Here is a 57,671-nt window from a genome sequence, read left to right on the forward strand (position 1 = left end):
GGCTCCTCGGTCATGGCGCTCACCTCGCCCGACACCCCCCTGTCCACCGGGATGTGCCTGACCGTCGCCTGGGACGTCGACGGCCCGGCCTGGGCCGTGGAGGGCAACATCCGCTCCACCGGGGCCACCCTGACCTGGCTGGCCGGGCTCCTCGGCACCGACCCGTCCGCGCTGGCCACCCTGGCCGCGGACAGCAGCGACGGCGTGGTCATCGTCCCGGCCTTCGGCGGGCTCGGCGCGCCCTGGTGGGACGACGAGGCCGTCGGCCTGATCAGCGGCGTCACGCTGGGCACCGGCGCCCCGCACCTCGCGCGGGCCGCGCTGGAGTCGATCGCCTTCCAGGTCGAGGACGTGGTGGCGGCGGTCGAAGAGGACATCGGCCCCGTGGTCCGGCTGCTCGCGGACGGCGGCCCCACCGACAACCCGCTGCTGATGCAGTTGCAGGCGGACACCAGCGGCCGCGCGGTCGAACGCGCCCGGGCCCGCGACCTGTCGGCCCTGGGCGCCGCCCATCTGGCAGGGCTCGGCGGCGGCGTGTGGAGCAGGGCCGACCTGGAACGGCTGAACCGCCCGAGAGACCTCTACACACCGGCCGAGGACGCCGACAGCAGGGCGGCCCGCCGCGCGCACTGGCACACCACGGTGCGGCGCGCACGCCTCCGGGCCGCCGCGGCCCCACAGAACACCTCGCACCCTTCGGACGCCGGAGAGAAAGCATCATGAACAAGTCCAGCCGATTCGAAGGAAAGAGCGTCGTCGTCACGGGAGCGGCCCGTGGCATCGGCCGCGGGATCGCCGCGCGGTTCGCCGCGGAGGGCGCCGGTGTCCTGATGGTGGACGCGTCGCCGGCCGTCGAGGAGGCGGCCGAGGAAGTGGCGGCCGAGAGCCCGTCGGGCCGTGTGCTCGGCGTCCGCGCCGATGTGACCTCCGCCGACGACGTGGCCCGCGCCTTCGCGCTCGCCGAAACGACCTGGGGACGCCTGGACGTCCTGGTGAACAACGCGGGTGTCATCACCATCAGCCGTCTCGAGGACCTGACCCTCGACGACTGGCAGAAGGTCCTCGCCGTCAACACCACCGGTGTGTTCCTGTGTGCCCAGGCCGCCGCCGGGATCATGCGACGGCAGGGACACGGAGGGCGCATCCTCAACGCCGCCTCGGGCCAGGCCCGCCAGGGCTTCATCTATACGCCGCACTACGCGGCCAGCAAATTCGGGGTCGTGGGGCTGACCCAGAGCCTGGCGAAGGAGCTGGCCGGGGACCGGATCACGGTGAACGCCTACTGCCCCGGCATCGTCGGCAGCGAGATGTGGGACTACAACGACCGGGAGTGGGGCCGGCTGCTCGGCGGCTACGGGCCGGGCGAGCTGATGGACGAGTGGGTCGCGGGCATCCCGCTGGGGCGCGCCGGCACCCATGACGACGTCGCCAACCTGCTGCTGTTCCTGGCCTCCGAGGAGGCCGGGTACATCACCGGCCAGACGATCAACGTCGACGGCGGGATGTTCATGAACTAGCGCGCGACCTGGCACGACGACCACGTCGCTCGCCGGACACGCGGTCCATGACGCCCCTCTCGAGTCGGATATTAGAGAAATGTCAATACTCGGAGGTATTGATGAGTGCAACCAGCGACGCCGCGACGCCCGTTGACGCCCAACCGGGCGAACGGCGCCTGCGGGTACCGTCCTGGGCGACGGAACTGCTCACCGGATCACGAGGGCCCGCCCTCGGCCTGCTGGCCATGTGCGTCGTCTTCTACATAGCGACGCCGTACTTCCTGACCCAGAACAACCTGCTCAACATCGTCGACCAGACGGCGATCCTGGGGCTGCTCGCCCTCGGCATGACCGCGGTGATCGTCACGGGAGGCATCGATCTGTCGGTCGGCGCGGTGCTCGCCCTGGCGACCATGGTGCTCGGCTGGCTCTCCCACGACCAGGGGTGGCCGCTGTGGCTGAGCGCCATCGTCGCCACCGGCGTCGGGGGAGCGTGCGGACTGGCCAACGGGCTGGGCATCACGTTCACCAGACTCCCGCCGTTCATCGCCACCCTGGCGATGATGTCCGTCGCCCGCGGCCTGGCCAACGTCATCACCGACGGACAGCAGATCGTCGGCTTCCCCGACTGGTTCGGCAACCTCTCCACCACCCGCTACCTCGGCATCTTCACCTTCACCACCTTCGTGCTTGTCGTGCTGTACGCGGCGGGGTGGGCGTATATGCGCTACCGGTCCGGCGGGCGAGAGCTGTACGCGATCGGCGGCAGCTCCGAGGTCGCCAGGCTCGCCGGGATCAGCGTGCGGAAGCGGACGGTGCTCGTCTACACCGTGACCGGTCTGCTCGCCGGCGCGGCGGGGGTCTTCCTCGCGATGCGCCTGGACTCCTCCCAGCCGAGCGCCGCTACCGGCTACGAGCTCGACACGATCGCCGCCGTCGTGATCGGAGGCGCCAGCCTCAGCGGCGGCGTCGGCTCCATCAGCGGAACGCTCTTCGGCGTCCTGATCATCGGAGTCCTGCGCAACGGTCTGAATCTGCTCGGGGTTTCCCCGTTCGTCCAGCAGATCGTCATCGGCGTGGTGATCGCGCTGGCCGTCATGCTCGACGTGCTGCGCCGACGCGATTCGCGCTGACCACCACAGGTCCTTCTTCTCCTTCTTCCGTCCTCAGCCCATCTCCTCTTGTTTCAGCAACCACCTCCCCCGAGTCGCCGGGATCCGTTCCCGAAGGAGCAGTTCTCATGAAGACCCCACGTGTGATCGCCACCGGTGTCGTGGCCGCCCTCGCGCTCGGCGCCGCCGCCTGCGGACGCGGCGAGGACGCCGGAGCGAAGACCGCCGACGGCAAGCCGGTGACCATCGGCCTGGCCGTGGCCAACCTCCAGGCCGACTTCTTCAACCAGATCAAGCAGTCCGTCGAGGCCGAGGCCAAGAAGAAGGGCATCAAGGTCATCGTCTCCGACGCCCGCGGTGACGCGGCCACCCAGGTGAACCAGATCCAGGACTTCATCAGCCGCCAGGTCAGCGCCATCATCTACATCCCGGCCGGGGCCACGGCGGCCGGTGTGCCGGTGAAGGCGGCGAACCGTGCGCACATCCCCGTCGTCACGGTCGACCGCAACCCGCCGGACGTGCCGGGCGAGTCGTTCATCGCCACCGACAGCGTGGCCGCCGCCAAAACACTCGGCGAGTGGGTGAGCAAGCAGAAGGGCGGCAAGGGCCAACTCGCCGTACTTCAGGGCCAGATCGGCACCACGCCCCAGGTGGACCGGCAGAAGGGGTTCGGGCAGGCGCTCGCCGAGTCGCCCGGCATCAAGGTGGTCTCCCAGCAGTCCGCCGACTGGGCGCAGGACAAGGCGTACTCGGTCGCCCAGGACATGCTCCAGGCGCACCCCGGCATCGACATCATGTGGGGCCAGGCCGACGCGATGGCGCTCGGCGCCGCGCAGGCAGCCAAGGGCGCCGGCGGGAAGAAGCGGCTGATCGTGGGCTTCGACGGCGACTTCGCGGGCATCAAGGCCGTCCGCAAGGGCACCATCGACGCCACCATGGTCCAGCAGACCCAGAAGATGGGCCGGATGGCCGTGGACACCGCGCTGGACATCCTGGACAAGAAGAAGGTCCCGGCCACGCAGCTCCAGCCCGCCTACCTCCTCACCAAGGCCGACACGGCCAAGGCCGACCAGTACCTCAAGAGCCACCCCTGAGCGCGGCAAGGAACCCGAAAGGCAGGACCTCGCCATGACGAACGTCGGCCGGCCCCCGGAGGACGGGACCCACCAGGGTCTGGTGGTCCGGGGAGTGTCCAAGCGCTTCGGCGTGACCCAGGCCCTCGACCGGATCGACCTCGATGTGCGCCCTGGTGAAGTGGTGGCCCTCCTCGGCGAGAACGGCGCGGGCAAGTCCACGCTGTCCAACATCGTCGCCGGGTCGTTCCCCTCCGACACCGGCCATATGCTCTGGCGGGGACGGCCCTACGAGCCGAAGTCGCCCGGGGACGCCATCAGCCACGGCATCGGCCTCATCCACCAGGAGATGCGTCTGCTCCCGGACCTGACGGTCGCCGAGAACGTCTTCCTCGGCCGGCTGCTGGTCCGCGGCGGGCGCATCGACCGGGCCGAGATGAACCGGCGGGCGGCGGAGCAGCTGCGGCGGCTCGGCCTGGACATCGCGCCCACCCGGCTGGTGCGCACGCTGCGGGTCGCGGCGCAGCAGCAGGTCGAGATCGCCAAGGCGCTCACCCTCGACGCGAAACTCCTGATCCTCGACGAGCCGACGGCCGCGCTCGGCAGCGAGGAGACCGACCATCTCTTCGAGCGCATCGACGCCCTCCGCCGCGAAGGCGTGTCGTTCATCTATGTGAGCCACCGGCTCGAGGAGATCGCCCGGATCTGTGACCGCATCGTGGTGACGCGGGACGGACAGCGCGTCGCCGCCCACGCGACCGCCCAGGTGCCCGTGACACGGCTGGTCGAGGAGATGGTGGGGCGCAGCGTCGAGCGCATCTTCCCGGACACCGGGGCCCCCGGGCGGCGCGAGGTCCTCACCGTCCGGGGCCTCACCAACCCGTCGTTCCGGGACGTGTCCTTCGGCGTGCGCGAGGGCGAGGTGTTCGGCATCGCGGGCATCGTCGGGGCCGGCCGCACCGAACTCGTGCGGGCCGTGGCCGGCGTCGACCCGGTGGCCGCGGGAACGGTGTCGGTGGAGGGACGGGTCCTGCGGCTGCGCGGGCCCCGGGACGCCATCGAGGCGGGCGTCGCCCTGGTACCCGAGGACCGCAAGGGCCAGGGAGCCGTGCTCGACCTGTCGATCGGTGACAATGTGGCGCTGCCGAACCTCGACCGGGTGGCCCGCCGCGGCTGGCTGACACCCCGGCGCGTCACCGAGGTCGCCACCGCCGCCATCAAGCTGATGACCGTGAAGGGGCGGGCCGAGCAGCCCGTACGGACGCTCTCCGGCGGCAACCAGCAGAAGGTCGTCATCGCCAAGTGGCTGGAGCGAAAACCGAAGGTGGTCATCCTCGACGAGCCCACCCGCGGTATCGACGTCGGGGCGCGCGCCGCCATCTACGAGGTCATCGCGGACCTGGCCAGGTCCGGCATGGCGGTCGTCGTGGTCAGCTCCGACCTCGACGAGGTGCTGGGCCTCTCCCACCGGGTGCTCGTCCTCAGCCGGGGGCGGCAACAGGGCATCCTGCCCGCGGAGGAGGCGACGGACGTCGCCGTCATGCGCCTCGCCACGGCATGATGCATCGGGAGCCGCCGGCACGCCTCGCGGCGGCTCCCGACGCCCGATGGGCCTGCCTGAAAGGACACGATGGACCCCCGCAGCAGCACCGGTCAGCCGGTGAACCGCCGCACCACCCGCATGGCGACGGCCGATGAGCAACTGCGCCTGATGACACGGGTCGCACGCCTGTACCACGAACAGGGCATGCGGCAGGCGCAGATCGTCGAGGAACTCCACATCTCCCAGGCGCGTGTCTCCCGGCTGCTCGCCCAGGCGGCCAAGGTCGGCATCGTCCGCACCATCGTGGTGCCGCCGGAAGGCGTCTTCGCGGACCTCGAGGAGACGATCGCGAGCCGCTACGGGCTGCGCGACGTCGTGGTCGTCGACGTCGAGGGAGAAGGGGACGAGGTCATCCCGGCCCTCGGGGCGGCGACCGCCGTCTACCTCGAGACCACGCTCCTGGAGGGCGACCGGCTCGGCATCTCGTCCTGGAGCGCCACGCTGCTCGCCGCCGTCGAGGCCATGCGGTCCCGCCCCGGCAAGCGGTCCCTGGAGGAGGTCGTCCAGCTGATGGGCGGCGTGGGCGACCCGCAGGTCCAGATCCAGGCGACCCGCCTGATGGGGCGGCTCGCCGAGACGACCGGCGCCGAACCGGTCTTCATGTCGGCCCCCGGCGTCGTCGCGAGCCCCGCGGTCCGCGACGCCATACTCGCCGACCCCAAGGTCAGCAGCGTCGCCGACGCCTGGAAACACCTCACCATCGCGGTCGTGGGCATCGGCAGCCTCGAACCGTCGCCGCTGCTGCGCCGCAGCGGCAACATCTTCTCGCTCGAAGACCAGGAGCGGCTCCGCGACCTCGGCGCCGTGGGCGACATCTGTCTGCACTTCTTCGACGAGAACGGCACGCTGCTCGACACCGAACTCAACGACCGCGTCATCGGCATCGACCCCGACGCCTACCGAGCCGTCCCGCGCCGCATCGCGGTGGCCGGCGGCGACCGCAAGTACGCCGCCATCAACGCGGCGGTGAGCGGCGGCTGGGTCGATGTCCTGATCACCGACCTGGGCATCGCCCGACGGCTCGCCGGCTGACCGGGGACACCACTCCGCGGCCGCCGCGGGCGAGGCCACAGCTGTTACGCACAATGGAGGAAGAACCCATGGCCGCACCTTCTTTCCGGATCGACGACCGCGTCGCCATCGTCACGGGAGCCGGCAGTGGCATCGGCCGCCGGTTGGCGATCGGGCTCGCCGAGATGGGAGCGCACGTCGGGTGCCTGGACCTGCCGGGGAGCGATCTGGCCGGCACCGTGGCGGCCGTCGAGGAGACCGGACGGCGGGCGGTCGCCCTCCCCGCCGACGTCACACGGTCCGACGAACTCACCGAAGCGGTGGCCGCGGTGGAACGCGACCTCGGGCCGCTGCGGCTGGCCGTCAACGCCGCGGGCATCGCCAACGCGGCCCCCGCCGAGGACATGCCCGTCGAACAGTGGAACAAGGTCATCGACGTGAACCTCACCGGCGTGTTCCTGTCCTGCCAGGCCGAGGCGCGCGCCATGCTCCGGGGCGGCGGCGGTTCCATCGTCAACATCGCCTCGATGTCCGGCACCATCGCCAACCGCGGACTGCTCCAGGCGCACTACAACGCCTCCAAGGCGGGCGTGATGCACGTGTCCAAGAGCCTGGCCACGGAGTGGTGCGACCGCGGGATCCGGGTGAACAGCGTCAGCCCCGGTTACACCGCCACCCCGATGAACCTGCGCGCCGAGGTCGCGGAGCGGGTCAGGCAGTTCGAGTCCGACACCCCGCTGGGGCGGATGGCCTCGGTCGACGAGATGGTCGGGCCCGTGGTGTTCCTGCTGAGCGACGCCGCGAGCTTTGTCACCGGCGCCGATCTCATCGTCGACGGAGGCGTGACCTGCTGGTAGCGCGCGCCGGGTCAGCCCGCGCCGCGCAGAAAGTCCGACAGCCCCTCCAGCAGCCGGTCGGCGTCCCGGGTGTCGTTGTACGGCGCGAGGCCCACGCGCAGCCCTCCGGTGTCGCCGAGACCCAGCCGGCGGGACGCCTCCAGGGCGTAGAAGGAGCCGGACGGCGCGTCCACGCCCCGGGCGGCCAGATAGCGGTAGGCGTCGACGGTGCTGCGGCCCTCGATGGTGAGCAGCAGGGTGGGGGTGCGGTCGGCCGCGCGGGAGTGGACGGTGATCCCCTCCAGGCCGGCCAGCCCCGCCTCGATCCGCGCCCGCAGGGCGTCCTCGTACGCCTCCAGCGCGGTGAGCGCGGAGACCAGCCGCTCCCGGCGGGGGCCGTCCCGCCGGGGGCCGAGCCCGGCCAGGAAGTCGACGGCGGCCCGGGTGCCGGCCAGCAGCTCGTACGGCAGGGTGCCCAGCTCGAAGCGCTCGGGGACGGCGTCCGTCGAGGGCAGCAGCTTGTCCGGGTGGAGGGTCTCCAGCAGTTCGGGACGCGCGGCCAGCACACCGTGGTGCGGGCCGAGGAACTTGTACGGGGAGCAGGCGAAGAAGTCCGCGCCGAGCCGCCCGACGTCGACGGGGGAGTGGGCGGTGTAGTGGACGCCGTCGACATACAGCAGGGCCCCGGCCCCGTGTGCGAGCCGGGCGATTCCGGGGATGTCCGGCCGGGTGCCGAGCAGGTTGGAGGCGGCGGTCACCGCGACCAGACGGGTGCGGTCGGAGAGCACGGCGCCGATGGCCTCGGGGGCCAGCTCGGCGGTCCCGGGGTCGAAGTCGGCCCAGCGGACCGTGGCGCCGGCCGCGGCCGCCGCCTGGACCCAGGGGCGGATGTTGGCGTCGTGGTCCAGCCGGGTCACCACGATCTCGTCGCCCGGCCGCCAGGTCTTGGCGAGGGTGCGGGAGACGTCGTACGCGAGCTGGGTGGCGCTGCGGCCGAAGACGATGCCCGACGGGTCCGCGCCCAGCAGGTCGGCGAGCGCCCGGCGGGTGTCGGCCACGGTGGCCTCGGCGTTGCGCTCGCCGGGCGTGACGGTGCCGCGGTTGGACAGCGGGTTGGCCAGGGCGCCGGACATGGCCTCGATGACGGGCAGCGGTGTCTGGGTGCCGCCGGGGCCGTCGAAGTGTGCGGAGCCGGCCTCGAGGGCGGGGAACTGCCGGCGGACGGCGCCGATGTCGTAGCCGCTGCCGGAGTTGTTGTCGGGGGCGCTCATGGTGTTTTCCTCCGGTCGAACCAGACGGTGGCCAGCGTGGGTATCAGCCCCGCCCAGAAGAGAATGCGCGGCACGGACCGCTCCGTCCACGGCGCCTGCGAGATCAGCAGCGCGCAGAGCATCGCCCAGGCCGCCTGGGCGAGCACGACGCGGGCCCAGCGGCCCCGGCGCACCAGGGACTGCACGTTCAGCTGGACGCCGGAGCGCAGCCTGCGGTAGCGGCGCCAGGCGCCGAAGCCCCACACCGCCGCCATCACCACCAGCACCCACAGCCGGTTGCCGAGCGGCACCGGCAGGTCCCGCGCCGCCTCGCCGTCCTCGGGGAACAGGTCGACCATGACGCCCGCGGCCGCCACACAGATCAGCGCCAGCCAGCGCACACCGCGCAGCAGCCGGTAGGTGGCCCGGTCGAGGTCGTGGCGCAGCCCGGTGTTGTCCGGGGCGGCGGCCAGGGCGTCGGCGTACACCTCCGCGGCCTGCGCGGCCGTGGTGCCCGGCCTGTGGGCCTCCTGGCTGCTCACCAGATACAGGGCCTGGTTGTCGGTGGGGTCCAGGCGGAGCACCTGGCGCAGCGCCCATGTGTAGGTCTCGGTCTCGCCCGCGGCGCCGGCGGTCCGCCACAGCGCCTGGTACGCCTCCACGCTCTCCGGGTCCAGCCGCACCGCCTCCTTGGCCAGGGCCAGGGCCTCGGCGCGGCGGGTGGGGTAGTACATCAGGAACTCGCCGAGGAGCGCGTGCACATAGCCGTTCTGAGGGTCGACGCGCAGCGCCTGGCGCAGCGCCCCCTCCGCCTTCCGCCAGCGCTCCGCCTGCTCCAGGTGGTCCGCGCGGCGCAGGGCCTGGGCGTAGACGCACAGCGCGCCGATGTCCTCGGGGGCGCGCCGGAGCGCCTCGCCGAGCGTGGTCAGCGCCTCCTCGACGCGGCGCGCCGCCACCTGGCAGCGGCCGAGCTTCACCCAGGCGCGTACGTCGTCGGGGTCCTCGGCCAGGCGGCCGCCCAGCACGGCCGCGGCCTCGTCGTACCGCTTCAGCTCGATGAGCGCCTCGGCCCGCTCGAGGGCCGGGTGCGTGGTCACAGCTTCCGCCGCTTCTTCAGATACGCGAGCAGGTCGTCGTACATCCCGCCCTCGTTGGCGAACATGGCCACGTTGCGCGCGGCCGCGAACCACGGCTCGGTGGAGGGGACCACGGACTTCGCCGCGTCGAGCAGGTCCCGCATGCCGATCATGCGCACGGTGCCGGTGCGCGCCGAGTCGAGCAGCGCCGTCTCGGCCGCGGCCTCGCACACATGGGCCAGATCGGCGCCCGAGAGGCCGTCGGTGGCCTTGGCGAGCTTGCCGAGATCGATGCTTTCGATGGGCCGGTCGCGCAGGTGGTAGCGGAGGATCGCCTCGCGCGCGGCGGCGTCGGGCGGCAGCACGAGCAGGGTGCGGTCCAGACGGCCGGGGCGGCGCAGGGCGATGTCCACGTCCCAGGGGACGTTGGTGGCCGCGAGCACGAACACGCCCTCGTTCGCCGGGGCGTCGATGCCGTCCAGCTCGGTCAGCAGCTGGTTGACCGTGTTGCGCATACCGCTGTTCTGGGTGCGGCTGCGCTTGCCGCCGAGGGCGTCCAGCTCGTCGAGGAACACCACACAGGGGGCCTGGCGGCGGGCGGTGGCGAACACCTCGTGCATGTTGCGCTCGGAGTTGCCGATCCACATGTCGAGCACATCGCTGATGGACACCGACAGAAAGCCGGCGCCGAGCTCTCCGGCCACGGCGCGGGCGATGAAGGTCTTGCCGCAGCCGGGCGGGCCGTACAGCAGCAGTCCGCCGCGCAGGCTCTTGCCGTACAGCTTGCGCAGTTCGGGGTTGCGCATCGGGGCGAGGAAGGCTGCCTCCAGACGCTCCTTGACCTCCCGCATGCCGCCGACGTCCGCCAGGCGTACGGTGCCGGGCGCGGCCACCTCCCAGGCGGCGGCGTCCCCGGGGTCGCCGCTGCCGTCGGCGGTGAGCGGGGTCTCCACGAACCGGGGCGGCACCACATCGCCGACCTGGTCCTCGGCGGCCCGCCAGTCGAAGCCGGCCCGGGGCGCGCTCTGCTGGGGAAGCACGGGTGCCCCCATGGCGCGGGCCATCAGCTCGCGCGCCTGCGGGTCGCCGGGCGCGTGCTGAAGGGCGACGGCGGCCTCGGTGACGGCCGCGTCCTGCTGTCCGGCGGTCAGCAGCAACTCCGCGAGATGCAGCCGCAGCGGTACGTCGCCGGGCGCCGCCGCGACAGCCGTGCGCAGGCTTTGGATCAGGGGCGAGTCCTCCGACATGGCGCACACTCTACGGAGGCGAGCCGCGCGGGTGATCACCTCCCCCTGATCCGCGTCCGCGGTCGGTCAGGTGTCCGTGGCGGAGGGTCCCCGGGCGATCACGACGGTGGCCGCGTCGTCGTGCACCAGGCCGCCGGTGTGCCGGAGCAGATCGTCCTGGAGATAGCGGGCCAGCGACAGCGGGCCGTCCCCCGTCCAGGCCGCGACGCGCTCGGTGAGCGGGTAGAAGGTCCCGGTGGCGTCCCGCGCCTCGATGAGGCCGTCGGTGTAGAGGACCAGCAGGTCGCCCTCCTCGAAGCCGAAGGTCTCCGCCTTGTAGTCGTTCTCGCAGGTCATGGCCAGCCCCAGCGGTGGCGCGGGCTCGCAGATCTCCAGCGTGCGGACCTCCCCGTCCCGCACCAGCAGCGGAGGGGGGTGTCCGCAGTTCACCAGCCCGGCGAGCGGGCGGTCGTCGTAGGCGTCCAGCACCAGGGCGGTCACAAATGATTCATCAGGGTCCGAGCCCTCCCTCCCTCCGTGGTCCCAGTTCCAGCGCATCGCGTTGCCCAGGTGTGCCGCGACGGCCGGCAGCGAGAGATTCCGGTAGGCGGACCCGCGCAAGGCGCCGATCATCACCGACGCGTCACCGATGGCGGCCAGCCCCTTGCCGCGGACGTCTCCGATGACCAGCCGGGCCGCCTCATGGGTGGCCACGGCCGCGTACAGATCCCCGCCGATCCGGGCTCCCTCCTCGGCCGCGAGATAGGTGCAGGCGATCCGCAGCGGCCCCAGCCGGTCGGGCAGCGGCCGCAGCAGCACCTGCTGGGCCGCCTCGGCCACCGAACGCACCTGGGTGAGCTTGCGCTGGTGTACGTCGGTCGCGAGCCGGAAGCCCGTCACCAGCGCCGTGATCACCAGCAGGGTGCCGACCTGCGCCTCGTGGTTCGCGGTCGTCAGACCGCCCTGCAACTGGCCGATGATCACCTGGGCCACCACGGCGAGAATCCCGATCGCGCCGGTGGCCGCGGCGCCCGCGAACGAGGCGGTGATCGCGGGCGCCGCGATCAGGAACGGGCTCAGGTGGATGTTCTTGGGCGTCTGCACGTCGAGCACGGAGATCGCCACGATGAGTCCGAGCGGAATGGCGAGCAACGCCCGGTTCCACCGCCGTGGACCGGCCGGAGGGGCGGAACCGTGCCGAACGCGCATATCTCCTGCTTACACCCGTTGCCGCCCCGGCGCCCGGCCCGCGGGCCCGGGGCAGCGGGGCGTCCGGTCACACGGAGTCGCAGGTCCTGCGCACATAGCCGTCGTCGTCCGGCGTGGACACGTCCACGTCGCGGCGCACGATGGCGACCCCGGGCTGCTGTGAGCCCTCACAGGCGGTGTCCAGCGCGGAGTCCGTGTACTCGATCATGATGACCTTCGAGAAGGCCTCGGCGTAGTCGCCGCACTCGGGGGGATCCTGCTGCCCGCACTCCTCGGCGACGGCGAAGTCCAGACCCAGGTCCTCGCGGTGGGAGGCGAGCTCCAGGGTGTTCTTCTGGCCGATGGCCAGGTGCGCGTCGTGCGCGCGGTCGGCCAGCAGCTTGATGAACGCCATGGCGTCGTCGTCGGTGAGCAGCCCCTCGGAGCGGGTGTAGCTGTCGTAGTTGTCCGGCTCGACGGCCTGGTAGCCCGCCTTGGCGCAGCCGTCGATCCAGTCCCCGACCGTGTCCGCGATCCGGCGCCGCTTGTCGGCGGTGCCGATGTCGAGGAGCGCCTCGCCCCAGTCCTCGTCCATCACCACGTCGCCGTTGTCGTCCCTGAGCAGCAGATCGGAGTCCCAGTCGCCCTCGGCGTCCGGCTGTGCCTGGAAGGCGTTGACGTAGCAGATGTTGTAGAGGCCCGCCGCGGGCGGGGCCTCGCGGTCCCTGCTGACGACCTTCACCCCGTCGGGCGGGGTGTACGGCTCGCTGATCTGGTAGTCGAAGTTGCCGCCGTCGGTCGGCGGGAGCGTGACACCGTCCGGTGAAGCGGCGCGCTCGGCCTCGGGGGAGGCGGTGGCCTGCGGGGCCTTGGTGGCCTTCTTCGTCCGTGGGGTGTCCTCCGGGCCCGCGTGTGCGATCCCGATGACGGTGAAGAGGGCGACGATGCCGATCAGGGTCACCAGCACCGCGCCCGACAGCGGTTGGCGGGCGGAGAAGGCGCTGCGTAGAGACATCTGCTTTCCCAGGTGCGTGGACGCTGACCCCGCCTCGGACCTACCCAAGACCGCTTAGATCCTGGCGACCGATGCCGGGCTGGTGATGGGTGACATCAGTTACCGGCTGGGTGCGTCGCTCTCGGTGCCGGGCTCCGGGGAGCCTTCGGCGTACCCGAATGTAATGATCGGCTTGATCGAGCGTCAAGTGGCAACCTGGGCGGCCACACGACGCGTGCGGGGGCCGCCGCGGCGAAGTTGAGGGTGTGTCATTTTTTCCGCCCCCGAGTCTTGTGGGTTGCACCCCGCTTCATTACTTTCCAGTAGGCAGCCCGCTGCCATGTTCACGACCGGGCCCGGAAGTGGCGTTCCCCGCCGTCCGCAAGGCCTCTGGAAGGCCGTCTGGAAGGAACCATCATGCCTGTCCGCGCAGCCGGGCGTACCCGGCGAGTGTTCTCCCCGAGCGGCTCCGCGCGCCGGGGGCCCGCACGCACCCTCCTCTCCCTCGCCGCCGCCGTGGTGCTCGCGGTGACCGGTTCCGCGACCGCGACCGCGACGGCGTCTGCGTCGGGCGACGCGCGCACCGACGCCGCCGGGCTGCGGGAGGTGATGTTCGTGGGCAACAACTGGGACGGCACGGCCGACGTCATCAAGTCCACCGGCGACCTGGCGAAAATCGGCCGGATCAACGTCATACCGGACAAGGACCAGCGCCTCACGGAGATCTATCTCAACCCCATCAAGCTCGCGTTCTTCCTCGGCATCCGGCAGGGTCCGGGGGAGGGGCACGACCAGTTCGTCGACGACATGTACTCGACCCCGGACGGGTCGGCCGTCGTGGTCTCCCGGCCGAGCTTCGCCGACGTGGTGTCCATCGACCTCGCCACCGGCAAGGTCAGATGGCGCTTCCCGGTGTCGGGATTCCGGGCGGACCACATGGCCGTGTCGCCCGACGGCAAGCGCGTCGCGGTGTCCGCCTCGACGTCGAACACGGTGCATGTCCTCGACATCGAGACGGGCAGACAGCTCGGGTCGTTCTCCGCCGGCGACAAGCCCCACGAGAACGTCTACACGGACGGCGGGAAGTATCTGTGGAACATGTCGATCGGCGAGGTCAACACCGCGCTGGACGATCCGTCGATGGACTGGACGAAGGGCGACCGGCACATCACGGTGGTCGACGCGAACACCTACAAGCAGGTCAAGGTCATCGACATGCGGGACCGGCTGGACGCCTTCGGCCGCCAGGACCTCTCCGACGCCGTCCGGCCGGTGGCCTTCAGCCCCGATGAGTCCAAGCTCTACTTCCAGGTGTCCTTCTTCAACGGCTTCCTGGAGTACGACGTGGCCACCGACAAGATCACCCGCGCCAAGACGCTCCCGAAGAACCCCGCGACCAGCGAGGACCGCACCACCTGGGTCAACGACTCCCGCCACCACGGACTGTCGATGAGCCCGGACGGGAAGAAGCTGTGCGTCGCCGGGACGATGGACGACTACGCCACCGTCGTGGACCGGGACAGCTTCCAGGAGGGCCCGCTGGTGCCGACCTCCAAGCCGTACTGGGCCACGGTGAGCGGCGACGGCAAGTCCTGCGTCGTTTCCGAGAGCGGCGCCGACCAGGTCACCGCGATCGACTTCGCGACGGGGCGGAAGGTCGCGTCCGTCGCGGTCGGCGACCATCCGCAGCGGGTGCGCATCGGCCATGTGGCGGCCGACTGGACCGGCCCGCAGGCCCCGTAGCGGCGGTGTACGGCGGCGGGCCGGTCCCGGGGCGCGGTCAGTCCCGGCGCACCGGCCCGGTCGACCTTCTGACGACCAGGTCCACCGACATGTCGAGCCGGATCGGGGCCGGCCCCGGATCGTCGGTGACCGCGTCGAGCACCCGGATGCTCTCGGCCGCCATCTCCTCGAACGGCTGCCGCACGGTGGTCAGCGCCGGGGCCGCGGACACGGCGGCGTCGATGTCGTCGTAGCCGACGACCGACACATCCTCGGGGACGCGCAGCCCACGCTCCACACACGCCTCGATGACGCCGAGACCCTGAAGATCGTTGCCGGTGACGAAGGCCGTCGGGGCGTCCCACCCGTCGAGGAGGGCGTGGGCGGCGCGTCTGGCCGGCTCGGTCTGGAACGACACCGCGCGGATCAGATCGCGGTCGGGCCGGACCCCGGCGTCCCGGAGCGCGGCGAGATAGCCGCCGAACCGCGCCCGGGAACAGGTCAGTTCGAGAGGCCCGGAGATCAGCGCGATCCGTCGGTGGCCGAGGCCGGTGAGATGGCGGGCGGCGAGCCACCCGCCCCGCCACTGGGTCGCCCCGACCGTGTTCATCCCGGGCGGCGCGTCGCCGATGGTGTCCAGGACGACCGCGGGGACCCGGGACCGCGCCAGCCGCTCCGCGACCGCAGGCGCGACCGGGGAGAGCACCAGGACGATGCCGCTCGGGCGGTGCGCGAGCAGTGACTCCAGCCAGTCCCCGTCGTCATCCGCGTGGCTCACCGTCAGGGCGCGTCCGGAGGAGCGCAGCACCCGGGACAGGCCGCGCAGCAGTGGCGCGTTGACGGCGCTGGCCACACAGCCGAACACCACCTCGACCGAGCCGTGTCTCGGTGCGCGGCGGCGCCACTCGTAGCCGGTGGCCCGCACCGCGTCCAGGACGCGCTGCCGGACCTCGGGCGACACTCCGGGCCGCCCGTTGAGGACCTTCGACACGGCGCTCTGCGAGACCTTCGCGGCTTGCGCCACGGTCGCCATGCGCACTGCGGGCCGCACACTCATCGCCTGCTCCTCCCACCAGTCGTCCTGCTGTCGGACCCCGTCTTGCTGTCAGACCCCGTCGCGGGCCGTGCGTGGCGCGGTGCTGTCCCGCACCACGAGCGTGGTCGCCAACTCGATCCTGCGGCCGGCCGACGAGCCCTGCCGCGACTGCTCCTGGGCGATCAGCCGCACCCCCTCGCCCCCCATCTCCGCCAGCGGCTGACGGACGGTGGTGAGCGGCGGGGCGAGCATGGTGCAGATCATCGTGTCGTCGAAGCCGACGACCGACAGGTCCTCCGGCACCCGCAACCCCCGCGCGCGGGCCACCTGGTACACCCCGGCCGCCTGGGTGTCGGAGCCGGCGAAGATCGCCGTCGGCGGCTGCGAAAGGTCCAGCAGCGCCGCCCCGTGGCCCGTGCCGCCGGTCAGCAGGAAGTCGCCGTACCGCGTCAGCGCCGGGTCGGGGGCCAGGGAGAACTCGCGGTGCGCGGCGAGATAGCCCTCGTGCCGCTCCCTGGTGCACTGGATCTCGGCGGGGCCGCCGATGAACCCGATGCGCCGGTGGCCGAGTTCCAGCAGATGGCGCGTGGCCGCCGCGCCACCGGACCAGTTGGTCGCCCCGACCGTCGGGATCGTGGGCTCGCTGGTGCCGACCGGGTCGAGCAGGACCAGCGGCGCCGGCAGCCCGGCCAGCGCGGCGATCTCGTCGTGGCGCGCCCGGGAGAGGACCAGGACGATGCCGTCCGACGGGCGCGAGCGCCGCGCCTCGAGCCAGTCGCTGATGCGGAACCGGGGATGGCCGGTGGCGGTGAGCGCCAGGGTGTACCCGAGGCTGAACGCGGCGTGCTGGGCCCCGGCGATGAGCTCCCCAGCCCAGGGCGAGGTGGTCCCCTCGATGAGGACGTCCAGGATGCCGCCGAGCTGTTTGCGGCGCCCCTTGCGGTGCAGATAGCCGGTGTCGTGTGCGGCCCGGGTGACACGGGCGCGGGTCTCCTCCGAGATGTCCGGCTTGTCGGCGAGCACCCGGGACACCGTGGAGACCGAGACCCCCGCGGCCTCGGCGACGGCCGCCATCGTTGGGCGCGTGGTCATGCTGCCTTTCCCTCCCGTAGGGCATCGCGACAGTACTGCCCTGCCGCAAATTCCCGCAATATTTGTTGGAATATTCCGCGAGGACCCCATGCAAACGGCCTGTGGTCCGCGCTTTCGATCCACCTGTATTGACAGTCGTTTTTACCCCGCCTTAGCGTCTCGGTCGCAGAAGTTCCGCAAAGTTTTGCGGGTAATTGCGGAGCCATCGTGATGAGAACCGCGGGTTCGCCCGCCGAGCAGGGGGGATGTGATGGGTGTCCGCCATCGATGACGACACGATCGGGGCCGGCCACGGCCGACCCGAAGTCCGCGAGCTGATCGCGGAGATGACGCTGGACGAGAAGCTCGCCCAACTCGTCGGCCTCTGGCAGGGAGTCGACCGAGAGGGCGGCGCCGTGGCCCCGTTGCAGGACGCCATGGACACCGTCGAGCAGAGCTTCGCCGACTTCGCCGCACACGGCCTCGGCCAGATCACCCGGCACTACGGGACCAGGCCGCTGGACCCGCGGGAGGGCCTGGCCACCCTGGCCGCCAAGCAGCGGTGGCTGAGGGAGAACACCAGGCTCGGGATCCCCGCGATCGTGCACGAGGAGTGTCTGACCGGGCTTGCCGCGTGGCAGGCGGCCACCTACCCCGTCCCACCGGCCTGGGGCGCCACCTTCGATCCGCCGCTCGTCGAGCGCATGGCGGCGCGGATCGGCCGCACCATGGCGGGCCTGGGTATCCACCAGGGCCTCGCGCCGGTCCTCGACGTGATCCGCGACATGCGCTGGGGCCGGGTCGAGGAGTGCATATCCGAGGACCCGTACCATGTCGCGGTCACCGGCGCCGCGTATGTGCGGGGCCTCCAGAGCGCCGGGGTCGCCGCCACCCTCAAACACTTCGTCGGCTACTCCGACTCGCGCGCCGGCCGCAACCTCGCACCGGTGCACGCCGGTCCGCGCGAGGTCCGCGACATCCTGGAGTTCCCCTTCGAAGTGGCCGTACGGGATGCCGGAGCGCGCTCCGTGATGAACTCGTACGCCGAGATCGACGGAGTGCCCGTCGCCGCGAGCGCCGACCACCTCACCGGGACGCTCCGCGAGGAGTGGGGCTTCACCGGCACCGTGGTCGCCGACTACTTCGCCGTGGCGTTCCTCCAGACCCTGCACCGGGTGGCCGAGGACGGCGGGGACGCCGCGGCCCAGGCCATCACCGCCGGGATCGACATCGAACTCCCCACCGGCGTCACCTACTTGGAACCCCTGAAGCAGCGCATCGCGGACGGCCGGCTCGGCATGGACGTCGTGGACCGCGCGCTGGAGCGGGTGCTGCGCCAGAAGGCCGAGCTGGGCCTGCTCGACCCCGACTGGCACCCCGGGCCCGGGCCGGCCGCCGACGTGGACACCGAAGAGGACCGCGCGCTGGCCGCGACCCTCGCCGAACGCTCCGTGGTGCTGCTGCGCAACAACGGCGTCCTGCCGCTGGGCGGCGCCGGGGCCACCCCGGGGCGCATCGCCCTCATCGGCCCGAACGCCCGCTCCGTGTCCGCCATGTTCGGCTGCTACTCGTTCATCAACCACGTCATGCCGCACCACCCGGAGCACGATGCCGGACTCCGCGTCGAGACCGTCGAGGACGCCCTCCGCCGCGAGTTCGCCACCGCCGACATCGTCACCGAGCAGGGCACCGGCGTCGACGACGGGACCACGGACGGCATCCCCGCCGCGGCCACCGCCGCGGCCGGAGCCGATGTGGCCGTGGTCGTGGTCGGCGACCGCTCCGGCCTCTTCGGGCGCGGGACCAGCGGAGAGGGCTGCGACGCCGACGACCTGGAACTCCCCGGCGCCCAGCGGGCCCTCGTCGAGGCGGTCCTCGCCACGGGCACACCGACCGTCGTGGTCCTGCTCACCGGGCGCGGCTACGCGATCGAATGGCTCCTGGACTCGGCCGCCGCCGTCGTGCAGGCCTTCTTCCCCGGCGAGGAGGGCGCGGGCGCCATCGCCGGGGTGGTGAGCGGCCGGGTCAACCCGAGCGGCCGGATGCCCATGAGCCTGCCGCGCGGCGCGGGCGCCCAGCCCTACAGCTATCTGCACCCCCCGCTCGGCGCCGCCAGCTCGGTGACCAACATCGACACCGCGCCGCCCGTCCGGTACGGATTCGGCCTCGGCTACACCCGGTTCGACTACGAGGACCTCACGGTCGACTCGGAGACCGTCGACATCGCCGACGCGATCCGCTGCGCCGTCACCGTGCGCAACACCGGGGACCGGGAGGGCGCCGAGGTCGTCCAGCTGTACGCGAGCGACCCCGTGGCCTCGGTCACCCGCCCGCTGGCCCAGCTCGTCGCCTTCGCCCGGGTCCCCCTCGGGCCCGGGGAGTCGGCGCGGGTCCACTTCACGGTCCCCACCCGGCTGCTGGCGTTCACCGACCGCCACGGGGTGCGGATCGTCGAGCCCGGCGACATCGGCGTCAGCGTCCGGCGCGACGCGGGCGACGTGATCCTCGAACACACCGTGCGCCTGGTCGGGGACACCCACCTGGTGACCGGCGCCGAGCCCCGGCTCAGCACGGCCGACATCTCCCCGAACCCGCCGCCCCCCACCGGTGCCTGACCTCCCCGGCACAGTCCACCCGTCCGCGAACACTCAATGAAGAGTTGTCATCATGTCGCACTCAGCAGCACGCCTCCGCTCCCGTGGCCTCGCCGCGGCGGCCGCCGCCCTGGCCCTCGTCCTCACCGGCTGCTCGTCCGGATCCTCCGACAGCGGCTCCTCCGGCAAGCAGACCATCGTCTTCTGGGGGTGGTCGGACATGTCCAAGCCGGTCGCCCTCTGGAACAAGACCCACCCCGACATCCACGTCAAGTTCCAGTCGATCACCTCGGACTTCTACCCGAAGCTCCAGGCCGCGATCAAGGGAAAGGACGGGGCGCCGGACATCACCCAGGTGGACTACCCCAACCTCACCTCGACGATCATCGCGGGCGACCTCAAGGACATCACGGGCCAAACCGATGACATCAAGTCGCGGTTCAAGCCCGCCGTATGGGACCAGGTCAAGGTCAACGACAAGGTGTACGGGGTGCCGCAGGACATCGGCACCCAGGTGCTCTACTACCGGTCCGACGTCTTCAAGGAGGCGGGCCTGGCCGCCCCCAAGACCTGGGACGAGTACATGACGGCCGCCGAGAAGCTCAAGCGGGCCCACCCCAAGGCCTACACCACGGCCTTCCCCGCCAACGGCGGCGCCTGGCTGGCCTCCCTGGCGTGGAACGCCAAGGCCCAGTGGTTCGGCACGGACAAGGACGCCTGGAAGGTGGACCTCGACGACCAGCCCACCTTCAAGGTCGCCGAGTACTGGCAGAAGATGCTGGACAAGGGATACGCCAAGGGCGATCAGCACTGGCAGCCCACCTGGTTCAAGGGGCTCGCCCAGGGCAAGTACCTGACCTGGATCGGCCCGGCCTGGGGCGGCTCGGCGCTCAAGGAGAACGCCCCCGACCTCTCCGGCAAGTGGGCCGTCGCCCCGCTGCCGCAGTGGTCGGAGAGCGACACCGCCCCGGTGTACTGGGGCGGCTCCCTGACGGCCCTGACCAGCGTCACCGACAAGGCCGACGCGGCGATGAAGTTCATCACCTGGCTGAACACCAGCAAGGAGAGCGCCAAGCTTCTGGCGGTCGACGTCCTCCCCGCGTCCGACACCGGGCAGCAGATCCAGGAGCTGAAGAAGCCCGACCCCTACTTCGGCGGCCAGGTGCCCAGCGAGGTGTTCACGGTGCGCAGCGCCCAGTCCACCCCCTGGACCTGGGGCCCGACGATGACCGACACCACCAACTACCTCAATGACGCCATGCAGTCCGTCATCAACAAGTCGACGACACTGCCCGACGCGATGAAGAAGGTCGACGGCGAGACCCGGTCGCAGCTGAAGCGGAAGGGCCTGTCCGTCCGATGACCGCGCCAACCCTCGACCCGGCCACCCGGGGCCCGGGGAACGGGGCCGAGCAGGCGGGGGACCCGCCCCGCCTCTCGGCGTCGCGCCGCAACAAACGCCGCTTCGGCGCCGACTGGAAAACGGCGTGGGCGTTCGTGGTCCCGTTCCTGGCCTTCTTCGTGGTCTTCCACCTGGTGCCGGTGTTCTACGCGCTGTGGCAGAGCTTCCACGGCGTCGAGAAGTCGGGCGGACTGGGGTTCGACACCCCCAACGTCATCTTCGTCGGCCTGGACAACTACACCCAGGCCCTCACCGACGGCGACTTCCTCGAGTCGGTCGGACGCGTCCTGCTCTACGGCCTCGTCCAGGTGCCCGTCATGCTGGGCCTCGCGCTGGTGATGGCGCTCATCTTCGACACGGCGGTCATCCGGATGCGCGGGCTGTTCCAGCTCGCCGCGTTCCTGCCCTACGCGGTGCCGGGGATCATCGCGTCCATCGTCTGGGCCTTCCTGTATCTGCCCGGGGTGAGTCCGGTCGTGGACTTCCTCGACGGTGCCGGCGCCCATGTGGACTTCCTCTCCAAGGACAACGTCCTGTGGTCCATCGCGAACGTCGCCACCTGGCAGTGGACCGGCTACAACATGATCATCATCTTCGCCGCGCTCCAGGCCATCCCGCGCGACATGTTCGAGGCGGCCCGCATCGACGGCGCGAGCAACTGGCAGATCGCCTGGCGGATCAAGGTGCCACTGGTGGCCCCGGCCATTCTCATCACCGGACTGTTCTCGGTGGTGGGCACGCTCCAGCTGTTCTCCGAGCCGACGGTGCTGCGCACGATCACCAACAACGTGACGTACAACTACACACCGAACATGATCGTCTACAACCTCGCGTTCGGGTCCAACCAGCCGTACTACTCAGCCGCCGTCGCGGTCATCATCGCCATCGGCGCGTTCCTGCTGTCCTTCGGCTTCCTGCGCATGCTCCAGAGAAGGAATCCCGATGAGTGACACCACCACCCGCCGCGGCCGCCCCCGCGCGCCGCGGACGAGCGGGGCACGGCGGGACCGCGCGCCGCTGTCCACCCGCTTCATCCTGACCGCGACGATCGTCGCGCTGACCCTCTACTTCCTCATCCCGATCGCGTGGATGCTGATCGCGTCGACCAAGTCGACGGCCGACCTCAACACCACCTTCGGGCTCTGGTTCTCGGACTTCGACCTCTTCAAGAACCTCAAGGACCTGTTCGCCTACCGCGACGGCGTCTTCCGGCAGTGGCTGCTGAACTCGCTCATCTACTCGGGAGGCGGCGCCCTCGGCTCGACCTTCCTGGCCGCCCTGTGCGGGTTCGCCCTGGCCAAGTACCGTTTCCGCGGCCGCAACGCCATCACGGGCCTCATCTTCGGCGGCGTGCTCATCCCCGGGACGGTGCTCGCCCTGCCGACCTATCTGATCCTCAACTCCTTCGGGCTCATCAACACCTACTGGGCCGTGATCCTGCCCAGCCTGTCCAGCGCCTTCGGGGTGTTCCTGGTGCGGATCTACGCCAGCGCCGCCGTCCCCGACGAACTGCTCGAGGCCGGCCGGATCGACGGCGCCCACGACATCCGCATCTTCTTCACGGTGGTCCTGCGGATCCTGCTCCCGAGCCTGGTCACCGTGTTCCTCTTCGCCTTCATCTCGATCTGGAACAACTTCCTCCTACCGCTGCTGGTCCTCAACGACCAGTCGCTCTGGCCGGTCACCCTCGGGCTCTACTCCTGGCAGAAGAACGCGATGAGCGAGCCCGATCTCGTCCGGATCGTCATCTCCGGATCCCTGGTGGGCACCATCCCCCTCGTCGTCCTCTTCCTCACGCTGCAACGGTACTGGCGCAGCGGCATCACGACAGGAGCACTCAAATAGCCATGAACAGTCGTATGGACGCCTTCCGCGCGCGCCTCGGCGGGTTCGCCTTCGGCGGGGACTACAACCCCGAGCAGTGGGACCGGGCGGTGTGGGACGAGGACATCGCACTCATGCGGCGCGCCGGCGTCAACCTGGTCACCCTGGGCGTGTTCGCGTGGGCCTCGCTGGAGCCCGAGCCGGGACGCTTCACCTTCGACTGGATGGACGAGGTGATGGACCTCCTCCACGCCGGTGGCATCAGCGTGGACCTGGCCACCCCCACCATGGCGCCACCGGTCTGGCTCACCCACGGACACCCCGAGGTCCTGCCGGTCATGGAGGACGGGGAGCGCTTCGGCTTCGGCAACCGGCTCCAGTTCGACCCCGCCTCCCCCCGCTACCGGGAACACGCCGCCCAGATCACCACGGCGCTGGCCGAGCGGTACTCCCACCACCCGGCGCTCGCGATGTGGCACATCAGCAACGAGTACGGGCAGCCCTCGTACGGGGAGGCCAGCGCGGTGGCCTTCCGCGAGTGGCTGCGGCGCAAGTACGGCAGCCTGGACGCGCTCAACGACGCCTGGTACACCCGCTTCTGGTCCCAGGTCTACACCTCCTGGGACCAGGTCAACCCGCCGGAGGTGCCGCGGTCGTGGTCCAACCCGACCCGCCGCCTGGACTTCAAGCGCTTCGTCTCGGACGCCCTCCTGGAGTGCTTCGTCATGGAGCGCGACATCGTCCGCTCCTATCGCGACGACATCCCCGTGCTCACCAACTACATGCGCTTCTACAAGAATGTGAATTACTGGGACTGGGCGCCCGAGCAGGACGCCGTGGCGCTGGACATCTACCCCGACCCCGGCCAGGACGACTCGCATGTCGCCGCCGCGCTGAACTTCGACCTCATGCGGTCGCTGCGCGGCGAACCCTGGGTCCTCATGGAGCAGGCCGCCAGTGGTGTCTCGCAGTGGAAGGTGAACAACGTCAAGCGTCCCGGCCGGATGCGGCTGGGCTCCTACCAGGCGATCGCACACGGCGCCGACAGCGTCCTGTACTTCCAGTGGCGCGCTAGCCGCGGCGGCCACGAGCGCTTCCACTCCGCGATGCTGCCGCACTCCGGCACCGCCTCGCGCACCTGGAAGGAGATCGAGGCGCTCGGCGGGGAACTGCCCAGGATCGCCGAGGCGGTGGGCGCCGGGTCGCGGGCCGACATCGCGGTGCTGTTCGACTGGAACGCCTGGTGGGGGCTGACCGAGACCCACGGGCTGCCGCGCAACGACTTCGACTACACCCAAGTGGCCACCGACCACTACCGGCCGCTGATGGAGGCACATCATGCGGTGGACCTGGTGCACTTCGGCTCGGATCTGAGCCCGTACAAGGTCGTCGTGGTACCCAACGCCTATCTCGTCGACGACCGTTTCACCGACGCCCTCACGCGCTTCGTCGAGGACGGCGGGACGGTCGTCTGCTCGTTCTTCTCCGGGGTCGTCGACGCGAACAACCAGGTCAGGCAGCCCGCATACCCCGGGGCCTTCCGCGGCCTCATCGGTGCGTACATCGACGAGTACTGGCCCGCACGCGCCGGCGAGACCTTCGAAGTGGCATTCGCCGACGGGACCACCCGGACCGCCGACTGGTGGCAGGACAGCATCCACCCCGAGACCGCGGAGGTGCTCGCCACCTACACCTCCGGCCACCTGGAGGGACGGCCCGCGATCCTCGCCAACGCGGTGGGGCGCGGCCGCGTCGTGTACATCGGCACCCGCCTCGAAACCACCGCGCTGCGCGACACCTTGCTCGACGCGGTGGCGGCGGCCGGGGTCACCCCGCTGCTCGACACCGCCCCGGCACACCTGGAGGCGGCCCGGCGTATCGGCGACGACGCCGAGTACGTCTTCCTCCTGAACCACTCCGAGACGGAACCCGCCGAGGTCCGGCTCGCGGCGGACGGGCTCGACCTGATCTCCGGGGCGAAGACCGGGGCAATCCTCGAGGTGGCGCCGCTCGGTGTCTCGGTGGTGCGGTTCGAGAACACCGAGCGGGTCCAGAAGTGAGGTACGAGGACGCTCAGGTGGTGGCGGGGCGCAGAACGACCGGCAGCTCCCGGTAGCTGTTCATGCCCAGCGACGCGGCGCGCGGAGCGGGCCTTTCGGCGAGGGCGATGTCCGGGAAGGTCTCGAACAGCCGCCGCAGGGCGATCTCGGCCTCCACCTTGGCCAGGGACGCCCCGGGGCAGCGGTGGGCGCCGTAGCCGAAGGAGAGGTGGCGGGAGGCGTCCGGCCGGTCGGGGTCGAACCGGTCGGGCTCGGTGAAGGCGTGGGGGCAGCGGTTGATGGTCGCGAGGGGGAGGAGCACCGCCTCTCCCTCGCGGACGATGCCGCCGCCCGCCAAGGACACATCCTCGGTGGCGTAGCGGAACAGCAGGGTGCGCACCGGGGACTCCCAGCGCAGGGCCTCCTCCACCACATCCGGCCACGGGTCCTCGCCCGCCGCCTGCCGGGCCCTGGCGGCGGCCAGGGTCTCGGGGTGTGTCAACAGCCCCCGCACCGCGTGGCAGATCAGGGTGACCGTGGTCTCGTGGCCGCCGATGACGGTGACCACCAGGTTGCCGATCACCTCCGGCACCGTCAGCTCACCCTGGTCCATGGCCTCGACCAGGTCCATCGTGAGGTCGTCCTGGTCGCCGCTGGCGCGCTTGCGCTCGATGATCGTCATCAGGGTGGCCGGGAAGCGCTCCGCCATCGTGCGCTGGAGATCCTCGGCCCCGTCGTCGGTGCTCAACGCGGCCGCCGACAGCACGTGCAGCTCCTCGCGCAGACCGCCCTCCTCGGGCACGCCGAGCAGATAGCAGATGACGTCCAGGGGAAGCGGCAGCGCGAAACGGGACTGGAGGTCGATCTCCTGACCGGGCGTCACATCGTCCAGGGCGGCCAGCAGCCGGTCGGTGACCGCCTCGATACGCGGGCGCAACTCCCGCACCCGGCGCGGGGAGAAGGCGCGCTGAATGGGCTGCCGCAGTCGGCGGTGGAGGTCGCCGTCGGAGTTGAGCAGCCCCTCGCCCTCCAGGATGAAGAGCATCGGCCACTCGGCGGGGATCTCCCCGCGCCGGTGGGCGCCCCAGTGCCGGAGGCTCTTGGAGAACCGAGGGTCGTTCAGAACCTGGGCAGTTGCTTCCCGGGTGGTGACCGCCTTGACCACCACTCCGCCGGGAAGCGCCACGGTGGCGACCGGGCCCGCGGCCCGCAGGGCCGCGCCTTCGACACCATGGAGGTCGGTCGGCTCGGGGGCGAGATGAACGGGGGATATCGCGTCCATTGCTGTCCGTTCTGGAGTTGTCGGCGCCCATAGGACCGGAGATCAAAAAGCCTATCCCACGGAACGGCCGCCGTGGGGTGCGTCGGAGTGGCCGAGGTGGAAAGGGCCGGAAACACCTCGGCGGCGGACGCAGTGTCCGCCGCCGAGGATGGTGGAGCGTGGGTGTTTCAGCCGACCTTGCGGAAGCTCTCGACGAGGCCGCCGAAGCCGCCTTCGGGGCCCGCCCAGTCGATTGCGAGTTTGTCGTCGTCCTTCATCCCGACCGTGCCCACACCCCGGTCCCCGTCACCGCCGCCCTTGCAGGACAGCGTCAGTGTGGGCGCCTCCTTGCCCGCCTTCTCGCCCGCCTTCAACGTCCCGGCGCAGTCGAGCTTCGGCCCCTTGGCGGTGACCTTGCCGTCCGCGATCGTCAGGGTCTCCAGGCCGGTGTCCTTCGCCGCGACGATGGACTTCCAGGACCCGGCCGCACGCTCGATCATCGAGCCCTGGGCCGACGGCTCGGGGCTCTTCGACGGCTGCTCGGCGGTGGTGGTCGCGCCCTCGGGCTTCGCATCTGTCTTGTCGTCGTCGCCGCCACCGCAGCCGCTGACCAAAAGGCCCACGACGACCGACGTGACCACCATGTGTGCCGCCTTGCGCACTTCTTCTCCTCCGTATGCAAAACAAGGAGTGCCAACCTAACAGCCAGCGGAAACGCGGTGTCGCACGGCCATGCCGCCCCTGGTGCGGGTGGCGCTCCGCGCGCCTCGCTCCCTCGCCGCCGACGGCCGCCTACGGTGAGCGGGCGGGGGCGGAAGCCAGGCGCCCCGTGGTCGAGAGGGTGTGGAATGGCGGAAGAGCACGGCGAGTTGATCCGCGAGCTGCCGGAGTTACTCAAGCGGCATGCGGCACGGACCGGAGACAAGATCGCGTACGAGGACGCCCGCCGGGGTGTCGGCTACGCGGACCTGGAGGCGCGGACCGGGCGGGTGGCGGGCCACCTGGCACGGCTGGGTGTCCGACCCGGGGACCGGGTGGCGCTGCATCTGGGCAACCGGGTGGAGCAGGTGGAGAGCCGTCTTGGGGTCCTGCGGGCCGGGGCGGTGGGGGTGCCGCTCAACTCAACTGCAACTGACGGGGAGTTGGAGTACTTCCTCGACGACAGCGGCGCGGTGGCCATCGTCACCGAGGAGACTCTGCTGCCCCGGGTCGCCCGGGTGGCGGCCGGGCGGCCGGGGCTGCTCGTCCTGGTGGCCGGCGCCGACGGGCTCCCGGCGGCGGCGCCGGACGGAGCGGTGGCCTTCGAGGAACTGGCCCGGACGGATCCGGGCCTCGCGCCACGGGACGACCTCGGCCTCGACGAACCGGCCTGGATCATCTACACCTCGGGCACCTCCGGGGAGAGCAAGGGCGTGGTGACCACGCAGCGGGCCGCCCTGTGGTCGGTGGCGGCGGCCTACGTCCCGGCGTACGGGCTTCAATCGCGCGACCGGTTGCTGTGGCCCCTGCCGATGTTCCACGCGCTGGCGAACTCCGTGTGTGTGCTGGGCGTGATCGCGGTGGGAGCGAGCGCGTATCTCCTTGAGCGGGGCGCCGGGGGCGCCAACCTCGCCGAGACCCTCGCCGAGCAGTCGTGCACCGTCCTGACCGGGGTGCCCACCACCTACCACCTGCTGGTGGAAACGTTGCGCGGGACACCGCGGCCGCTGCCCGAACTGCGGGTGTGCCTCACCGCGGGAGCGCCCTGTCCGCCGCGACTGCGGGCCGAGGTGGAGGAGTTGCTGGGCGCGCCCCTGCTCGACGGCTACGGCTCCACCGAGACCTGCGGAAAGATCGCGGTCAACCGGCTCGACGGGCCCCGGTCCGATGACACCAGCGGTCCGCCACTCCCCGGGGTCACGGTGCGGCTGACCCACCCGTCCACCGGCGAAGAGGTGGCCGAGGGGGAGGAGGGCGAGATCTGGGTCCACGGGCCCAACCTGATGAGCGGTTACCACAACCGTCCGGAGGCCACCGCGCTCGTGTTGCGCGACGGCTGGTACCGCACCGGAGACCTCGGCCGCCGCGTGGCACACGGCCATCTCAAGGTCACCGGCCGGGTCAAGGAGCTGATCATCCGCGGCGGCGAGAACATCAACCCGGCCGAGGTGGAACACGCCCTGCTGGACTGCCCCGGAGTCGCCGACGCGGCCGTCGTCGGCCGGCCGCACGATGTGCTCGGCGAGGTGCCGGTCGCCCTGGTCGTCCCCGGCCCCGGCGGTGTCGACACCGCGCGGCTGCTCGCGCTCTGCCGGGAGCGGCTGTCGGCCTTCAAGGTGCCCGACGAGGTGTACGAGACCGGGTCCGTGCCCCGCACCCCCTCCGGCAAGATCCTCCGCCGCGAACTCGCCCGCGACCTGGCCGAACGGTTGGCCCAGCGGCGCGACACCGCCTCGGAGGCGCTGCGCGAGCGGCTGCGCTCCCTGCCCGCGGCGCACGGGCGGGACACCGTGCTGCGCCTCGTCCTCGACCTGGCCGCGCGCACCGGTGACGTCCCCGGGCCCGAACTGGGTCCCGAACAGCCCTTCACCGCCTCCGGGATCACCTCCCTGGGCGGCGTACTGCTGCGCGACCGGCTCGCCGCGGCCACCGGTCTCACCCTCCCCGCGACCCTGGTGTTCGACCACCCGACGCCCGCCGCCCTGGCGGAACACCTGCGCACCGCGCTGCTCGGCGACCGGGACCCCGCCCCGGCGGCCACCGCCCGCGCCGCCCGCCCCGGGCCGGCCGAGCCCGACGGGGAGCCGCTGGCCATCGTCGCCATGGCCTGCCGCTATCCGGGTGAGGTGGCCACTCCGGAGGACCTGTGGCGGCTGGTCGCCGACGGCACCGACGCCACTTCGGACTTCCCCGCCGACCGCGGCTGGGACCTGCCCGGTCTTTACGACCCCGACCCGGACCGTCTGGGCACCTCGGTGACCCGCCGGGGCGCCTTTCTGCGGGGCGCGGCCGACTTCGACGCGGACTTCTTCGGGATGTCCCCGAGGGAGGCGCTGGCCACCGACCCGCAGCACCGGCTGTTGCTGGAGACCGCGTGGGAGGTGTTCGAACGCGCGGGTCTAGACCCGGTGGCGCTGCGCGGCAGCGACACGGGTGTCTTCGTCGGCCTGATGCACGACGACTACGCCTCCCGCCATCTGCACCGCGACCGCCACGAGTTGGAGGGGCATCTCGCGCTGGGCGGAGCGGGCAGCGTGGCGTCCGGCCGTATCGCCTACACCTTGGGCCTGCGCGGGGCCGCCGTGACGGTGGACACCGCCTGCTCGTCCTCGCTGGTGGCGATGCACTGGGCCGCGCGGGCGCTGCGGGCCGGCGAGTGTTCGCTGGCCGTGGCCGGCGGGGTCACCGTGATGGCGGGCCCCAAGCCGTTCGTGGTGTTCAGCAGGTTGCGCGGGCTGGCGCCGGACGGCCGCTGCAAGCCGTTCTCCGCCGCCGCCGACGGCACCGGCTGGGGCGAGGGCGTCGGCCTGGTGCTGCTGGAGCGGCTCTCCGACGCCCGGCGCAACGGCCACCCGGTGCTCGCCCTGCTCCGCGGCTCCGCCGTCAACTCCGACGGCGCCTCCAACGGGCTGACCGCGCCCCACGGCCCCGCCCAGCAACAGGTGATCCAGCAGGCGCTGGCCGCCGCCGGGCTGTCGCCCGCCGACATCGACGCGGTCGAGGCCCATGGCACCGGCACCGCGCTCGGCGACCCCATCGAGGCCCAGGCGCTGTTGGCCACCTACGGACGCGACCGGCCCGCGGACCGGCCGCTGTGGCTGGGCGCGCTCAAGTCCAACATCGGGCACACCCAGGCGGCAGCCGGTGTCGGCGGGGTCATCAAGACCGTGATGGCCATGCGCCACCAACGGCTGCCCCGCACCCTGCACACCGAGGAGCCGTCCCCGCGCGTGGACTGGTCCCCGGGCACCGTACGGCTGCTGGCGCGGGAGCGGCCGTGGCGGCCGGCGCCCGGCAACCCGCGCCGGGCCGGGGTGTCGGCGTTCGGTATCGGCGGGACCAACGCCCACGTCATCCTCGAAGAAGCCACGGAGGCCACGGAGGCCACGGAGGCCACGGAAGCCACGGAGGCCACGCCCGAACACGCCGGAACCGGCGGGGCGGTGGAGCCGCCGCTGCCGCTCTCCGGCGCGAGCCCGCGGGCCCTGCGCGCCCAGGCCCGGCGGATCGCGGCCCTGCTGCGGGAGCGGCCCGAACTCGCCCCGCTGGACGTCGCCTTCTCGCTCGCCACCACCCGTCCCGCGCTCGCCCACCGGGCCACCGTGCCCGCCGGGGACCGCGAGGCGCTGCTGGCCGCCCTGGACGCGCTGGCGGACCACGGCGACGACCGCCATCCCTCCCTGCCACCCGGCGTCGAGACCACCGGCACCCCGGGGCGCGCCGGGCGGCTGGCCCTGCTGTTCACCGGCCAGGGCGCCCAGTGGCCGGGCATGGGCCGCGCGCTGTACGACGCCTTCCCGGCGTTCGCCACGGCCTTCGACGGACTCTGCCACCACTTCGACGCCCGTCTCGAGCGGCCGCTGCGCACCGTGCTGTGGGCCGTCGAGGGCACCGAGGACGCCGCTCTGCTGGACCGCACGGACTTCTCGCAGGCGGGGCTCTTCGTCTTCGAGGTGGCCGTGTTCCGGCTGCTGGAGTCCTGGGGGGTACGGCCGGACTTCCTGGCCGGACACTCCGTCGGCGAGCTGGCGGCGGCTCACGTGGCGGGCGTCCTGTCCGAGCGGGACGCGGTCGAACTGGTGGCGGCCCGGGGCCGGTTGATGCGGGAACTGCCCGCGGGCGGAGCCATGGTGGCCGTGGAGGCATCCGAGGAAGAAGTGGCCCAGGAACTGGCGAGGGCCGCCGAAACGCAGGCGGACCGGGTCGCGGTCGCCGCGGTCAACGGCCCGCGGTCGGTGGTCCTCTCGGGCGACGAGACGGCTGTGCTCGCCGTGGCGGAACGCCTGGCCGCACGCGGGTGCCGCACCACACGGCTGCGGGTCGGCCACGCCTTCCACTCCCCGCTGGTGGAGCCCATGCTCGAGGAGTTCGGCAGGGTTGCCGCGCGGCCGGAGTACGGAGAGCCGCGCATCCCCGTCGTATCCGCGCTGACCGGGCGCCCGGCCACCGGGGAGGAACTGCGCTCGGCCGGGTACTGGGTACGGCACGCCCGCGAGGCCGTGCGCTTCGGGGACGTCGTCCACCGGCTCGTCCGCGAGGAAGGGGTGACGGCCTTCGCCGAGGTCGGCCCCGACGCACACCTCACCGCGTCCGCCCTGGCGGCCCTGGCCGGCGGGGAGAGCGAACGCCTGGTGTTCGCGGCCGTGTCCAGGGCCGGCACCCACCCGCAGGGGTCCGGGGCGGTTCTGGCCGCGCTCGCCCGGCTCCATGTGCACGGACGGCCGGTGGACTGGCGCCGGGTGTACGCGGGCAGCGGCGCCCGGCGGGTGGACCTGCCCACGTACCCCTTCCAGCGGCAGCGCTACTGGCTGGCCGACACGGAACCGGACGCCCCCGCCACCGCCGCCGCGCCCGCCGACGACGGCCGGGGCCACCCGCTGCTGACGCAGACCACCACCGTCCCCGGCACGGAGCGCGTGTTGTGCACCGGCCGCCTGTCGGGCGCCGCCCACCCGTGGCTGGCCGACCACGCGCTCGCCGGGCACCCGCTCGTCCCCGCCGCCGCGCTCGCCGAACTGGTCCTCCACGCGGGGGACGCGTGCGGACTGGACGAGCTGGAGGACCTGGCCCTGACGGCCCCGCTGTTCCTGCCCGGCCACGACGCCCTGGTCCAGATCCAGGTGGCCCTCGGCGAACCGGACGCCTCCGGCCGGCGCACCGCCGACGTCCACTCCCGGCCCGAGGAGTCCGGCGCGCTGGGCCCCTGGACGCACCACGCGACCGGGCGGCTCGGCCCGGCGGTCACACCGTCGCACCCGCCCGCCGATCCGGCCGACGACCTGGCCGCGTGGCCGCCCGCGGGCGCCGAACCCGTGGACCTCACCGGTGCCTACGCGCGGCTGGCGGACGCCGGTTACGCGTACGGCCCGGCCTTCCAGGGCGTCACGTCCGCCTGGCGACGGGGCGGCGAGCTCTTCGCCGAGGTGCGGCTGCCCGGGGCGGCGGGCCCGGACGCCCGGCGGTACGGCATCCACCCGGCTCTGTTGGACGCCGCGCTGCACGCCGGACGGCTGGCCGCGCCGTCCGAGGGCCCGGCCCGGCTGCCGTTCGCCATCGGCGGCCTGACCCTGTACGCCGTCGGCGCCACGGAACTGCGCGTACGCACCCGCCCCGCCGGCGCGGACACCATCGCCCTGGATCTCGCCGACGGGGCGGGCCGGCCGGTGGCCCGGGTGGCCTCGCTGACCACCCGGCCGCTCCCGGAGGACGCGGGTTTCGGCGCGGGGGCCGGGGAGTTGTACCGTCTGCGGTGGACCGGCGTCCCGGCCGACGGCCCGGACCCGGTATCGGTACCTGCCCCGGCCGTGGTGAGCCCGGACGACCCGGAGCTGAGCGCGGCGCTCCCCGCCACCTCCGGCGGCGCCGCCGGGTCTCCCGAGACGGTCGTCGTCTCGCTGGCCGGACCGCGATCGAGCACCGATCCGGTCGCGGACGCGCACGCCCTGACCACGCGTGCCCTGGAGGCGTTGCGGACCCGGTTGGCCGATCCGGCCTCACCCGGAGCACGTCTGGTGGTGGTGACCCGCGGGGCCGCGTCCCCGACCCCGGACCTCCCCGCCGCGGCGGTGTGGGGCCTGGTGCGCGCCGCGCAGTCGGAGTACCCCGGGCGCCTGACGATCGTGGACCTGGACCACCGGCCGGAGTCCGCGCGCCTGCTGCCCGCCGCCATCGCCACGGGCGAACCCCAACTCTCCATCGCCGACGGCACGGTGCGCGTTCCCCGGCTCGAACCTGCGCCGCACGCCTCCGCCGCCCCCACTGCCCCCGGCGGCTTCGCGGGCGGGGGCACCGTCCTGCTCACCGGCGGCACCGGATCGCTCGGCGGGCTGCTGGCGCGGCACCTGGTCGCCCGGCACGGGGTCCGGCACCTCGTGCTCCTCAGCCGCGGCGGCCCCGCGGCCCCGGGCGCGCGGCGGCTGCGGGCCGAGTTGGAGCGGTCGGGAGCCCGGGTGGACGTGGTCGCCTGCGACACCGCCGACCGCCCCGCCCTGGCCGCCGTGATCGAGAAGTACGCGCCCGGCCTGACCGCCGTCGTCCACGCCGCCGGGGTCCTGGACGACGGTGTGCTGGAAACGCTGACGCCCCGGCGGCTGGCGGCGGTGCTGCGGCCGAAGGCGGACGCGGCCTGGCATCTGCACGAGCTGACGCGGGATCTGCCGCTGTCCCGCTTCGTGCTGTTCTCCTCGGCCGCCAGGCTCCTGGGCAACCCGGGCCAGGCCAACTACGCCGCCGCGAACTCCTTCCTTGACGCCCTCGCACACCACCGCACCGCCCTCGGCCTGCCCGCGCTCTCCCTGGTCTGGGGGCCATGGGCGGACGAGGACGGGATGGCGGCGCGCACCGACCACGCCGGCCGGACCCGGGACACCCCCGTACGCGCGGTCTCCCCCGAGCAGGGCCTGGCGCTGTTCGACGCCGCGCTGAGCATCGGGGAGCCGGTGCTCGCCCCGCTGCCGCTGGACCGCGCCCGCCCGGCCACCCCCGCCGGGCCGCCGGCCCCGCCACCGCTGCGCGGACTGCTGCGCCCGGCCCGCCCGGCCGCCCGGCCCGGGGACGGCGGCGCCGGTGCGACATCGGACCTGGGCCAGGACCCCGGCGGCGCGGAGGGCTCCTGGCGGCAGCGGCTGGCGGCGTTGCCCGACGCCGACCGCGCGCCCGCGCTGCTGCGCCTGGTCCGCGAGACGGCCGCCCTGGTGCTCGGCCACGCGGACGCGACGGCCGTGGACGCCGAACGACCCTTCACCGAGCTGGGCTTCGACTCGCTGACCGGAGTGCTGCTGCGCAACCGGCTGAGCACGTTCACCGGCGTACCGCTGCCCGCCACGGTCGTGTTCGACCGGCCGAGCGCCCAGCAGCTCGCCGACCACCTGTACGCCCTTCTCGGCGACTCGCTGAGCGATGACGCGCCCCCGAAGGGAGCGCCCCGAGAGCCCCGGCGCCCCGGCCCCGTACCTGCCCGGCCCCATCAGCGGCGGCCCGCGCAGACGCTGGCCTCCCTCTACCGGAGGGTGTGCGAGACGGGCGAGGTGGTCGCGGCGATGCATCTGCTGGTGACCGCCTCACTCGCCACGCCGGTGTTCGACCGCGCCGACGCCGCGCGGCACGCGGTCGCTCCGCTGCGCCTGGCCGAGGCCGCCGAGCGAGCCGAAGGCGCCGGCGAAGCCGGGGAATCCGGAGGCGCCGAGGGCCCCGCGCTCGTCTGCGTCCCCGGCTTCTCCGCCACTCCCGGCGGGTCCTGGTACGGGACGCTGGCGTCCCGCTTCGACCGCGAGCGCGACGTCTTCGAGCTCCAACACCCCGGCGTCCTGCGGGGGGACGCGGTCCCGCGCGACTGGGAGACGCTGGTCGAGCTGCACGCCGCCACCGTGCGCGAACACGTGGGCGACCGCCCGTACGTCGTCCTCGGCTACTCCATGGGCGGCTACCCGGCGCACTCGGTGGCCGCCCGGCTCGCGGCGACCGGCACCCCGCCGGCCGGGCTGGTCGTCGTGGACACCTACCACGTCACACCGGAGCGCGAGGACGAGCCCTGGCTGCTCGCCATGCCCGCCCGCGTCCCCCTGGAGATGGGCGAGTGGTTCGACGCTGCGGTGGACGACATGTCCATGGCCGCGCTGGGGGCCTACACCCGGATGGCCCGCGGCTGGTGTCCGGAGCCGACGGACGTCCCCACGCTGCTGGTCAGTGCCACCGATCCGCTGCCGGAGCCGCGGACCCACAGCGGCCGTGAGGCGGAGCGGGGCGGCGACCGGCGGCCCTCCTGGCCGGCCCCGCACGACACCGTGGACGTCCCCGGCAGCCACTGGAGCCTGATGGAGGAACACGCGCGCACCACGGCCGAGGCCGTCCGGGCGTGGACCGGCGCGCTGGGCACCGCCGCGGGATGACCCGGGAGCGGGCCTGACGAACGCGGCCGGTCGCGTCCCCCGACGCACGACCGGCCGCGCCCGCGCTCCGGCTATCCGACCGGCTGGAGATCGAGCAGTCGCGCCACGGCGTCCGCGGTCCGCGGATGCCGTGTCAGCAGCCCGGCCACCTCCCCCCGACCGGTTACGCCGGCCTGCGGGTCGAGACCGGACTCGGCGTCCTGCCACCCCGTGTCGTACCCGAGCGTCCCGGCCACGGCGTCACAGGTCGCCGGGTGGGCGGCCAGCAGCCGCGCGACCACCCCGCCCGGTGCCGCCTCGGCGGCGCCTGTCTCCGCCTGCGAAGCCGCCGGCCGCGCCGACCACGGCGGCACCCACGCGTCGACGGCCGACAGTGCGGCGGGGAAGGTGCGGCCCGCCTCGCGCACCAGCACCGGCACCAGCTCCCGCGCGCCGTCGTGCAGGGCCGTGATCAGCTTGGGCAGCCACGGGAGCAGGACGGAGTCGGGCAGCTGCGCGAACGCCTTGGACAGCTGCTCGACCACGAAGGGCGCCAGTGTCGGCACCGGTTCCAGGGCCTGCACGAAACCGCTCATATAGTGCGGGAACGCGGGCACGACGAGCGGGTTGGCCAGCAGTTCGGCGCAGCGCGAGCGCAGCTCGGCCGAGGTCATCAGGCCGAGCCGGGACCGGGCCGCCCACGCCAGCGCGACCTTGTCGGGCGCCTCGGGATGGGACTGGCGCACGGCGAGTTCGAGCTGGGTGTGGTCGCAGCCGAGCGAGAGCGCGAAGCTCTCCATCTCGGCCCCGGACTCCCAGCTCTGTCCCCAGGGGCAAAGCAGCTACGAGTGATGCTCAGGCCGCGGCCTGCCCCCGGAGGGGCGGGCCGCTTTGTGTTGATGGTCAGTGCCGGGTGCGGTGGCCGGGGACGGCGGCCATGGCGCCGAGCGCGACTGCCCCGCCGGTGGTGACGCCCTGACCGAAGGCGAGGACGCCGATGATGGCGCCGCGGGCGATGTCGGGGCCGTCGGGGAGAAACCCGGTGAGGTCGACCTTGTACCGGTTCGGCGGCTCCGGCTGCTGCTGGTCGGCCGTCGACTGGCCGTGGGAAGATGCCACGGTGTGAACTCCTCGCGCAGTGCACCCGCCGGAGACCCCTCCAAGAGTTGCCGACGGGTGCGGATGGGGAGAAAAGAGGCCGCTTCGGGGCCATCCCGGAGCGGCCCTTTTTCTCAGGACGAGGAGAGATTACGGCACGTTCTGGCCTAGGCCATGCTTGCTAATTTCCGCAGGTCAGCCTTTGTCTGATGCCGCCGGGCGGGAAAGTACACACCCCGAGCCCCACCACAAATCTTTGTGCGCGAGCGCCCGGTGTGTACTTACTTCTGACAGGCGTCCGTGACCTGCGGCAACGTCAGGAGCACCCGCGTGACCCCGCACCACTCTTCCGGTTTGCCACCCAGGCATCGCGGCGTGACGCACACCACAAACTCGACGAGGGAGCGCTGGTTGCGGCCGATGGCCAGGTCCCAGCTCTCCTGGATCGACCGCTCGCCCAACCGCGGGTGCCCATGCACGACGTCTGCCTGCTCGGGCTCCGCGCGCTTCGCTGACCGAGTTGCAGCCCGGCGGAGCAGGTGCGGGTGAACGTGTGTGCGATGAGGTCGCACGTGCGGGTGACTGATGTTCGGAACTGAAGTGCTTGTACGCCTGACGCGTAGAGTCGCGGGCATGAAGCTGGTGGTCCAAGTGAAGCTGCTGCCGACGCCTGAGCAGGCGTCGGCCCTGGAGGCGACGCTGACCGCCTGCAACGAGGCGGCCACCTGGGCCAGTTCACTCGCCTACGAACTCGGCGTCAGCCGGAACTTCGGCTTGCGCAAGCTCGCCTATGCGCAGGTCCGGGCACGGTGGGGGCTCGGGGCGCAGGCCGCGCAGCATGTCATCAAGAAGACATGCGATGCGTACGCCACTTTGAAGGCGAATCTGAAGGCGGGGAACTTCGGCAGGCCGGGTTCGAAGCGCTATCGCAAGGCCACCGGGAAGCCGATCACCTTCCGTCCCGAGGGTGCCCAGCCGTATGACGACCGGATGCTGTCCTGGCAGATCGCCGAGCGGCGGGTCTCGATCTGGACGCTGGCCGGCCGGGTCAAGGGCGTGAGGTTCACCAGCTCTGTGGAGCAGCTCGCCACCCTGGCCCTGTACCGCCGGGGCGAGTCGGACCTGGTGTGCCGGGACGGCATGTGGTTCCTGATGGCGACCTGTGAGGTGCCCGAACAGCCGTTGAACACCGAGCCGGCGGACTTCCTGGGCGTCGACCTGGGCGTCGTCAACATCGCCACCACCTCCGACGGTGAGATCATGGCAGGGCGCTGTCTCAACCGCACCCGGGCCCGCGAGCGGAAGCTGCGCACCAAGCTGCAGAGGAAGAACACGCCATCGGCCCGGCGGCGGTTGAAGAAGCGGCGCCGCAAGGAGGCGCGGTGGGCGAGGGACATCAATCACAAGATCGCGAAGCATGTGGTGGCCGAGGCAGAACGCACCGGTCGCGGGATCGCCCTGGAGGATCTCAGGGGTATCCGTGAGCGGGTACGGCTCCGTAAGCCCCAACGGGCCACCGTGCACTCCTGGGCCTTCGCCCAGCTGGGCGGCTTCATCGCATACAAGGCCCGCAAGGCCGGGGTGCAGGTGGTGCACGTCGATCCGGCGTACACCTCCCGCACCTGTGCCGAATGCGGCCACATCGACAAGGCGAGCCGGGTGAGTCAGGCCTGGTTCGCGTGCCGGTCCTGCGGATTCGTTGATCACGCGGACCGGAACGGCTCCCGCAACATCCGCGCCCGCGCGTGGGAGTTGTGGCGACGCGGGGCCCAGTCAACGGCCCCCGCCCCACCCCGGAATCCCGGAGTGGAGCTGGACGCAAGCGCAGCGCCACCGCCAGTGACGCCCGCTCTGCAAGCCCTTCGCTTGGCGAATGGCAGTTGACGATGGCCAGGTCCTCGGGGCTGCGCTGGGCCAGTGAGCTCACCAGCGAACCGGCCAGCGTCCGCGCGCCGAGGAGCATGCGCCGCACCAGCTCGCCCTCCAGGGCCGACAGGGTGCCGCTCAGCTCCTCCGCGCCCTCGGCGCCCAGTGCTTGCTTGCACCAGCCCGCGTCCCGCTGCCAGTCGGTCAGCTGCTTGGCCGTCACAACGCCCGCACCCGTGCTGACACATTGAGCAGCCAACTTTATGCGTGCGCAGGAAGACGGGTGCGCGTGCACCGGCCTGGGCCTGGGGTATACCCCCTCAGCGCGGATCGGAAGACCGCAAGCCAGACGTCCACCGGTTGAGCAGTCCCATGCTCCGCCTCCAGCGGCGACGGCTCCGGTGAGTGCACCTAAAAGTGCCGCAACCCCTTGGTCCACCTTGCACTCCATCCAATGCTGATCTTGTGACCGTAGCCAACAAGGCTATATCTAGGAAGGTTCTGTTGTCCGGGCCAGTGCTCAAACCTAGCGACCAGCGCTGACGGCACAACAAGAGCGACGGCCTGGGGCTGATAACCGGGGCAGCGCTACCCCGGATATTCCTCCGGCTGACGAGGCTGGCACCCCGTTGCGGCGCCGGTATTCGGCGCTCGCGGATTCTGGGCAATCGCAGATCCGAGACCATGCCGACCGAGACGACCGCGCCGTGAGGTGACCAACCCCACCCCCGCGCCAGCTCTTCCCGGGCTGGTACGGGGCTCTCTTACTCGTGACATCACTTCGAGTACGATAATGCCTGAGTAGCGCATCTCAGAGCTTGTACGGGTCATCGCTTATCGCCATACACATATGATGCAGTGCATCACGTAGGCCGCTCGGGGCACTGGTGATTTGTTCACCCTGCTGGGCGGCAAGACCTAGCAGCGTCAGCGTTCGCGCGGAAGCGATTTCCGCGATTGTTGGAATGATGGTTTCGGCTAGTTCTACAGCATCGCGCCAAGCGTCAAGATTCAGGAACGCGTGCAATAGGCGGGCAGCATAGATGCTTTGATAGCCCACCTGCACGCCGTCTTCACGCCTGAGTGACTTTTCCAGCTGAGGAACTGCTTGCGGAGTGCGCCCGCTTGGAGCGGGAGAAGGAAGCGGCGCGCAAGGAGCGGGGACCTGAGCAAGGTCACCGACTGTGCCGTGTTACTGAGGCGACACCCCGACCACAGCAAGGGCGCCGCTCACGCAGGAAGGGGGCGGGCATGACCCGGGCCACCTACCGCTTCCGTGAATTCCAGCTTATCCTCGATACCGAGCCGGACGCCGAGCCCATCACGTACGTCATGCAGGGCGCAGTGTGCGAGCAGACCGGGGAGCCCAGCGAAGACCAGGCCGCCGCACACGCGTGGGCGACCAGCCACCTGAAGGCGAACCCGGAGCACTACACCTATCGGGAGATCATCACCCGCCCCTGCCGGTTCGAGCCGGGAGCGTGGCAGTGACGCGAACCATCCTGAAAGGCTCGGACCTGGTGCTCAGCGCCGAACGCGCGCAGGGAGCGCCGGACGGCGTCTATCTCGCCGAGTGCATGACATGCCCCGCCACCTCGGGGCGGGTGGACAGCAACCCCGATCCCGTCGCGCGCTGGCGCCATCCTCCACACCCAGCAACACGGGCTGAATCACGGTCAGTTCCTCGTGACCGTCGAGCGCCACTGGCGCGTCGACGCTGTGCACACCACCCTGGACGGACACGGCACAGCCACGCCCCCGGCCCGCAGTGTCAGCACCGCCGACCGGGCGCCCGTCACGCACCGCGCCCCCGGACTCTGGGGAGCTTGCCGGCGGTGCTCCGTGGCGTGGCTGGGGCGATTCGCCGGGTCGCTGGCGCTGACCACGTTCCTCGTGTGCGCCGCACTCGGTGGCTACCTCATCGGCACCGGCCAGGACACCGGCTGACCCGCTGATGACGCCCGCACGGCCGGGGATGCATGCTTTCCCCCTCCGGCCGTGCGGGACCGGTGGCGCTCCCGACCGGACAAGCCCCGAGCCCGATGGGCAGACGTGCCCACGCCGAGCGGACGCGTTTGAGGCTCCCGCCCCGGTCCGCCCCTTCACTTGAGTGCCGCGCACCACGCGGTAAGGGCGTCACCGGCCATGCCCCGTCCGTGCGCTGCCCCCGTGGCGCGTGGGCGGGGCTATCTTCTGCCCGCTGACCAGCTACGATGCTCGGTACGTAAGTACGCATCACGCGACCCTCCGCCTTGCGATCGCACGCACCAGACGCTGCGGGCTGATCCGCAGAGATCGGGGAGACAGGGCCCAGGCTCCGCTCACCGCGGTGCGAGGGTGGTCAGTGCGACTCCCGCGCGACGAAGGAACCGCGGGTTCCGGCGAGGAAGTCCAGCCCGGCGCCCTGGTCGGCCTGTTCGACGTGTTCGCGGTAGACGCGCTCCCAGCCGCTCTCCGCGGGCGGGGCGGCGGCCGTCACGGGCTGCCGCGCGGCGAGCTCCTCGTCCGGCACGTCCAGCCGCAGCACGCGCCGCTCCACGTCCAGCTCGATCCAGTCGCCCGTACGGACCAGCCCCAGCGGCCCGCCCGCCGCGGACTCCGGGGCGATGTGCAGCACCACGGTGCCGAAGGCGGTGCCGCTCATCCGGGCGTCGCTGATCCGGACCATGTCCCGCACGCCGGTCTCCAGCACCTTCCGGGGCAGCGGCATGTTCCCCACTTCGGGCATGCCCGGGTAACCGCGGGGGCCGCACCCCCGCAGGACCAGCACGTCGGACGCGTCCACCGCGAGCTCGGGGTCGTCGATCCGGGCGTGGAAGTCCTCGATGCCGTCGAACACCACGGCGCGGCCCCGGTGGCGCAGCAACTCCGGCGTCGCGGCCGCGGGCTTGATGACCGCGCCGTCGGGACAGAGGTTGCCGCGGAGCACGGCGAGCCCGGCCTGGGGCGCGATCGGCTCGTCCGCGGTGCGGATGACGTCCAGGTCGGTGCTGGAGCGGCCGGAGATCTGATCGGTCAGGGGGCGCCCGGAGACGGTGACGCTCTCCTCGAGATGGTCCCTGATCTGCCCGAGCACCGCGTCCAGGCCGCCGGCCCGGTGGAAGTCCTCCATGAGGTGGGACCCGGCGGGCTGCACATCGGCGAGCAGCGGGATGTCGCGGCCCGCGCGGTCGATGTCGTCCAGTCCGAAGTCCGCGCCGACCCGGCGGGCGAGGGCCAGCAGATGGACGACGGCGTTGGTGGACCCGCCGATGGCGGCCACCGCGCGCACCGCGTTCAGCAGGGCCTCGCGGGTCAGCACGGCGCTGGGGCGGAGGTCCTCGGCGACCATCTCGACGATGCGGTTGCCCGCCGCGTGCGACAGCTCGAGCAGCCGGCTGTCCGGCGCCGGGAGCCCCGCGTTCCCGGGCAGCGTCATGCCCAGCGCCTCGGCGACGCAGGCCATCGTGGACGCGGTGCCCATGGTGTTGCAGTGCCCGCGGCTGCGGATCATCGCCGACTCCGCGCGCCGCAGGTCCGAGCGCGGCATCCGGCCGGCCCGTACCTCCTCGCTCATCTCCCAGACCCCGGTGCCACAGCCCAGCGCGCGCCCCTTCCAGGAGCCGTTGAGCATGGGGCCGCCGGTCACCATCAGCGTGGGCAGATCCACCGAGGCGGCGCCCAGGAGCAGCGAGGGAACCGTCTTGTCGCAGCCGCCGAGCAGGACGACGCCGTCCACCGGGTTGCCCCGGATGAGCTCCTCGACCACCATCGCGGCGAGGTCGCGGAAGAACATCGCGGTCGGGCGCAGCAGGGTCTCGCCGAGTGATGGCACCGGCAGCTCCAGCGGCACCCCTCCGGACTCCCACACACCCCGTTTGACATGCTCGGCTATCTCCCGGAAGTGGCTGTTGCAGGGGGTGAGATCCGACCAGGTGTTGCAGATGACGATCTGCGGCCGCCCGTCGAAGGCGTGGTCGGGGAGCCCGCGGCGCATCCAGGCGCGGTGGATGAAGGCGTCGCGGGAGTCGCCCGCGTACCACTGCTGCGACCGAGTCGTGCCACTCATACGAACCGTTCCGATCTGTCGACGAAGATCCGTGTGAGTAACACCTTCCCCGCAGGGCCCGCCCGTCATGGCTCTCCGGCCGGTCCATGAGCACCGAAAGTTTCGAATAGCGCCGCTTACGCGACCGAAACATTGACCGCATGACAACCGGTTCCTACATTGAGCCCGCCTGGACACGGCGCGCCGGACAGAAGAATCCACGGACCTTTTCGATATGCGGCTCCGCCGCGCGGTCGAGCGCCGAAACTTTCGAAATGCCGAACTCGCAAGGGCGGCAATGCCGAACACGGAAGCAGAGAGGTGAGGGCATGAAGTACCACGCCGGCCGGAGGGTTTGGGTGGCGGCCACAGCCACGGTCATGGCCCTCACGGCTTCGGGCTGCGGGAGCGGCGCGGGCGACTCGGATGGCAAGATAACGCTGACCGTGACCACTCAGGTCGACTACGGATACCGGGACCTCTACAAGGAGTACGAGAAGAGCCACCCCGGCATCAAGATCCGCGAGGTGCTCGTCGACGACCTGCCGAAGAAGCTGGTCACCCAGCTCGCGGCGAACCGCGGCGCCTCCGACGTGGTGGGCCTCGGCGACGACACCATCGGCAAGTTCAAGCCGAGCCACCAGCGCTTCGTCAACCTCGCCGACCACGGCGTCAACAACACCGACGACCCGTGGGTGCAGTGGGCGTACGACTACGGCACGGTCGAGAACGGCAAGTACCTGATGGGCCTGCGCACCGACCTCGGCGGGCTCGGCATCTGCTACCGCACCGACCTGTTCAAGAAGGCCGGGCTGCCCACCGACCCCGAGCAGGTCGGCCAACTCTGGCCCACCTGGGCCAAGTTCACCGAAACCGGTGACAAATTCCGGTCCAAGGTGCAGGACGCCTCCTTCACCGCCAATACCGGGGACATCTGGGTCGGGATGGAGAACCAGCACAAGGAGACGTTCTTCGCGGAATCCGACGACTCTTTCATGGCCGACCGGAACACCTCCCTCGAGCAGGACTTCCTGACCGCCGCGAACATGTCCGTGCGCAAGGTCAGCGGCGGCTATCCGCCCTTCACCCCGGAAATGGCCAACGCCCTGAAGACCGGCAAGGCAGCAACCGCTGTCTGTCCCGCCTGGAAGCTCGACCGCACCAAGGAGGCCTCCGGCGCCGACAACTCGGGCAAGTGGTCGGTGGCCGCGGCCCCGCAGGGCGGCAACTGGGGCGGCTCCTATCTGCTGGTGCCCAAGCAGACCAAGCACACCAAGGAAGCGGTCGAGCTTGCCCGGTGGCTGACCTCGTCCAAGGTCCAGAAGAGGCTGTTCCTCGCCAAGGGCTATCTCTCCAGCCACCCTTCGGTCTACAACGACCCCGCGGTGCAGGCGAAGAAGGACGCGTACTTCTCCGACGCCCCCACCGGCAAGATCTTCGCCGAGGCCGTCGACAAGATGGAGCCCATCTACCGCGGCACCAAGGACAGCGACGTGGCCACCGCCTTCATGAACGCGCTGCTCCGCGTCGAACAGGGCAATCAGAAGCCGGAGGACGCCTGGAACCAGGCCGTCTCCGACGCGAAGAAGGTCGCGGGGGACTGACCTGATGACGGTCACCGAGACCCGCCCGGGGGCGGAGGCCACCACGGCCGCCGCCCCGGGGCGCCGCCCCCCACGCCGCACCTGGCGATCCCGACTGACCCGCTTCGACCTGCGCTACACCCCGTATCTCTTCATCGCCCCGTTCTTCGTGATCTTCGGTGCCTTCGCGGTCTGGCCGCTGCTGTACACCGGCTGGATCTCCTTCCACAAGTGGGCGATCATCGAGGGCGACCAGGGCTGGACCGGGCTCCACAACTACCAGTCCCTGTTCGCCGACGAGTACTTCTGGAACGCGCTGCTCAACACCGCCCTGCTGCTGGTGCTCGGCACCGGTGTGCAACTGGCCGTGGCGCTGTGGCTGGCGAGTGTGCTCAACCGGAAACTGAACGCCAGCGCCGTCTGGCGGGCCGGGGTGGTGCTGCCGCACATCGTGTCCGTGGTCGCCGTCAGCCTGGTGTTCGCGCAGCTCTACGGCTTCCACACGGGCATCGTCAACGATGTGCTGAGCCTGGTCGGCATCGACCGGGTCGACTGGCAGGCCAACCGCTGGACCGCGATCCCCGCCGTCGCCACCATCATCATCTGGCGCTGGGCCGGCTACTACGCGCTGATCTTCCTCGCCGCCATGCAGGGGGTGCCGCGCGAACTCAACGAGGCCGCGATGCTCGACGGCGCCTCCCCGCGGCGCGTGTTCTGGTCGATCACCGTGCCCTCCATCCGCCCCACCATCATCTTCTCCGTCGTCATGTCGACCATCGGCGCCATGCAGACCTTCACCGAGCCCCAGCTCTTCGACGTCCAGGGCACCGACGGCACCGGCGGCAGCGACCGGCAGTTCCAGACGCTGATGATGTACCTCTACGAAAAGGGCTTCCGCGAGTTCAACGCGGGCTACGCGGCCACCCTCGCCTGGGTGATGTTCCTGCTCATCGCCGTCGTCTCCGGCATCAACTACGCGCTGTCGCGGCGCATCGCCTCGAAGGACTGATGCCGTCATGGCCCTCGCCACCCACCCCACGACCGGCCGCCGCCGGCGCGCCGGTTCCGACGGCGGCCGGCGCCCCGGATTCCTCGTCTACGCCACGCTCGTGGCGGTGCTCGCCTCCTCCGTCTTCCCGCTCTACTACTCCTTCATCCTGCCCACCCGCGACAACTCGGCGATCGGCGACTCGCTGCTCACCCTCACCCCCGGTGGCAACCTGCTCCACAACATCCAGCGCGTCTACGACACCGTCGACTTCTGGCTGGCCCTGCGCAACTCGCTGATCATCTCCACCACGGTCACGGTGTGCTGTGTCCTGTTGTCCTCGCTCGCCGGATTCGCCTTCGCCAAACTGCCGTTCCGGGGGCGCAACGCCCTCTTCGTCGCGGTGGTGATCACCGCGATGCTCCCCACCCAGCTGGGCATGATCCCGCTCTATATGCTGATGGGGGAACTCGGCTGGATCGCCACGCTGAAGGCCGTCATCGTCCCGGCCCTCGTCAACGCCTTCGCCGTCTTCTGGATGCGGCAGGCCTGCGACGAGTCCGTGCCGTACGAGCTGGTCGAGGCCGCCCGCGTCGACGGCTGCTCCACACTCGGCGTGTTCTGGCATGTGGCGCTCCCCGCGATCCGCCCGCAGGCCGCCGTGCTCGCCATGTTCACCTTCATGGCCACCTGGAACGACTTCATGTGGCCGCTGATCGTCCTGGACCCCTCGGTCACCCCGACCGTGCAGACCGCGCTGTCCTCGCTGGCCAGCGGCTATGCCCTGGACTACACGCTCATCCTGTCCGGCGCCGCCATCGGCGTGCTGCCCCTGCTGTTCGTCTTCCTCCTGCTGTCCCGGCAGATCGTCGCCGGTGTGATGCAGGGCGCCGTCAAGGGCTGACCACCCCCGGGACCGCCGCCCGGCGGCGGGTTTCCCAAGTCGTACGAAAGGACCTGCATGACCGCGGGCCACATCCGCAACCCCGTGCTGCCCGGATTCCACCCGGACCCCAGCATCGTGCGCGTCGGTGCGGACTACTTCCTCGCCACCTCCACCTTCGAGTGGTTCCCGGGCGTACCCGTGCACCGCTCCACCGACCTCGTCCACTGGGAGCCGGCCGGCCACATCCTGGACCGCGCCGACCTTCTCGACCTGCGCGGAATCCCGGACTCGGCCGGGGTGTGGGCGCCCTCGCTCTCGTACCACGACGGCCGGTTCTGGCTGGTGTACAGCATCGTGCGCACCATCGGACACCCCTACAAGGACGTCGACAACTATCTCGTCACCGCCCCGGACATCTCCGGCCCGTGGTCGGAGCCGGTGTTCCTCAATTCCTCCGGCTTCGACCCCTCCCTCTTCCACGACGAGGACGGGCGCACCTGGCTGCTCAACATCCAGTGGGACCCGCGCGACGGACACCCCGCCTTCGCGGGCATCCTGCTCCAGGAGTACGACCCCGGGAAGCAGGCCCTGATCGGCGCCCCGCGCACGATCCTCACCCACGAGGTGCTGATCGAGGGGCCCAATGTCTACCGCCGCGACGGCTGGTACTACCTGATGCTCGCCGAGGGGGGCACCGGCTGGAACCACGGCATCCTGATGGCCCGCTCGCGCGAGCTGGCCGGGCCGTATGAACTCGACCCGGCGGGCTCCCTGATGACCACCCGCGACGCCCCCGAGTGGCCGCTTCAGAAGGCCGGCCACGGCGAGCTGGTGCGCACGGCCGAGGGGGAGTGGTTTCTCGCACACCTGGCCTCGCGCCCGGTGCGCACCCGGGACGGGGACCGCTGTGTGCTCGGCCGGGAGACCTGCCTCCAGCGGGTGGCGTGGACCGACGACGGCTGGCTGCGGCTCGCGGACGGCGGCCGTCTGCCGAGCCTGGAGGTGGCCGCCCCCCGGGGCGCCGCACCGGCCCCGGTGCCCGTCCCGCCCGCCCGCGACGACTTCGACGCGCCCACCCTCGCCCCGTACTGGAACACCCTGCGGGCCCCCGCGAACCCCCAGTGGCTGAGCCTGACCGAACGCCCCGGCCATCTGCGGCTGCGCGGCCGCCAGAGCCCGCACTCCCGCTACGACCAGAGCCTGCTCGCCCGGCGTCTGACCTCGGTGCGCTGCGAGGCCACGACGGTCGTCGACTTCCGCCCCTCCCATTTCAGCCAGCTCGCGGGCCTGATCTGCTGGTACGACACCACCACCCACTACTACCTGCGGCTGACCCATGTGGAGGGCAGGGGCCGGGTGGTCGGCGTCGTCCTCACCGACGACGGCGCGTACGGCGAGCTGCCCCACTCCGAACTCGATGTGGACGACTGGCCGCTGGTGCATCTGCGCGCCCGCTTCGACGGCCCGGAGCTGCGCTTCGCCGCCTCGCCGGACGGGGTGTCCTGGCAGGACGTCGGCCCGGTGCTGGAGGCGACCAGGCTCTCCGACGACTACGGGAAGCGGCTGCGGTTCACCGGCGCTTTCGTCGGGGTCTGCGTCCAGGACCTGGGCGGCACCCGGGCCGTGGCGGACTTCGACTGGTTCGAGCTGCGCGACATGGGTGAGGACGGGGCAGCTGAGGACGGGGCGGGTCAGGACGGGGCGGGTCAGGACAGCCCGAGCGCGGGGAAGACCGACGCGTCGAGGAAGCGGAGGAGGTAGTCGCGGTCGACGGGCTCCCCGTCCAGCAGCGGTCTGACCCGCATCACACCGAACAGCTGGGCGGGGACGAACTCGGCCGCCGCGCAGTCGGCCGGGATCTCGCCGCGCTCGACCGCGCGCCGGACCATGGCCGCGATCACCGAGACCTCCCGGGAGAACAGGGCGTCGTGTAGCGCCTGGAGCAGGCTCGGGTCGTTGAGCGCGGCATGGCCCAGCGCGTACAGCAGGGTGGTGTCCGAGTGGCACATCCGCCCGACGACGCTCGCCGTCTCGCGCAGATCGCCGACGAGGGTGCCGGTGTCGATGCCGTCCAGCGCCATGCGCCGGTCGCAGCGGCGCAGCGCGGCGGCGACCAGCTGCGGCTTGCTCTTCCACTGGCGGTAGAGGGTGGACCTGCTCGCCCGGGCCCTGGCCGCGACCCCCTCGAAGGTGAGGGCCTCATAGCCGCCCTCGGTCAGCAGGGCGAGGACGGCGTCGAAGATCTCCTGCTGGCGCTCGGCGCTGATCTTGGAGCGGCGTGGGGTGTCCGCCGTCGTGGGCGATGCCATGGGCCCGGCACTCTCCTCCCGCTGTGACTGTGCGGCACAACACACGGTACACGAGCGTATCGATACGCCTCTGTGCCGATACACTGGCGTATCGATACGCGGATGTATCGCATGTACGTCAACACAAAGGGCCCGGGTCATGCCGTGAACGCCACCCTCATAGCCGTCGCGCTCGCACTCCTGTCGGCCGTCGCCTACGCGACCGCGGCAGTCGCGCAGGAGCGCCTGGCCGCCCGCACCGGCCGCGGCGGCCTGCGGCGACTGCTGGCACAGGGCGCCTGGTGGTCGACCGTCGGACTCAACTCCGGCGCGGCCCTGCTCCATGTGGCGGCGCTGAAGTTCGGGCCGCTCACCCTCGTCCAGCCCCTCGGCGCGCTCACGCTCGTCGCCGCCGTACCGCTCGGCGCCCGGGCCGCCGGGCGGCGCGCCACCCCGGACGAGTGGCGCGGCACCGCGCTCACCCTCGTCGGCCTCGGCGCCCTGCTGCCGCTCACCGCGCGCGGCAGCGCCCCCGACGCCACGCTCGGCACCGTCGCCGCGCTCGCCATCGCCGCCGTCGTGCTGGCCCTGGCCGCACTGCTCACCCTCGGCCGTCGCGGCCGGGGGCTCGGCCACGCGGCCGCCTCCGGGCTCACCTCCGGGGCCGCGTCGGCGCTCACCCAGACCCTGACGGTCGCGGGACTGGCCCTGACCTGGCGGTTCGCGGTCGTGGGCGGGCTCGTCGCGGGCTTCGCCGTGGCCGGGCTGCTGCTGTCCCAGACCGCCTACACCGGCGGCCTCGGCGGGCCCCTGGCCGTCCTGACCCTCGCCAACCCGCTCGCCGCCGCGGCCATCGGACTCGCCCTGCTCGGCGAGCGCGTCCACGGCGGCCCCGCCGGGGTCGCCCTGGCCGGCCTGGGCGCCGTGGTGGCCGGGCGCGGCGTGGTGCTGCTCACCCGCGCCGCGCACCGGACGGCCGCCGAGCCGCCGCCCCCGGAGCCGCTCCCGGAGCCGCTCCCGGAGGCGCGCCCGGCCACCGAGCCGCTCATGCCGGCGAAGGTGATCATCCCGGCGGAGCCGCTCACGGTCACCGAGCCGGTTCTGGTCATCGCGCCGGGACGGTGACGTCCCGGCTCTTGTCTGAATCTGACGGGCCGTCATATCTTCTCTTGGGAAACAGCGGGAGGAGACACGGGGTGGAACCGCACACCACACCCACGGCCGCGCCGAAGGTGCGCGCCCGCGCGGTGACCCGCACGTTCGGGCACTCGGGCGAGCGGGTGCACGCGCTCGGGCCACTCGACCTGGATGTCCGCCACGGAGAGTTCTGCTGCATCGTCGGCCCGTCCGGCTGCGGCAAGTCCACCTTGCTGCGCATCGTCGCCGGGCTCGTCCGCCCCAGCGCGGGCGAGGTCGAGGTGCGCGCGGGCCGGCGCCACCCGGCCGCGATGATCCCGCAGGACTACGGGATCTACGACTGGAAGACCGTGCTCGCCAACGTCCGCTTCGGCCTCGACGTCCAGCGGGTGCCGCGCAGGGCCGCCGACGCGCGGGCCCGGGACTGGCTGGACCGGCTGGGCCTCGCCGACTTCGCCGACGCCTATCCGGCCGCGCTGTCCGGCGGCATGCGGCAGCGTGTCGCCATCGCCCGCGCGCTCGCCGTGGAGCCGGAACTGCTGCTCATGGACGAGCCGTTCGCCGCGCTCGACGCCCAGCTGCGCACCATCCTCCAGGACGAGCTGCTCGCGGTGTGCCAGGCGACCCGCACCACCGCGCTGTTCGTCACCCACAGCCTGGAGGAGGCGATCGTGCTCGGGGACCGGGTGGTGGTGATGTCGGCCAGGCCGGGCCGGGTGATCGCCGAGCGGCGCCCGCCGTTCGAGCGCCCGCGCACCGGGCGGCTGCGCCGCTCCCCGGAGTTCGCCGCGCTCCAGTCCGAGCTGTGGGAGCTGCTGCGCGGCGAGGTCCAGCGGGCGGGCACCGGGGCCGCCGGGCCGGCGGTGGCGGCGGGAAATCGCTCATGAACAGCGAGACCGCGCTCGGCGCGGACAGCGCCGCCGAATCCGGTGAGTCCTCGGGCGGGCCCGCCGAGACCGTGCTGGTGCGGCGCCCCGGGCCCCGGGAGCGCGACCCGGTCCGGGCCCATCGGCGCCGCCTCGCCCTGGAGATCTCCCTGGCCGTCGCCGTGCCCACGGCGCTGATCCTGCTGTGGCAGCTCGCCGCGTACCGGCACTGGATCGACCCCCGGGTCTACCCCGCGCCGTCCACCATCGCGGCCGACGGCTGGCAGCGCGCCGCCGACGGCAAGCTGTGGCCGGACGTGTGGGCCACGCTCCAGCGGGTGATCGCCGGCTATGCGGTCGGCACGGCCGCGGGCTATGTCTTCGGGCTGCTGATGGGCGCGGTGCGCGTCGTCCGCGCGGCGCTCGAACCCCTCCTCGACGCGCTGTACGTCGTGCCCAAGCTCGCGCTGCTGCCGGTGTTCCTCAATATGTTCGGCCTCGGCGAGGGCCCGCAGATCGCGCTCGTCGCCACCACCGTCTTCTTCTTCGTCTGGATCTCCACGATGGCGGCCGTGATGGGCGTGGCCGAGGGGTACCGGGAGGCGGGGCAGGTCTTCGGCGCCGGGCCCTGGCAGATGTTCCGCCATGTCCTGCTGCCCGCCTCGCTGCCGCAGGTGCTGGTGGGCATGAGGGTCGCGGCCGGGGTGGCGGTCCTGGTGATCGTCGCCTCCGAACAGATCGCCGCCGACGACGGCCTCGGCCATCTCATCTTCGACTCACGGGCGCTGTTCCAGAACGACGTGATGTTCGTCGGCATCGTCTGCGTGGCCGTCCTCGGCGTGGTCTTCTCCGAGCTGGTACGTCTCGTCGGCCGCCGGCTCACCCCCTGGGCCCCGCGGGACCGCGGCCGCCCCCAGTCCTGACCGCCGGACCCGATCCCCGTTCCCGACCCCCACTTCACCCCGGCCTCACCGGAACCGGAAGGCGGCACACCCATGGCAGCACCCGGACCCTTCCTCGCCCGCGCCCTGGCCACGGCCGTGACCCTGCTGGCCGTCCTCGCCCCCCTGACCGCCTGCGACGTCCAGACCTCCGACTCGCCGCGCCCCGGCGCCGAGCGCAAGCCCCGGCCGGTCACCCCCGTCGCCGGCTGCGCCAAGGGCTGGACCGACCCCTCCGAGAGGTCCGAGGCCCGCGCGCCCGCCCGCTGCGAACCCGGCGCGCCCGCGCCGCGACCGCTCAAGAAGAAGACGAAGGTCGTCGTCTCCGCCAGCACCCTGAACGCCGAGTATCTGGCGCCGCTCCAGATCGCCCTGGCCAAGGGCGAGTTCACCAAGGAGAACCTCGACGTCGAGGTGAAGCTGCTGCCCACCCCCGACGCGCTGCCCCTGCTGGCCAAGGGCGACATCGACGTCCAGTACGCGGCGCCGGAGGCCGGGGTGCTCAACGGCATCCGGCAGGGCTTCGACATCCGCTGGGTCGCCGGAAACTTCTCACCCGCGCCCGGCTCCAAGAGCGGGTTCTGGGTCAGGCTGCGGCAGGGCCAGTCGGCGGACGAGGTCAGCCTCAAGGACCGAACCGTCGGCACCCTGATCGGCAAGGGCTCGGTCATCATGTACCCGATGGAGAAGGTGCTGGCCCGGCACCAGGCCGACGTGGACAGCGTCCGCTTCCAGCAGCTCGGCCCCGCCGAGGTCCTCACCTCGCTGAAGAACGGCGGCGTGGACGCGGCGTGGCTGCTCGACCCGGTGTGGCGCGAGGTGGACGGCGACGCCGGTTACGCCTTCCTCGGCGGCCAGCCGAGGGGCGAGCCGCTCGGCGGCCTGCTCTTCGGCCCCGACCTGCTGACCGGGGACCCGAACGCGGGAGTGGCGTTTCTCCGCGCCTACATCCGCACCGTCAACACGTACTTCGCCGGGGACTACAAGAAGGACAGGGCGTTTGTGAACGAACTCGGCGAGGCGCTCAGGACCGAGCCGGACACGCTGGCCGCCGTGCCGTCGCTGCGCATGGACTGGGAGATCCGCGAGGGCACGGTGGACCGCCTCCAGAAGGCCTACGCCGCGGCCGGGGTGACCGAGGGCGACCCGCTGCCCGAGGACCGGGTCGTGGACCGCTCGTTCTACGCGGAGGCGGTCGGCCACAAGCCGTAAGCCGTAAGTCATGGGGCCGGGCGTCAGTCGAAGACGAACGGGCCCGGCGACTGCCTGGCCAGTGCGTTGCAGGTGATCAGGACGCCCGAGATCGTCATGCGCAGCGAGCCGCTGCCCAGGTAGGAGTCCAGACTGTCGCCGGGCGCCACCGTGCCGACGAGCGTGAACTGGATCGGGGAACCCGCGGGGATGGCCGGGCTGGAGGCGTTGGTGAACGTGGTCGTGTCCGGGCCGCCGTTCTTCTCGAACCGCAGGGTGGCGGAGATGGCGTTCGCCGGGATCGCGACCGGGGCGGTCAGGTCCGGAGAGCCCGGCGTGATGGTGGCCCTGGTGCCGTTCTGGGCGGCGTGGAGGGTGACCTCCACGGCGCCGAGCGTGCCGCAGTCGTACGGGGCCGTGGCGGTGTCCGGCGACACGGCCACCGCTGCGGGCGCGAGCGCCACGGCCCCCGCGAGGAGCGCCGCGCAGGCGGCGGCGGTGGCCGTGGCGCGTAACCCGGGAGTGGTACGTCTCATCGCTCGTCCCGTCCGATCCGTGTCGGCGTCTCCGGACGTCTCGGACGCCCGGTCGGTCATCGGGCTCATTGACGCGCAGGGATCTTCAGAAGGCAAGCGCCCCGGCCGCCCAGGCGGCCGGGTGCGAACCGGATGCGACCCGGCGGGTCAGGAGGCCGGCTTGCGGGCGACGCCCACCCAGAAGGACACCTCTTCGTCGGTCACATCGCCGGTGCCCGTCCCGGCGTCCGGGGCCGCGAGTTCGGGGCGCCAGCGGTGCGGCACCTCGATGCCCGGCTCGACCAGCTCGAGCCCCGTGAAGAACCGTTCCACCTCGGCCCTGGTGCGGATTTTCCCCTGGATGCCACCGCTGTGGTAGATCTGCACCGTCCGCTGGGTGGCCTCGGGGTCGAAGTCCGGCGTGATGTGGCTCAGCACCAGATACGAGCCAGGGGCGAGCGGTTCGAGCAGCCGCTGCACGATCGCGTACGGGTCCCACTCGTCCGGGACGAAGTGCAGCAGCGCGCACAGGCTCAGGGCGACGGGCTGGGACAGATCCAGCACCTCGCCGACCTCGGGGGCGTTGAGGACGGTGTCCGGCTCGGCGACATTCGCGTCGACGTAGGCGGTGCGCCCCTGCGGGTGGCTGCTGAGCAGGGTCTGGGCGTGGGCGAGGACGATCGGGTCGTTGTCGGCGTAGACGATCCGGGACTCCGGGGCGACCGACTGGGCGACCTCGTGGAGGTTGGGGCTGGTCGGAATGCCGGTGCCGATGTCGAGGAACTGGCGGATGCCCTGCTCGGCGGCGAGGTACCGGATCGCGCGGTGCATGAAGGCGCGGTTGGTGCGGGCGGCGGTCATGACGCCCGGCCACATGGTGAGCACCTTGGCGGCGGCCTGGCGGTCGGCCTGGTAGTTGTCCTTGCCGCCCAGGAAGTAGTCGTACATCCGGGCGCTATGCGGTTTGCCCTGGTTGAGGGGGGTGCTGGGGGGCTCCGGTCCGCTTCCGGTCTGGGCTGCTACCCCTTGAGCGGTCACGTGTGTTCTCCTCGATTTCAGGGCGTTTCAGGGCCTTCAGGGCGCTGATCGACGCGGCACCGCGTCTTCGCAAGGATCGTAAGCCGCCCGCCCACCCCGCGCCTTCACGGGGTGGGCATAACTGTCCGGCATAACTGTCCCGAATGAGGAGGAAGTTGTCGCGCCCGCCGGCCGCGTCACGGCTCAGTCGGGCAGCCCCCACGGCTTGGCGTCGCCGACGGCCGGCACCTCGCGCGGGTCGAGGTCGGGGTGGGTGCCGCGCGGGACGACCACCGCCGTCTCGTCCCGGCCGAGCGGGATCTCGACGCGGCCGGGCGCCGTCTCCCGGTACCGCAGGCGCCGCCCGCGCCCGTCCCGTACGTCGACCGCGCCCTCGATGCCGTGCGCCAGCACCAGCGGCGCGCCCGCCTCGCTGTGGACGCGTACCCACCGGGTCCGGCCGCCCGAGCGGTCCGCGTCCACCAGGAACGCGCCCTGCGTGCGCAGGGACTGGACGGAGGCGTCCGGCCAGCGCCGCGATATGGAGGGGAAGACCCGTACGACGCCGCCATGGCTCTGTACGGCCATGTCGAGGATCGACTGGGTCGCCGTCAGCGGGCTCTCGGTGCCGAGGTTGCCGCCCTCCACATACATGGTGTTCGCGGTCATCCAGGCGTTGTTGATGACGTTGCCGCCGGTGAAGAAGGTCAGGAAGTCCAGGGCCTCCTCGGGCCGTTCCATCCGGGAGGCCATCGAGGAGGCGACGCCGTAGCTGTAACCCGCCCACAGGGCACGGTCCCTGACCCAGTGGTCGAAGGTGGTGCGCATGATGTCCCGGTCGCCCGCCCGGTCCCAGTCCAGCTCGCCCAGCGGATAGAGCCACAGCATGTGCGAGAAGTGGCGGTGGGACTCGGTGAGCGGCTTGGCCGCGCCGATCATGATCCCGGTCGCGTCGCGCGGGTAGTCCACCAGACGGCGGAGGATCTCCCGCCAGCGCCCGGCGCGCGGGTGGTCGGTCCGGAGCACGCGCAGACAGTCCAGGAGGGTGGCGCAGCCCCAGCGGAGCAGCGAGAGGTCATAGGTGCAGTCCTCGGCGTCCGCCCACTCGGGCGACCGGGTCAGCGGCAGATGCAGCTTGCCGTCGCCGCCCTCGTGCAGGAAGTGGTCGTAGAAGTTCACCGCCTTGACGAGGATCGGGTACAGGACGTCCCGGACGATCCGCACATCCATGGTGTGGCGGTAGCTGAGCCAGATGTTGTGCATGGCCCAGATGAGATTGCCGTTGTTGTCGGTCTTGGTGGAGGTGCCGGGGATGCCGACGGTCTTGGCGCCGGGGCGCAGCGTCCAGTCGGAGGGGTGGGCCAGGGCGTAGGTCTGACCGTCCTGGTACTCCGGGGGCACCGAGAGCGGCAGGTTCTTCTCGAAGTCCTTGAAGGTGGAGGTGACCGAGTCGAGTTCGAGGTGGTTGGAGCCCTGGATCAGCCAGGTGGCGATCTGGACGTTGAGGTTCCACCAGACCGCGGTCCAGCTGCCGCCGGTCTCCGGGTACCACGGCCCCCACTCGGACATCGAGGGTCCGCCCGCCCGGGTGGCGCAGGCGGCCTTGTAGAGCTGGATCCAGTAGAAGTCCTGAAGCCGCTTGTCGGGCACGGACAGCAGGCTGCGCCGGTAGAAGCGGTGCCACCAGTCGCGGTGGCCGCGCACCAGCTCGTCCGGGTCGGCGGCCAGCGTACGGGCCACCTCCGCGACGGCCAGTTCGGTGGTCCCGTCCAGGTCCTCCGGGAAGCGGTAGACGATGTGCGCGGCGAGCAGCCGGCCGGTGCCCACCTGCCGCTCGCGCCAGGCGGTGGCCCATCCGCCGCCCGCGACCAGGGGCTGCTGGACGTAGTGGGTGTCGCCCGCGGAGCCGGTGCGGGCGTCGGGGTTGCCCGTGTAGTCCGCGGGCCGGTCCTTCTGCCGGGGCGAGATGGCGGGCATCCAGGTGAACGACCAGGCCGCGGACCGCTCGCCCGCGCTCGGCCGGGTGGAGATCAGCAGCGCGGTACGGGAGTTGTGCACCAGCATGGAGAAGCGGACGCTGCCCCGCGTCGTGGTGACGGTGCCGCGCAGCTCGGCGTCCCAGAGATCGAGGGTCCAGTCGATATCGGTGACCTCGCCGGCGAGCGTGAGGTCGAAGTGGCCGATGGGCAGCCGCGAGAAGCCGTACGGGGCGCGCCACTGCGGCCGTTGGTCCTGCACCTGGCCGTGGCTGACCATGATTTTCACGGAGTTGGGCGCGGCGCCCCGGTAGACCTGCGCGCCGAGCAGGCCGTTGCCGAGGAAGGGGCCGTCCTTCCAGTCGCCCGGCAGCCGGCGCCAGCGCATGGCGGCGGCTCGCACCAACCGTTCATGCGTGGTTCCCGGCCGGTCGGCGGCTTCTTCGGGCGCGGCCCACGCCGTGCCGGATCCGGTCAGCCAGCCCCCGGCCCCGACGGCGGCGGCCGTGCCGATCACACCTCGCCGAGAGATTCCGTTCCCCGTCGCTGAGGTCACGTACATGCCTCCCATACCTGGTTGTGAACTACCGGGCATAGTGCAGGCTGGCTCGGCGGTAGGGAAGACCTCCGACCTATTGCAATTCAGGGAGGCGGTGAATTCGCAGGTGACGGGATGCAGCGGCGATGAGTGGCTGAAAGGTCCGATCAGACAGGGCTGTTGGAGGGATGGGCCAGTGGCGCTGGGAGGCCGTCGAGGAACAGCGCCCCGGCGAGCACCGCCGCGCTGCCCCGGGGCGCCACTCCCAGCTCGCGCAGCTCGGCGTCCAGCGCGGCCAGGGCGGCCGCACCCTCGGCCGTCGCCGCGCCGCCCGCCTCCAGCACGGCGCGCGCCCCGTCCTGCACCCGCCTGAGCCCGTGCGGGCCCGCGCGGTACAGCGGCCCGGTGTCCTGGAGCGTGCTCATCACGGTGACCAGCGCGTCGAGGCGGGCCTGGGGCTCGGCCGCCCCCGCACCCCGCGCCCTGGACAGGGCGTCCAGGGCGCGGCGTACATGCGGAAAGCCGGCCCGCGCCTCGCCCCGCGCGCCCGCCGCGCCATAGGTGGCCGAGACATGCGAGCCCGGCGAGGGCCTGCGCGGGGCGCGCCGGTCCGGGTGGGCCGCGATCCGCTTGGCCGCGGCGGGCAGTTCGCGGGGCGGGGCGCCGGGCTCCAGGGCGGCGGCCGCGACCAGCAGCCCCGTCACCCAGAGCGCCCGCGGTGCGGGCCCGCGGCCGGGCCGCCGCAGGCCCGGGACATCGTCCACTCGGCTCCCCGGCCGATCGCGCCCAACTCCTCGCGGAGCGCCCGCGCCGGTGTGCCGGGACGGCGGGCGGCCGCCGCCATGGCGGCGAACGCGGGCGCCAGCGCCTTGGCCGACCAGCGCAGCGCCAGCAGGTCCGTGCCGGTCGAACGGGCCTGGAGATCGCGGGCGTCGGCGAGGCCGGGCTTGGGCGTCAGCTCCGCCTGCGCGACCAGGGCCCGCACGGCGGCCCGCGCCAGGGCGTCGTCCGTCGCGGCCGGGGATCCGCCCGCGGGGCGGGCCGCGGGGCTTGCCGAGTGGTGTTCCGACATGGCCGCGACGCTAGTCGGCCAAACTGTCGGAGAGATGGGTCCTTTCTGTGCGCGCGCTGTGCGGGGCGGACCCGGCCGGATCGGTGCTGTCGAGCGGGGTGTTGAGGTCCCGGTCCAGGGTCTCCGGGGCCAGCCGGGTGGTGATGAGGCTGACCACGGCGACCAGCGACATATAGACGGCCACCGGGATCCAGGACCCCGAGAAGGCGGTGACCAGCGCGGAACAGATCAGGGGCGCGACCCCGCCGCCGATCACCGAGGAGAACTCGCGGCCCAGGGTGACCCCCGCGTAGCGGTAGCGGTTTCCGAACAGCTCGGGGAAGTAGCTCATCTGCACACCGACGGCGCCCTGGCAGGCCAGGATGAAGCCGATGATGATGGCCACGGTGATCGCGACCTTGGAGCCGGAGTTCAGCGCGACGAAGGTGGGGGTCGGCAGCAGCACCAGGGCGCCGACGATCAGGGAGTACACGGGGCGCCGCCCGAAGCGGTCCGAGAGCGTGCCGAAGCAGACCGCCGCGACGCCGCCGCACAGGGCGCCCAGCAGCAGCACCTCCGGGACGAACTCCTTGTCCACGCCCACCGAGGACACCAGGTACGAGGCCATGAACACCTGGTACGTGTACGACTGGGTGCTGATTCCGAAGTTCATGAAGAGCACCAGGAGGGTCGGCTTCCGGCCGTGCCGGAAGACCTCCTTCACCGGTGACGCGGGCCGCTCGTGCTGCTGCTTCAGCTCCTTGAAGACGGGGCTCTCGTGCAGCTTGCGCCGGATGACCATGGCGGCCACGGTGACCAGC

The 57,671-nt window shown here is 71.8% G+C and carries 43 protein-coding genes and 2 pseudogenes (2 of these 45 cut by a window edge); 25 read left to right on the forward strand and 20 right to left on the reverse strand.

Annotated features, from left to right (window positions below):
- From ABTY62_RS27925 to ABTY62_RS27955, 7 genes are all read left to right on the forward strand, one after another.
- Positions 1-723, forward strand: the 3' end of a protein-coding gene (locus tag ABTY62_RS27925) for an FGGY-family carbohydrate kinase (protein ID WP_352132158.1). Its footprint begins 795 nt before the window's first position; 723 of the gene's 1,518 nt are visible here — the last part of the coding sequence; its start codon lies off the left edge, out of view; the stop codon is at positions 721-723.
- Positions 720-1,517 carry a glucose 1-dehydrogenase gene (locus ABTY62_RS27930; RefSeq protein ID WP_352132159.1) on the forward strand — a complete coding sequence of 266 codons (798 nt, stop codon included), beginning with the start codon at positions 720-722 and terminating at the stop codon, positions 1,515-1,517. Before ABTY62_RS27925 ends, ABTY62_RS27930 begins: the two co-directional genes overlap by 4 nt.
- 101 nt (positions 1,518-1,618) lie before the next feature.
- Complete coding sequence (locus ABTY62_RS27935) at positions 1,619-2,632, forward strand: ABC transporter permease (protein ID WP_352132160.1); 1,014 nt, start codon at positions 1,619-1,621, stop codon at positions 2,630-2,632.
- Between the two features lie 107 nt (positions 2,633-2,739).
- Positions 2,740-3,705: a sugar ABC transporter substrate-binding protein gene (locus ABTY62_RS27940; RefSeq protein ID WP_352132161.1), complete on the forward strand. Its 966-nt coding sequence runs from the start codon at positions 2,740-2,742 to the stop codon at positions 3,703-3,705.
- A gap of 34 nt (positions 3,706-3,739) precedes the next feature.
- On the forward strand, positions 3,740-5,245 hold the full coding sequence (locus ABTY62_RS27945; RefSeq protein ID WP_352132162.1) for a sugar ABC transporter ATP-binding protein: 1,506 nt from the start codon (positions 3,740-3,742) through the stop codon (positions 5,243-5,245).
- Between the two features lie 69 nt (positions 5,246-5,314).
- Positions 5,315-6,319: a sugar-binding transcriptional regulator gene (locus ABTY62_RS27950; RefSeq protein WP_352132163.1), complete on the forward strand. Its 1,005-nt coding sequence runs from the start codon at positions 5,315-5,317 to the stop codon at positions 6,317-6,319.
- A gap of 68 nt (positions 6,320-6,387) precedes the next feature.
- On the forward strand, positions 6,388-7,155 hold the full coding sequence (locus tag ABTY62_RS27955; RefSeq protein WP_352132164.1) for an SDR family oxidoreductase: 768 nt from the start codon (positions 6,388-6,390) through the stop codon (positions 7,153-7,155).
- An 11-nt stretch (positions 7,156-7,166) separates the two neighbouring features.
- Here ABTY62_RS27955 and ABTY62_RS27960 read toward each other — a convergent pair whose 3' ends face one another.
- From ABTY62_RS27960 to ABTY62_RS27980, 5 genes are all read right to left on the reverse strand, one after another.
- Complete coding sequence (locus ABTY62_RS27960; RefSeq protein WP_352132165.1) at positions 7,167-8,405, reverse strand: cysteine desulfurase-like protein; 1,239 nt, start codon at positions 8,403-8,405, stop codon at positions 7,167-7,169.
- Positions 8,402-9,481, reverse strand: coding sequence for a TPR domain-containing protein (locus ABTY62_RS27965; RefSeq protein ID WP_352132166.1), 1,080 nt, complete (start codon positions 9,479-9,481; stop codon positions 8,402-8,404). Before ABTY62_RS27965 ends, ABTY62_RS27960 begins: the two co-directional genes overlap by 4 nt.
- Entirely contained in the window at positions 9,478-10,707 is a 1,230-nt protein-coding gene (locus tag ABTY62_RS27970) for an ATP-binding protein (RefSeq protein WP_352132167.1), read from the reverse strand. The genes ABTY62_RS27965 and ABTY62_RS27970 overlap by 4 nt, the downstream gene beginning before the upstream one ends.
- A gap of 66 nt (positions 10,708-10,773) precedes the next feature.
- Positions 10,774-11,838, reverse strand: a complete 1,065-nt coding sequence (locus ABTY62_RS27975) for a PP2C family protein-serine/threonine phosphatase (protein ID WP_352132168.1) — start codon at positions 11,836-11,838, stop codon at positions 10,774-10,776.
- Positions 11,839-11,962: 124 nt separating this feature from the next.
- Positions 11,963-12,889 (reverse strand): endo alpha-1,4 polygalactosaminidase, encoded by a 927-nt coding sequence (locus ABTY62_RS27980; RefSeq protein ID WP_352132169.1) that lies wholly within the window; start codon positions 12,887-12,889, stop codon positions 11,963-11,965.
- Positions 12,890-13,285: 396 nt separating this feature from the next.
- On the opposite strand from ABTY62_RS27980, the gene ABTY62_RS27985 reads away from it, so the two are divergent.
- Entirely contained in the window at positions 13,286-14,611 is a 1,326-nt protein-coding gene (locus ABTY62_RS27985; protein ID WP_352132170.1) for a YncE family protein, read from the forward strand.
- 37 nt (positions 14,612-14,648) lie between these two features.
- Here the strand turns inward: ABTY62_RS27985 and ABTY62_RS27990 are convergent, their stop codons facing one another.
- Together ABTY62_RS27990 and ABTY62_RS27995 are read right to left on the reverse strand one after the other, a co-directional pair.
- Positions 14,649-15,647, reverse strand: a complete 999-nt coding sequence (locus ABTY62_RS27990; protein WP_352132171.1) for a LacI family DNA-binding transcriptional regulator — start codon at positions 15,645-15,647, stop codon at positions 14,649-14,651.
- 48 nt (positions 15,648-15,695) lie between these two features.
- Positions 15,696-16,718, reverse strand: a complete 1,023-nt coding sequence (locus ABTY62_RS27995) for a LacI family DNA-binding transcriptional regulator (RefSeq protein WP_352132172.1) — start codon at positions 16,716-16,718, stop codon at positions 15,696-15,698.
- A 254-nt stretch (positions 16,719-16,972) separates the two neighbouring features.
- On the opposite strand from ABTY62_RS27995, the gene ABTY62_RS28000 reads away from it, so the two are divergent.
- Genes ABTY62_RS28000 through ABTY62_RS28020 form a run of 5 tightly spaced genes read left to right on the forward strand, consistent with a single transcriptional unit; the run spans position 16,973 to position 24,577 of the window.
- A complete protein-coding gene (locus ABTY62_RS28000; RefSeq protein WP_352132173.1) occupies positions 16,973-19,312 on the forward strand; it encodes a beta-xylosidase/alpha-l-arabinosidase in 2,340 nt (779 codons plus the stop codon).
- A 52-nt stretch (positions 19,313-19,364) separates the two neighbouring features.
- Positions 19,365-20,654, forward strand: a complete 1,290-nt coding sequence (locus ABTY62_RS28005; RefSeq protein ID WP_352132174.1) for an ABC transporter substrate-binding protein — start codon at positions 19,365-19,367, stop codon at positions 20,652-20,654.
- Positions 20,651-21,643, forward strand: coding sequence for a carbohydrate ABC transporter permease (locus ABTY62_RS28010; protein ID WP_352132175.1), 993 nt, complete (start codon positions 20,651-20,653; stop codon positions 21,641-21,643). The genes ABTY62_RS28005 and ABTY62_RS28010 overlap by 4 nt, the downstream gene beginning before the upstream one ends.
- Entirely contained in the window at positions 21,636-22,538 is a 903-nt protein-coding gene (locus ABTY62_RS28015) for a carbohydrate ABC transporter permease (protein ID WP_352132176.1), read from the forward strand. The genes ABTY62_RS28010 and ABTY62_RS28015 overlap by 8 nt, the downstream gene beginning before the upstream one ends.
- A gap of 2 nt (positions 22,539-22,540) precedes the next feature.
- The gene (locus ABTY62_RS28020; RefSeq protein ID WP_352132177.1) at positions 22,541-24,577 is read left to right on the forward strand and encodes a beta-galactosidase; all 2,037 of its coding nucleotides are present in this window, start codon (positions 22,541-22,543) and stop codon (positions 24,575-24,577) included.
- A gap of 13 nt (positions 24,578-24,590) precedes the next feature.
- On the opposite strand, the gene ABTY62_RS28025 is transcribed toward ABTY62_RS28020, so the two are convergent.
- Together ABTY62_RS28025 and ABTY62_RS28030 are read right to left on the reverse strand one after the other, a co-directional pair.
- Positions 24,591-25,838 carry a cytochrome P450 gene (locus tag ABTY62_RS28025; protein WP_352132178.1) on the reverse strand — a complete coding sequence of 416 codons (1,248 nt, stop codon included), beginning with the start codon at positions 25,836-25,838 and terminating at the stop codon, positions 24,591-24,593.
- A 167-nt stretch (positions 25,839-26,005) separates the two neighbouring features.
- Positions 26,006-26,479 carry a hypothetical protein gene (locus ABTY62_RS28030; protein ID WP_352132179.1) on the reverse strand — a complete coding sequence of 158 codons (474 nt, stop codon included), beginning with the start codon at positions 26,477-26,479 and terminating at the stop codon, positions 26,006-26,008.
- Between the two features lie 186 nt (positions 26,480-26,665).
- Here ABTY62_RS28030 and ABTY62_RS28035 point away from each other — a divergent pair, with 186 nt between their 5' ends.
- On the forward strand, positions 26,666-34,903 hold the full coding sequence (locus tag ABTY62_RS28035; RefSeq protein WP_352132180.1) for a type I polyketide synthase: 8,238 nt from the start codon (positions 26,666-26,668) through the stop codon (positions 34,901-34,903).
- Between the two features lie 71 nt (positions 34,904-34,974).
- Here the strand turns inward: ABTY62_RS28035 and ABTY62_RS28040 are convergent.
- The 3 genes and pseudogenes from ABTY62_RS28040 to ABTY62_RS28050 form a co-directional block, all read right to left on the reverse strand.
- Positions 34,975-35,682: pseudogene (locus ABTY62_RS28040) on the reverse strand (DUF5682 family protein); the annotation flags it as partial.
- Positions 35,683-35,785: 103 nt separating this feature from the next.
- Entirely contained in the window at positions 35,786-36,001 is a 216-nt protein-coding gene (locus ABTY62_RS28045; protein WP_352132181.1) for a hypothetical protein, read from the reverse strand.
- A 260-nt stretch (positions 36,002-36,261) separates the two neighbouring features.
- Entirely contained in the window at positions 36,262-36,459 is a 198-nt protein-coding gene (locus ABTY62_RS28050) for a hypothetical protein (protein ID WP_352132182.1), read from the reverse strand.
- A gap of 154 nt (positions 36,460-36,613) precedes the next feature.
- Here ABTY62_RS28050 and ABTY62_RS28055 point away from each other — a divergent pair, with 154 nt between their 5' ends.
- A complete protein-coding gene (locus ABTY62_RS28055; protein ID WP_352132183.1) occupies positions 36,614-37,864 on the forward strand; it encodes an RNA-guided endonuclease InsQ/TnpB family protein in 1,251 nt (416 codons plus the stop codon).
- 793 nt (positions 37,865-38,657) lie between these two features.
- On the opposite strand, the gene ABTY62_RS28060 is transcribed toward ABTY62_RS28055, so the two are convergent.
- On the reverse strand, positions 38,658-38,912 hold the full coding sequence (locus ABTY62_RS28060) for a hypothetical protein (RefSeq protein WP_352132184.1): 255 nt from the start codon (positions 38,910-38,912) through the stop codon (positions 38,658-38,660).
- Between the two features lie 185 nt (positions 38,913-39,097).
- Here ABTY62_RS28060 and ABTY62_RS28065 point away from each other — a divergent pair, with 185 nt between their 5' ends.
- A complete protein-coding gene (locus ABTY62_RS28065) occupies positions 39,098-39,337 on the forward strand; it encodes a DUF7848 domain-containing protein (RefSeq protein ID WP_352132185.1) in 240 nt (79 codons plus the stop codon).
- A gap of 195 nt (positions 39,338-39,532) precedes the next feature.
- On the forward strand, positions 39,533-39,793 hold the full coding sequence (locus ABTY62_RS28070; protein ID WP_352132186.1) for a hypothetical protein: 261 nt from the start codon (positions 39,533-39,535) through the stop codon (positions 39,791-39,793).
- A 394-nt stretch (positions 39,794-40,187) separates the two neighbouring features.
- Here ABTY62_RS28070 and ABTY62_RS28075 read toward each other — a convergent pair whose 3' ends face one another.
- Positions 40,188-41,894: an IlvD/Edd family dehydratase gene (locus ABTY62_RS28075; protein ID WP_352132187.1), complete on the reverse strand. Its 1,707-nt coding sequence runs from the start codon at positions 41,892-41,894 to the stop codon at positions 40,188-40,190.
- 308 nt (positions 41,895-42,202) lie between these two features.
- Here ABTY62_RS28075 and ABTY62_RS28080 point away from each other — a divergent pair, with 308 nt between their 5' ends.
- From ABTY62_RS28080 to ABTY62_RS28095, 4 genes are read left to right on the forward strand one after another with little or no spacing between them, the layout of a single operon-like run.
- Positions 42,203-43,477 carry an ABC transporter substrate-binding protein gene (locus ABTY62_RS28080; protein ID WP_352132188.1) on the forward strand — a complete coding sequence of 425 codons (1,275 nt, stop codon included), beginning with the start codon at positions 42,203-42,205 and terminating at the stop codon, positions 43,475-43,477.
- A 4-nt stretch (positions 43,478-43,481) separates the two neighbouring features.
- A complete protein-coding gene (locus ABTY62_RS28085) occupies positions 43,482-44,465 on the forward strand; it encodes a carbohydrate ABC transporter permease (protein ID WP_352132189.1) in 984 nt (327 codons plus the stop codon).
- A 7-nt stretch (positions 44,466-44,472) separates the two neighbouring features.
- Positions 44,473-45,348, forward strand: a complete 876-nt coding sequence (locus tag ABTY62_RS28090; protein ID WP_352132190.1) for a carbohydrate ABC transporter permease — start codon at positions 44,473-44,475, stop codon at positions 45,346-45,348.
- A 57-nt stretch (positions 45,349-45,405) separates the two neighbouring features.
- A complete protein-coding gene (locus tag ABTY62_RS28095) occupies positions 45,406-47,091 on the forward strand; it encodes a glycoside hydrolase family 43 protein (protein ID WP_352132191.1) in 1,686 nt (561 codons plus the stop codon).
- On the opposite strand, the gene ABTY62_RS28100 is transcribed toward ABTY62_RS28095, so the two are convergent.
- Positions 47,037-47,639 (reverse strand): TetR/AcrR family transcriptional regulator, encoded by a 603-nt coding sequence (locus tag ABTY62_RS28100; RefSeq protein ID WP_352132192.1) that lies wholly within the window; start codon positions 47,637-47,639, stop codon positions 47,037-47,039. The genes ABTY62_RS28095 and ABTY62_RS28100 overlap by 55 nt on opposite strands.
- Before the next feature lie 144 nt (positions 47,640-47,783).
- Between ABTY62_RS28100 and ABTY62_RS28105 the strand changes: the two genes are divergently transcribed.
- The 4 genes from ABTY62_RS28105 to ABTY62_RS28120 all read left to right on the forward strand — a co-directional run bounded on the left by ABTY62_RS28105 (position 47,784) and on the right by ABTY62_RS28120 (position 51,774).
- Positions 47,784-48,743: a hypothetical protein gene (locus ABTY62_RS28105; RefSeq protein WP_352132288.1), complete on the forward strand. Its 960-nt coding sequence runs from the start codon at positions 47,784-47,786 to the stop codon at positions 48,741-48,743.
- Positions 48,744-48,814: 71 nt separating this feature from the next.
- Complete coding sequence (locus ABTY62_RS28110) at positions 48,815-49,642, forward strand: ABC transporter ATP-binding protein (RefSeq protein WP_352132193.1); 828 nt, start codon at positions 48,815-48,817, stop codon at positions 49,640-49,642.
- Complete coding sequence (locus ABTY62_RS28115; RefSeq protein WP_352132194.1) at positions 49,639-50,544, forward strand: ABC transporter permease; 906 nt, start codon at positions 49,639-49,641, stop codon at positions 50,542-50,544. Before ABTY62_RS28110 ends, ABTY62_RS28115 begins: the two co-directional genes overlap by 4 nt.
- Positions 50,545-50,616: 72 nt before the next feature.
- Positions 50,617-51,774, forward strand: a complete 1,158-nt coding sequence (locus ABTY62_RS28120; protein WP_352132195.1) for an ABC transporter substrate-binding protein — start codon at positions 50,617-50,619, stop codon at positions 51,772-51,774.
- Between the two features lie 23 nt (positions 51,775-51,797).
- Here the strand turns inward: ABTY62_RS28120 and ABTY62_RS28125 are convergent, their stop codons facing one another.
- The 5 genes and pseudogenes from ABTY62_RS28125 to ABTY62_RS28145 form a co-directional block, all read right to left on the reverse strand.
- Complete coding sequence (locus ABTY62_RS28125; protein ID WP_352132196.1) at positions 51,798-52,289, reverse strand: hypothetical protein; 492 nt, start codon at positions 52,287-52,289, stop codon at positions 51,798-51,800.
- A gap of 147 nt (positions 52,290-52,436) precedes the next feature.
- Positions 52,437-53,306 carry an SAM-dependent methyltransferase gene (locus ABTY62_RS28130; RefSeq protein WP_352132197.1) on the reverse strand — a complete coding sequence of 290 codons (870 nt, stop codon included), beginning with the start codon at positions 53,304-53,306 and terminating at the stop codon, positions 52,437-52,439.
- 183 nt (positions 53,307-53,489) lie between these two features.
- The gene (locus tag ABTY62_RS28135; protein ID WP_352132198.1) at positions 53,490-55,817 is read right to left on the reverse strand and encodes a glycosyl hydrolase family 95 catalytic domain-containing protein; all 2,328 of its coding nucleotides are present in this window, start codon (positions 55,815-55,817) and stop codon (positions 53,490-53,492) included.
- 149 nt (positions 55,818-55,966) lie between these two features.
- Positions 55,967-56,871: pseudogene (locus tag ABTY62_RS28140) on the reverse strand (triphosphoribosyl-dephospho-CoA synthase).
- A gap of 10 nt (positions 56,872-56,881) precedes the next feature.
- On the reverse strand, positions 56,882-57,671 hold the 3' portion of the coding sequence (locus ABTY62_RS28145) for an MFS transporter (RefSeq protein ID WP_352132199.1). Its footprint extends 644 nt past the window's final position; 790 of the gene's 1,434 nt are visible here — the last part of the coding sequence; its start codon lies beyond the right edge, outside the window; its stop codon occupies positions 56,882-56,884.

Origin of the sequence: Streptomyces sp. NPDC097640 (assembly GCF_040302705.1) — a bacterium.
In the GTDB taxonomy this organism is placed as follows: Bacteria; Actinomycetota; Actinomycetes; order Streptomycetales; family Streptomycetaceae; genus Streptomyces.

Excerpts from the sequence above, each read along its gene's own strand:
- ABTY62_RS27930 (WP_352132159.1), top strand. The coding sequence starts at position 720 with ATGAACAAGTCCAGCCGATTCGAAGGAAAGAGCGTCGTCGTCACGGGA.
- ABTY62_RS27935 (WP_352132160.1), top strand. The coding sequence starts at position 1,619 with ATGAGTGCAACCAGCGACGCCGCGACGCCCGTTGACGCCCAACCGGGC.
- ABTY62_RS27940 (WP_352132161.1), top strand. The coding sequence starts at position 2,740 with ATGAAGACCCCACGTGTGATCGCCACCGGTGTCGTGGCCGCCCTCGCG.
- ABTY62_RS27945 (WP_352132162.1), top strand. The coding sequence starts at position 3,740 with ATGACGAACGTCGGCCGGCCCCCGGAGGACGGGACCCACCAGGGTCTG.
- ABTY62_RS27950 (WP_352132163.1), top strand. The coding sequence starts at position 5,315 with ATGGACCCCCGCAGCAGCACCGGTCAGCCGGTGAACCGCCGCACCACC.
- ABTY62_RS27955 (WP_352132164.1), top strand. The coding sequence starts at position 6,388 with ATGGCCGCACCTTCTTTCCGGATCGACGACCGCGTCGCCATCGTCACG.
- ABTY62_RS27960 (WP_352132165.1), bottom strand. The coding sequence starts at position 8,405 with ATGAGCGCCCCCGACAACAACTCCGGCAGCGGCTACGACATCGGCGCC.
- ABTY62_RS27970 (WP_352132167.1), bottom strand. The coding sequence starts at position 10,707 with ATGTCGGAGGACTCGCCCCTGATCCAAAGCCTGCGCACGGCTGTCGCG.
- ABTY62_RS27980 (WP_352132169.1), bottom strand. The coding sequence starts at position 12,889 with ATGTCTCTACGCAGCGCCTTCTCCGCCCGCCAACCGCTGTCGGGCGCG.
- ABTY62_RS27985 (WP_352132170.1), top strand. The coding sequence starts at position 13,286 with ATGCCTGTCCGCGCAGCCGGGCGTACCCGGCGAGTGTTCTCCCCGAGC.
- ABTY62_RS27990 (WP_352132171.1), bottom strand. The coding sequence starts at position 15,647 with ATGAGTGTGCGGCCCGCAGTGCGCATGGCGACCGTGGCGCAAGCCGCG.
- ABTY62_RS27995 (WP_352132172.1), bottom strand. The coding sequence starts at position 16,718 with ATGACCACGCGCCCAACGATGGCGGCCGTCGCCGAGGCCGCGGGGGTC.
- ABTY62_RS28005 (WP_352132174.1), top strand. The coding sequence starts at position 19,365 with ATGTCGCACTCAGCAGCACGCCTCCGCTCCCGTGGCCTCGCCGCGGCG.
- ABTY62_RS28010 (WP_352132175.1), top strand. The coding sequence starts at position 20,651 with ATGACCGCGCCAACCCTCGACCCGGCCACCCGGGGCCCGGGGAACGGG.
- ABTY62_RS28015 (WP_352132176.1), top strand. The coding sequence starts at position 21,636 with ATGAGTGACACCACCACCCGCCGCGGCCGCCCCCGCGCGCCGCGGACG.
- ABTY62_RS28020 (WP_352132177.1), top strand. The coding sequence starts at position 22,541 with ATGAACAGTCGTATGGACGCCTTCCGCGCGCGCCTCGGCGGGTTCGCC.
- ABTY62_RS28025 (WP_352132178.1), bottom strand. The coding sequence starts at position 25,838 with ATGGACGCGATATCCCCCGTTCATCTCGCCCCCGAGCCGACCGACCTC.
- ABTY62_RS28035 (WP_352132180.1), top strand. The coding sequence starts at position 26,666 with ATGGCGGAAGAGCACGGCGAGTTGATCCGCGAGCTGCCGGAGTTACTC.
- ABTY62_RS28055 (WP_352132183.1), top strand. The coding sequence starts at position 36,614 with ATGAAGCTGGTGGTCCAAGTGAAGCTGCTGCCGACGCCTGAGCAGGCG.
- ABTY62_RS28065 (WP_352132185.1), top strand. The coding sequence starts at position 39,098 with ATGACCCGGGCCACCTACCGCTTCCGTGAATTCCAGCTTATCCTCGAT.
- ABTY62_RS28075 (WP_352132187.1), bottom strand. The coding sequence starts at position 41,894 with ATGAGTGGCACGACTCGGTCGCAGCAGTGGTACGCGGGCGACTCCCGC.
- ABTY62_RS28080 (WP_352132188.1), top strand. The coding sequence starts at position 42,203 with ATGAAGTACCACGCCGGCCGGAGGGTTTGGGTGGCGGCCACAGCCACG.
- ABTY62_RS28085 (WP_352132189.1), top strand. The coding sequence starts at position 43,482 with ATGACGGTCACCGAGACCCGCCCGGGGGCGGAGGCCACCACGGCCGCC.
- ABTY62_RS28090 (WP_352132190.1), top strand. The coding sequence starts at position 44,473 with ATGGCCCTCGCCACCCACCCCACGACCGGCCGCCGCCGGCGCGCCGGT.
- ABTY62_RS28095 (WP_352132191.1), top strand. The coding sequence starts at position 45,406 with ATGACCGCGGGCCACATCCGCAACCCCGTGCTGCCCGGATTCCACCCG.
- ABTY62_RS28100 (WP_352132192.1), bottom strand. The coding sequence starts at position 47,639 with ATGGCATCGCCCACGACGGCGGACACCCCACGCCGCTCCAAGATCAGC.
- ABTY62_RS28115 (WP_352132194.1), top strand. The coding sequence starts at position 49,639 with ATGAACAGCGAGACCGCGCTCGGCGCGGACAGCGCCGCCGAATCCGGT.
- ABTY62_RS28120 (WP_352132195.1), top strand. The coding sequence starts at position 50,617 with ATGGCAGCACCCGGACCCTTCCTCGCCCGCGCCCTGGCCACGGCCGTG.
- ABTY62_RS28125 (WP_352132196.1), bottom strand. The coding sequence starts at position 52,289 with ATGAGACGTACCACTCCCGGGTTACGCGCCACGGCCACCGCCGCCGCC.